General features: G+C 42.2%; 56 protein-coding genes and 3 pseudogenes (1 of these 59 running past the window's edge). 56 read left to right on the forward strand and 3 right to left on the reverse strand.

What is annotated here, in order from left to right; translation table 11 throughout:
* The 20 genes from RI501_RS12495 to RI501_RS12590 form a co-directional block, all read left to right on the forward strand.
* The coding region (locus RI501_RS12495) for a primase C-terminal domain-containing protein (protein ID WP_313823282.1) at positions 1-1,524 on the forward strand (1,524 nt) is incomplete at its 5' end.
* A gap of 697 nt (positions 1,525-2,221) precedes the next feature.
* On the forward strand, positions 2,222-3,187 hold the full coding sequence (locus RI501_RS12500) for a DUF3102 domain-containing protein (protein WP_289670542.1): 966 nt from the start codon (positions 2,222-2,224) through the stop codon (positions 3,185-3,187).
* A 37-nt stretch (positions 3,188-3,224) separates the two neighbouring features.
* Positions 3,225-3,413 carry a hypothetical protein gene (locus RI501_RS12505; protein ID WP_042255311.1) on the forward strand — a complete coding sequence of 63 codons (189 nt, stop codon included), beginning with the start codon at positions 3,225-3,227 and terminating at the stop codon, positions 3,411-3,413.
* Entirely contained in the window at positions 3,410-4,051 is a 642-nt protein-coding gene (locus RI501_RS12510) for a hypothetical protein (RefSeq protein WP_260156718.1), read from the forward strand. Before RI501_RS12505 ends, RI501_RS12510 begins: the two co-directional genes overlap by 4 nt.
* Positions 4,051-4,311: a hypothetical protein gene (locus RI501_RS12515; protein ID WP_313823290.1), complete on the forward strand. Its 261-nt coding sequence runs from the start codon at positions 4,051-4,053 to the stop codon at positions 4,309-4,311. Before RI501_RS12510 ends, RI501_RS12515 begins: the two co-directional genes overlap by 1 nt.
* Positions 4,312-4,313: 2 nt before the next feature.
* Positions 4,314-4,769 carry a thioredoxin family protein gene (locus RI501_RS12520; protein WP_087613014.1) on the forward strand — a complete coding sequence of 152 codons (456 nt, stop codon included), beginning with the start codon at positions 4,314-4,316 and terminating at the stop codon, positions 4,767-4,769.
* Positions 4,766-5,695, forward strand: a complete 930-nt coding sequence (locus tag RI501_RS12525) for a hypothetical protein (protein WP_097547217.1) — start codon at positions 4,766-4,768, stop codon at positions 5,693-5,695. Before RI501_RS12520 ends, RI501_RS12525 begins: the two co-directional genes overlap by 4 nt.
* Before the next feature lie 324 nt (positions 5,696-6,019).
* Positions 6,020-6,334, forward strand: a complete 315-nt coding sequence (locus RI501_RS12530) for a ribbon-helix-helix domain-containing protein (protein ID WP_097547216.1) — start codon at positions 6,020-6,022, stop codon at positions 6,332-6,334.
* Between the two features lie 15 nt (positions 6,335-6,349).
* Positions 6,350-6,832, forward strand: coding sequence for a hypothetical protein (locus RI501_RS12535; protein ID WP_097547215.1), 483 nt, complete (start codon positions 6,350-6,352; stop codon positions 6,830-6,832).
* 14 nt (positions 6,833-6,846) lie between these two features.
* Positions 6,847-7,389, forward strand: coding sequence for a hypothetical protein (locus RI501_RS12540; protein WP_313823295.1), 543 nt, complete (start codon positions 6,847-6,849; stop codon positions 7,387-7,389).
* Entirely contained in the window at positions 7,382-9,346 is a 1,965-nt protein-coding gene (mobL, locus tag RI501_RS12545; protein ID WP_313823297.1) for a relaxase MobL, read from the forward strand. The genes RI501_RS12540 and mobL overlap by 8 nt, the downstream gene beginning before the upstream one ends.
* Positions 9,347-9,589: 243 nt before the next feature.
* Entirely contained in the window at positions 9,590-9,805 is a 216-nt protein-coding gene (locus RI501_RS12550; RefSeq protein WP_097547212.1) for a hypothetical protein, read from the forward strand.
* The gene (locus RI501_RS12555; RefSeq protein WP_313823300.1) at positions 9,798-11,873 is read left to right on the forward strand and encodes a toprim domain-containing protein; all 2,076 of its coding nucleotides are present in this window, start codon (positions 9,798-9,800) and stop codon (positions 11,871-11,873) included. Before RI501_RS12550 ends, RI501_RS12555 begins: the two co-directional genes overlap by 8 nt.
* A gap of 136 nt (positions 11,874-12,009) precedes the next feature.
* Positions 12,010-14,091: a DNA topoisomerase gene (locus RI501_RS12560; RefSeq protein ID WP_313823302.1), complete on the forward strand. Its 2,082-nt coding sequence runs from the start codon at positions 12,010-12,012 to the stop codon at positions 14,089-14,091.
* Between the two features lie 14 nt (positions 14,092-14,105).
* Positions 14,106-14,774, forward strand: a complete 669-nt coding sequence (locus RI501_RS12565; protein WP_313823305.1) for a hypothetical protein — start codon at positions 14,106-14,108, stop codon at positions 14,772-14,774.
* Between the two features lie 17 nt (positions 14,775-14,791).
* Positions 14,792-16,687 carry an ATP-dependent Clp protease ATP-binding subunit gene (locus RI501_RS12570; protein ID WP_313823307.1) on the forward strand — a complete coding sequence of 632 codons (1,896 nt, stop codon included), beginning with the start codon at positions 14,792-14,794 and terminating at the stop codon, positions 16,685-16,687.
* Positions 16,688-16,775: 88 nt separating this feature from the next.
* Entirely contained in the window at positions 16,776-17,273 is a 498-nt protein-coding gene (locus tag RI501_RS12575) for a hypothetical protein (protein WP_313823309.1), read from the forward strand.
* A 21-nt stretch (positions 17,274-17,294) separates the two neighbouring features.
* Positions 17,295-18,116 (forward strand): class A sortase, encoded by an 822-nt coding sequence (locus RI501_RS12580; protein WP_097547206.1) that lies wholly within the window; start codon positions 17,295-17,297, stop codon positions 18,114-18,116.
* A gap of 20 nt (positions 18,117-18,136) precedes the next feature.
* A complete protein-coding gene (locus RI501_RS12585; RefSeq protein WP_143451628.1) occupies positions 18,137-19,084 on the forward strand; it encodes an isopeptide-forming domain-containing fimbrial protein in 948 nt (315 codons plus the stop codon).
* 48 nt (positions 19,085-19,132) lie between these two features.
* Positions 19,133-21,457 (forward strand): isopeptide-forming domain-containing fimbrial protein, encoded by a 2,325-nt coding sequence (locus RI501_RS12590; RefSeq protein ID WP_097547204.1) that lies wholly within the window; start codon positions 19,133-19,135, stop codon positions 21,455-21,457.
* A 106-nt stretch (positions 21,458-21,563) separates the two neighbouring features.
* Here the strand turns inward: RI501_RS12590 and RI501_RS12595 are convergent, their stop codons facing one another.
* Positions 21,564-22,892: a hypothetical protein gene (locus RI501_RS12595; protein ID WP_225365141.1), complete on the reverse strand. Its 1,329-nt coding sequence runs from the start codon at positions 22,890-22,892 to the stop codon at positions 21,564-21,566.
* A 197-nt stretch (positions 22,893-23,089) separates the two neighbouring features.
* Between RI501_RS12595 and RI501_RS12600 the strand changes: the two genes are divergently transcribed.
* From RI501_RS12600 to RI501_RS12680, 17 genes are all read left to right on the forward strand, one after another.
* Complete coding sequence (locus RI501_RS12600; RefSeq protein ID WP_097547203.1) at positions 23,090-23,365, forward strand: hypothetical protein; 276 nt, start codon at positions 23,090-23,092, stop codon at positions 23,363-23,365.
* 77 nt (positions 23,366-23,442) lie between these two features.
* Positions 23,443-23,778, forward strand: a complete 336-nt coding sequence (locus RI501_RS12605) for a TrbC/VirB2 family protein (protein WP_039106855.1) — start codon at positions 23,443-23,445, stop codon at positions 23,776-23,778.
* A 182-nt stretch (positions 23,779-23,960) separates the two neighbouring features.
* Positions 23,961-25,244 carry an ISL3 family transposase gene (locus RI501_RS12610; RefSeq protein ID WP_010620868.1) on the forward strand — a complete coding sequence of 428 codons (1,284 nt, stop codon included), beginning with the start codon at positions 23,961-23,963 and terminating at the stop codon, positions 25,242-25,244.
* 207 nt (positions 25,245-25,451) lie between these two features.
* Positions 25,452-25,514, forward strand: coding sequence for a putative holin-like toxin (locus tag RI501_RS12615; RefSeq protein ID WP_232457175.1), 63 nt, complete (start codon positions 25,452-25,454; stop codon positions 25,512-25,514).
* Between the two features lie 242 nt (positions 25,515-25,756).
* Entirely contained in the window at positions 25,757-28,003 is a 2,247-nt protein-coding gene (locus RI501_RS12620; RefSeq protein ID WP_097547202.1) for a coiled-coil domain-containing protein, read from the forward strand.
* A gap of 12 nt (positions 28,004-28,015) precedes the next feature.
* Positions 28,016-28,441, forward strand: a complete 426-nt coding sequence (locus RI501_RS12625; protein WP_097547201.1) for a MarR family winged helix-turn-helix transcriptional regulator — start codon at positions 28,016-28,018, stop codon at positions 28,439-28,441.
* Positions 28,442-28,446: 5 nt separating this feature from the next.
* Positions 28,447-31,269 (forward strand): VirD4-like conjugal transfer protein, CD1115 family, encoded by a 2,823-nt coding sequence (locus RI501_RS12630; protein ID WP_313823321.1) that lies wholly within the window; start codon positions 28,447-28,449, stop codon positions 31,267-31,269.
* Between the two features lie 117 nt (positions 31,270-31,386).
* Positions 31,387-31,626, forward strand: coding sequence for a type II toxin-antitoxin system PemI/MazE family antitoxin (gene mazE / locus RI501_RS12635; RefSeq protein WP_042253551.1), 240 nt, complete (start codon positions 31,387-31,389; stop codon positions 31,624-31,626).
* A complete protein-coding gene (locus tag RI501_RS12640) occupies positions 31,613-31,993 on the forward strand; it encodes a type II toxin-antitoxin system PemK/MazF family toxin (RefSeq protein WP_313823327.1) in 381 nt (126 codons plus the stop codon). Before mazE ends, RI501_RS12640 begins: the two co-directional genes overlap by 14 nt.
* A 99-nt stretch (positions 31,994-32,092) precedes the next feature.
* The gene (locus RI501_RS12645; RefSeq protein WP_313823395.1) at positions 32,093-32,275 is read left to right on the forward strand and encodes a helix-turn-helix domain-containing protein; all 183 of its coding nucleotides are present in this window, start codon (positions 32,093-32,095) and stop codon (positions 32,273-32,275) included.
* A 37-nt stretch (positions 32,276-32,312) separates the two neighbouring features.
* Complete coding sequence (locus RI501_RS12650) at positions 32,313-32,582, forward strand: hypothetical protein (protein ID WP_289670740.1); 270 nt, start codon at positions 32,313-32,315, stop codon at positions 32,580-32,582.
* 573 nt (positions 32,583-33,155) lie between these two features.
* A complete protein-coding gene (locus RI501_RS12655; RefSeq protein WP_313823332.1) occupies positions 33,156-35,615 on the forward strand; it encodes a pLS20_p028 family conjugation system transmembrane protein in 2,460 nt (819 codons plus the stop codon).
* 130 nt (positions 35,616-35,745) lie between these two features.
* Complete coding sequence (locus RI501_RS12660) at positions 35,746-36,078, forward strand: hypothetical protein (protein ID WP_039106868.1); 333 nt, start codon at positions 35,746-35,748, stop codon at positions 36,076-36,078.
* Entirely contained in the window at positions 36,066-36,761 is a 696-nt protein-coding gene (locus RI501_RS12665) for a hypothetical protein (protein WP_313823335.1), read from the forward strand. The genes RI501_RS12660 and RI501_RS12665 overlap by 13 nt, the downstream gene beginning before the upstream one ends.
* A gap of 11 nt (positions 36,762-36,772) precedes the next feature.
* Positions 36,773-38,782, forward strand: a complete 2,010-nt coding sequence (locus RI501_RS12670; RefSeq protein ID WP_313823337.1) for an ATPase — start codon at positions 36,773-36,775, stop codon at positions 38,780-38,782.
* Positions 38,782-39,984 carry a phage tail tip lysozyme gene (locus RI501_RS12675; protein WP_313823339.1) on the forward strand — a complete coding sequence of 401 codons (1,203 nt, stop codon included), beginning with the start codon at positions 38,782-38,784 and terminating at the stop codon, positions 39,982-39,984. Before RI501_RS12670 ends, RI501_RS12675 begins: the two co-directional genes overlap by 1 nt.
* A gap of 16 nt (positions 39,985-40,000) precedes the next feature.
* On the forward strand, positions 40,001-40,612 hold the full coding sequence (locus tag RI501_RS12680; protein ID WP_233758876.1) for a hypothetical protein: 612 nt from the start codon (positions 40,001-40,003) through the stop codon (positions 40,610-40,612).
* A gap of 65 nt (positions 40,613-40,677) precedes the next feature.
* On the opposite strand, the gene RI501_RS12685 is transcribed toward RI501_RS12680, so the two are convergent.
* Positions 40,678-40,980, reverse strand: coding sequence for a hypothetical protein (locus RI501_RS12685; protein WP_097547191.1), 303 nt, complete (start codon positions 40,978-40,980; stop codon positions 40,678-40,680).
* A gap of 225 nt (positions 40,981-41,205) precedes the next feature.
* Between RI501_RS12685 and RI501_RS12690 the strand changes: the two genes are divergently transcribed.
* From RI501_RS12690 to RI501_RS12705, 4 genes are read left to right on the forward strand one after another with little or no spacing between them, the layout of a single operon-like run.
* Positions 41,206-41,997: a YveK family protein gene (locus RI501_RS12690; protein ID WP_313823344.1), complete on the forward strand. Its 792-nt coding sequence runs from the start codon at positions 41,206-41,208 to the stop codon at positions 41,995-41,997.
* A 9-nt stretch (positions 41,998-42,006) separates the two neighbouring features.
* On the forward strand, positions 42,007-42,768 hold the full coding sequence (locus RI501_RS12695; protein WP_313823346.1) for a CpsD/CapB family tyrosine-protein kinase: 762 nt from the start codon (positions 42,007-42,009) through the stop codon (positions 42,766-42,768).
* The gene (locus RI501_RS12700) at positions 42,765-43,547 is read left to right on the forward strand and encodes a tyrosine-protein phosphatase (RefSeq protein ID WP_313823348.1); all 783 of its coding nucleotides are present in this window, start codon (positions 42,765-42,767) and stop codon (positions 43,545-43,547) included. Before RI501_RS12695 ends, RI501_RS12700 begins: the two co-directional genes overlap by 4 nt.
* Positions 43,547-44,215, forward strand: coding sequence for a sugar transferase (locus RI501_RS12705; protein WP_214334951.1), 669 nt, complete (start codon positions 43,547-43,549; stop codon positions 44,213-44,215). Before RI501_RS12700 ends, RI501_RS12705 begins: the two co-directional genes overlap by 1 nt.
* Before the next feature lie 90 nt (positions 44,216-44,305).
* Here the strand turns inward: RI501_RS12705 and RI501_RS12710 are convergent, their stop codons facing one another.
* The gene (locus tag RI501_RS12710; RefSeq protein WP_260145088.1) at positions 44,306-45,337 is read right to left on the reverse strand and encodes an IS30 family transposase; all 1,032 of its coding nucleotides are present in this window, start codon (positions 45,335-45,337) and stop codon (positions 44,306-44,308) included.
* Positions 45,338-45,460: 123 nt separating this feature from the next.
* Here RI501_RS12710 and RI501_RS12715 point away from each other — a divergent pair.
* The 15 genes and pseudogenes from RI501_RS12715 to RI501_RS12785 all read left to right on the forward strand — a co-directional run.
* Positions 45,461-45,766, forward strand: a pseudogene (locus RI501_RS12715) (sugar nucleotide-binding protein); the annotation flags it as partial.
* A gap of 51 nt (positions 45,767-45,817) precedes the next feature.
* Positions 45,818-46,879, forward strand: coding sequence for an LCP family protein (locus RI501_RS12720; protein WP_313823355.1), 1,062 nt, complete (start codon positions 45,818-45,820; stop codon positions 46,877-46,879).
* A 6-nt stretch (positions 46,880-46,885) separates the two neighbouring features.
* Positions 46,886-47,220 (forward strand): annotated as a pseudogene (locus tag RI501_RS12725) (IS3-like element IS1163 family transposase); the annotation flags it as partial.
* A gap of 97 nt (positions 47,221-47,317) precedes the next feature.
* On the forward strand, positions 47,318-48,247 hold the full coding sequence (locus tag RI501_RS12730; protein WP_313819825.1) for an IS30-like element ISLpl1 family transposase: 930 nt from the start codon (positions 47,318-47,320) through the stop codon (positions 48,245-48,247).
* 14 nt (positions 48,248-48,261) lie between these two features.
* Positions 48,262-48,900, forward strand: a pseudogene (locus RI501_RS12735) (IS3-like element IS1163 family transposase); the annotation flags it as partial.
* Between the two features lie 68 nt (positions 48,901-48,968).
* Complete coding sequence (gene cps2T, locus RI501_RS12740; RefSeq protein ID WP_313823357.1) at positions 48,969-50,147, forward strand: beta 1-4 rhamnosyltransferase Cps2T; 1,179 nt, start codon at positions 48,969-48,971, stop codon at positions 50,145-50,147.
* On the forward strand, positions 50,148-51,449 hold the full coding sequence (locus tag RI501_RS12745; RefSeq protein ID WP_122551395.1) for a glycosyltransferase: 1,302 nt from the start codon (positions 50,148-50,150) through the stop codon (positions 51,447-51,449).
* Positions 51,450-52,337: a glycosyltransferase family 2 protein gene (locus RI501_RS12750; RefSeq protein ID WP_313823362.1), complete on the forward strand. Its 888-nt coding sequence runs from the start codon at positions 51,450-51,452 to the stop codon at positions 52,335-52,337. It begins immediately after the preceding gene.
* 112 nt (positions 52,338-52,449) lie between these two features.
* Complete coding sequence (locus tag RI501_RS12755; protein WP_003606156.1) at positions 52,450-52,713, forward strand: transposase; 264 nt, start codon at positions 52,450-52,452, stop codon at positions 52,711-52,713.
* A gap of 40 nt (positions 52,714-52,753) precedes the next feature.
* A complete protein-coding gene (locus RI501_RS12760) occupies positions 52,754-53,596 on the forward strand; it encodes an IS3 family transposase (RefSeq protein WP_313823366.1) in 843 nt (280 codons plus the stop codon).
* Between the two features lie 220 nt (positions 53,597-53,816).
* Positions 53,817-54,689, forward strand: a complete 873-nt coding sequence (gene rfbA / locus RI501_RS12765; RefSeq protein WP_260274679.1) for a glucose-1-phosphate thymidylyltransferase RfbA — start codon at positions 53,817-53,819, stop codon at positions 54,687-54,689.
* 4 nt (positions 54,690-54,693) lie between these two features.
* Positions 54,694-55,275 (forward strand): dTDP-4-dehydrorhamnose 3,5-epimerase, encoded by a 582-nt coding sequence (gene rfbC / locus RI501_RS12770; protein ID WP_260274678.1) that lies wholly within the window; start codon positions 54,694-54,696, stop codon positions 55,273-55,275.
* Positions 55,276-55,285: 10 nt separating this feature from the next.
* Positions 55,286-56,320 (forward strand): dTDP-glucose 4,6-dehydratase, encoded by a 1,035-nt coding sequence (rfbB, locus tag RI501_RS12775; protein WP_260274677.1) that lies wholly within the window; start codon positions 55,286-55,288, stop codon positions 56,318-56,320.
* 209 nt (positions 56,321-56,529) lie between these two features.
* The gene (gene rfbD / locus RI501_RS12780) at positions 56,530-57,375 is read left to right on the forward strand and encodes a dTDP-4-dehydrorhamnose reductase (protein WP_260274676.1); all 846 of its coding nucleotides are present in this window, start codon (positions 56,530-56,532) and stop codon (positions 57,373-57,375) included.
* Positions 57,376-57,438: 63 nt separating this feature from the next.
* A protein-coding gene (locus tag RI501_RS12785; protein ID WP_260274681.1) for a VanZ family protein crosses the window boundary here: on the forward strand, positions 57,439-57,671 show its 5' portion. 268 nt of this gene lie beyond the right edge of the window; the window shows 233 of its 501 coding nt (coding positions 1-233); it begins with the start codon at positions 57,439-57,441; its stop codon lies beyond the right edge, outside the window.

A 57,671-nucleotide genomic window follows, 5' to 3' on the forward strand; every position in this document is an offset into this window, starting at 1 on the left:
ATGTACGATTTAAAGACGGTTCAGGCTGCACAAAGACTGGTATTACACGATTCATTACATACATATAAAGTTAAAAATAGTCGTTCTAATATTGCCGGACAAGTGATGGAAACCCCTACAAAGAAAGGGGCCATTGCGCTCTTCAGCAGTAAGGATTCGATGCAAAAAGCCCATGGTGTGGTTATCACCTCTTTTGAAGGCCTGGAGGCCATTGCTGATCGGATGACTCACTGGACACCTAACACCTTTAACTGGCTGGGCTACACGCAGAACAGGGGGAGCGTTCGTGGTCACCGAGAAGCTAACTTAGCTCAGATTAATACCTTGGTCGTTGATATTGATTTTGCTGACGCGCAAGAACGCGATGCTCGGGAGCGGGAAGTTTTGGGTGCGGTCACGGTTGCCGACTTATTCATTCCCACGATGATTTTGCGGACTGCGAAGGGGTTCCATATCTACTACGTTTTTGATCAGCCTATGTTTTTACGGAAGAAGCGCGGCCAGTTTCCAGTTTTGAAAGCGGCCCAGAAAATGTCTAGTTTTGTGCGGCAGTGGATTCAACAACGGGTTACTGGGGTCGATGTGGGCTGCAATAATTTTGGCATTTTCCGAATTCCGCGTCAGGATAATCTGATTTTTTTTGATGCTAATATGTTGATCCAAGTGAGCGCTTTGATGAAGTGGTCACAGTATTATGCTGCTCAAGTTCCCGTCACGGACCAAATGGGAGATCAAGTGATTTCATTGTCTTCTGATGAGGGCCGTCAGGTTGATCAAGCTTGGTTTAAAGCGTTATTGAAAGTGACGACAGTCAAATCAGGCCATGGTTTAGCCCGTCATAACACCGTTATGACGCTAGCTTTAGCGATGTATCAATCTAAAATTTCTCAGCAGCGTGCGAGAGACGTGCTTGACGTCTTTAATTCAAATTTACATGACCCATTGGTCGATCGTGAAGTTGTACAGTGCGTCAGAGACGCTTATTCAGGTGACTATCGGGGGGCCGCACTGAGTTATGTTCAAGGACTATTGGATCAATGGGTGCCTAATTTTTCAGGTAAAGTCGTTGCGGGGATTGGCTGGCATAAATTTGCTAAGCCACGTGCCGAACGACAATACAGCCATGCTAATGAATGGCGTAACGATGTGCTTGCGTTGATTAATCGAATGGGTGGTTCTGCTGCTTCGGTTGCCATGTCAACGCGTCAAATTCAGGCTGAGTTAGGGATTTCTCCGGCGAGTTTGAATCGGGTTATGAAGCAATTACAAGCAACTTCGCAATTGAAGCGGGTGCAGCGTGGTAACCAGCCGACTTTATTGACGACGGTGACCATGTTATTTAAGTCGGCTATGGTGAGCCGTCAGGATCAAAGTCAAGCGTGGACGGGGTATTTAACGACACTAATGCCAACTGTAAGCACAAATAATTATGAGCCAACAGTTCTCACTTCAACTGAGATGCAAGCGGTGAGTGGTGATTCAGCGCCACCGTGGGTAATGGAGACGAGGAGAAGAACGGGGTGAAAAGTGCTGCTATCAATTGCCATAGGTATATATCTAGAATAGGCTTGTTGCTGTGTGAGGGTATTGCTACTTAGGGGTCTTGTGTGGGGACTCACAAAAATAGCTTGGCAAATTTTAGGAAGTGCGGTAAACTATAGTCAGCCAAAAGGGAACGTATGTTCTTGATATGGCAAACTTAATAGTTTTATTATTTTTTGTGTTGTCAGTATTGTCTGACTGTGCTATTTACTTTACAACTTTAAATAGCACAGTGCCTGTTGATTTATTTATCAGGGCACAAAAAAAGAGGGACCAGCTCCCAAAGTCTTGTCAAGAACGCCAATTCTTGACAAGATGGCGAAGTTGGTGCCGCATAACGTGATCAGACACGTTAGCGACCGTTGCCCTCCTGACACAGCCTAGCACGTCTTGGAAACGATAGGCCATGCCAAAACCATTATATCATTGCTAGGTCGTTCTTACGATACTCTTATTTACGAATTCGAGAGAATACTGGTTGATGGTTAGTTTTAACGCGTGATTAACGGGTTAAGTGGGTTTGGTGGGTTCAATCAAAACAAGACAATACTGACGCTGTACTTAAGTCGGGGGGTCTCACGCTAGCGCGTGGGGCCCCTCTTTTTGTGTCCTGACAAGTAAATCAACGGCGCTTAGATAAATGGTTGTGGTTGTTGACTAGTTCAAGGAGGTAAAGGACATGGAGAATGCGGGAAGGCGTGATATTACGTCACAAGCTGAGGAAACGAGTGCAGTTGAGTTGAGCCATAATTTGACCACTGTGACGACGGAGATTAAGGCGTATCAATCAATTGGGGGCCAGGCCATTTTTGAAATTGGTCGGCGTTTGAAGTGGGTGAAAGAGAATGATTTGGTTCATGGAGAGTTTGGTAAGTGGTTGGAGTCTATTGATATAAAGCCTAGACAAGCACAGAGATTTATTAAAATCGCTAATGAATTTTCAAATACGACGACGTCGTCGTATTTAGGCATGAATGTTTTGTATGAAATTGCGACAATGCCGCCTGAAGAGCGCGACAACCCCCAACAACTTGATTCGGGTGAAACGAAGAAGCCCGATGAGATGACGGTTCGCGAGTTACGGGAAACGAAGCGTAAATTGGCCGCGGCTTACTCTGAGAATATGGCTAACCAAACGCTGCTAACGCAAGCGGATAAGAAAGCTAAAAAGCTGCAAGCTCAAGTGACGAAGTTACAACAACGTGATCCAGATATTAAACAAGTTGAGGTTGAACCAGCTGATTATCAAGATACGAAGGCTGATTTGAAAGCCGCTAATGAGAAGATTGCGGATTTACAAAAGTTGGTTGATGACGCTGTGGATGATCACAATCAACGGTTGGCTTATGAATTGGAATTGGAAAAAGCTAAGGCTGATCAGGAAGAAATTAAGGCTGATCTGAACGATCTTGAGGTCAAACGGCAAAATATGTTGAAACAGAATGCACAAATACGCGAAGTTCAGAAGATGGTCAAGTCGATTAATGAACTCCTAGATAATTTTGCGGTGCTGCGGAACCGCCTTGATACGACAATGTTGCCCGATGAGAGTTCGTTGGTTCAAGGGCTGACAGAAATGGCCGATAAGTTGATTGAAAATGGGCAAGTTTTACATGATGATTTGGCTCATCCATACCGTGGTTAAGGGCTTAATTCAGAAATCAGTGGAGGAGGAAAAGAACATGACATACGGCTTAATTGATATTGATGCGGGGACTCTTGTTGGTCAATTATTTGTGACTGAGGGTTTGGCTTTTCAGTGGTTGCGTCAGCACAAACTGGAAACCGGAGATCAAGATACTTATCGCATCGTGAGTTTGAAAGGGCAAGTGACGAGTATTTCACCACAATTATTGGAGGCATTGGCATGAGTGATTTGGAAAATAAGCCGGCAACTTGGGTGGTTGTGCAGCTGTTTAGTTTAGATCAGGCGGACGATCCAATGGTTTGTCGCGTGGTGTTAGATAGATCAGATCATTTATTGTCACGTGATGGGGTGTTGGTAGCTGTTCCGGGTGTCCCCGTGCTCTTGGCAGGGGTGGTGATTGATAGTGCCTCTAATGACCAAATTAACAAGGTGAAAGGACAAATTAAGGCAACTGAGTTACCCATTATTGTGCAGCGAATTCCATTGGCTTTATCAAAAGTTCGGTTACGGGTAGCTGAAGGGTTACGGTATTTGATTCGAGACGTGGGAACAGTTCCCCACGTTGACCGTCAAGTCAATCGACTGGAATTAACCGGAACGGTGGTCACAAAACCAATTTTTGAACCTAAGAATAAAGCCCGATTTACGGCCAGATTTGACTTACAGATTGGGACTCAAAAACAGGTCGTTTGTTTGATTCACGGCCAATTAAATGAGCCGCTCTATCGGACAGTTAACGGCCTTGAATCTGGGCAGACGGTAGGCATAACGGGTCATCTTGGTAGTCATCAAGGCAGTCTGGTAGTGGTGATTTCGCAGTTGGATGTGTTAGCGACGGGGCTAACCTCGGAGGTGGACTAATGGCAGTTAATCAGTCAGGAGACAAGTTTGTTACAGACAAGTTTGTTACTCTCGAAAAGCTACCAGATCGATCCCATTTTCAACGGCGACGCGAAGTACGATTAGTAAAAAAGGTGACTCAAAAATCATCTTCTACAGCCACATTCGATCAAACCCGGAAGCACTTTGGTTGGTTTTGGGACGGAGTGGCTAATCAAGTTTTGATTTTAATTATTCTAATGGTGCTGGTGGAAGCGGTCCATACAGTAATGGAGAAGTGAGCATGAAAAAAAGAAGATTAAAGCGCTGGCAAGTCGTGACGTTGATTGCAGGTAGTGTAATCGTGATGGGATTTTTGACGGGGATTTTGGTGAGAAATCGAGTGGAGAATAAAGAGTATGTTGAATCGTCACCCGTTACCATTCAACGCACGTTATCGCGTAAGACCAGTCGAAGAATTGTGTTGTTATTTTATCGGCCGGGTTGTCGTTATTGTCAGCAAATTAAGCGTCAGGTAAACCGCAATGAGGCCCAAGTGAAGTCAAGTAGGCAGAAAGAAACGGGTGTTTTTTTGAAAGTTCGAACGACCAATCCAGCCAATACCCGAGTATTAGATCGATACCAGGTTGAATCGACACCAACCTTTATGGTGATAAAAAACGGGCAAGTTTTAAAGCAATATAGCGGCACTAATCCAGCCAAAATTGATCAATTGATGTTAAGAGGTGACGCTAAATGAGGCGACTAAAAGAGCTGTGGTTCTGGTGGCGTGAATTAGCACGTCGTCGCAGGATTATTGGTTTGGGCCTTTTTATATTGATCTGTGGGGGGTTACTCGGCAGTATCAAGTTTGCACCAACGTTTGCCAATGTTGATGAGACACCATTGAATTCCGCGGTTAGTTTTTCGACTTCAAATACTGGTGATAGTGATGATAGTAGTGGCCCTGGTGTTGCACTGACAGCGCGTCAATATAGTTCGAAAACGCAGCGCTTAGTGATGCAATTTCATATTACGGAGGACAATGACGATGCCACAGAGGCTTCAATATTACCTAGTGATTTAGATTGGTATATTAAAACGGTGGGACAAGAAAGTGCCAGTTATCAAGTGGTGCCAACGACCACAAATCATTATGTTTTGATTGTCGACCATCTGGATGATAACTTCGGTGCCATTCAAATTACGGTGGAGAATCGAGATAAAACGGTGGGCGCTAATGGTAAGATCACCAAGGGTGGATCAGCTCAGTTAGTGCTAAAAAATCATCCAAGTTTGGACAATCATAACTTAGAGAAGTTGAGCGCTAAGCAGTATGCGATAACGGCAATCAACAAAGAAATTGAAAAGCAACAACAAAAAATCAAGCAAAATAAACAAGTGATTCAAGTCGCTCAAGCCGCCATTAAAACCGATAATCAAAAGATCACCATGCGACAAAAGGACTTAAAATATGAAACAGATTCACAGCGGCAAGACACGTTGAGCGGCATTTCAGATATTCGTAGTGACCAGGATACGCAACGGACGAATATTAGTGAAGCCCAAAAAGATATTGAAAAACGGCAAACTGAAATTGTCTATATGCAGAAGAAACAAACGGCAATTAATGACGGTCGTTACCAGCTACCAAAACCCGGAAAGACTCAGATTTATCAGAAGTAAGTGTCTCTTTTTTTAATTTTGTCGGGTGATTTTTTGATTTGTCGGTGTTAGTCAGTTTCCAATTTAGGTTACTTTTTTGTTAGTCAGTTTCCAATTTAAGGACAAAAAGCATATTTAGTTTCCAATAATGAGCAATCGCAGCAAGCCCGCTGAGCGCCGACACTGTCGGCCTAGCACCGTAGGTGCTAGCAGCTCCCCTTATCCTGTTGTCTTTTTGCACCGGGGGTTGAGTGGGTTCTGACAGATGTAGAAAGTTGGATTAAAAACTGAGTCGTTTGCCAGCTTAAAATAGCGGCACATTTTATATCGAAAGGAGCGGGTTAAATGAGTCAGCAAACACCACTTTACATTCGCGGATTAACAGAAAAAGAGTTAGCGGATCTCCAAAGTTTTGCGAAGGAACGGGGGTATGCAGATCGGTCAGCGTATTGTCGACAGTTGTTGCGTGACGCGTTACAACAAGAATATGTTGAGCGTTATGCGGCACCGTTAGAAAAATCGATGCAGGATCAGCGAGAAGCGGAGTTAAAAATGTTAATGGCTTTTAGAACCTATGCCGAAACCAATGACGAAGCAGTGGTGAGCAATGGAAAATTAGCCGAAAAAGTTTCACGCTTATTAAATATTTTAGAAGAGTAGAGAGGAGCCAGTAACATGTCAAAACCAACGTCAGTTCAAGTTAAAACAACCGCGAGCACCGAACAAATGTTAGAAGATATTATGGCATACGCACGGGCTAATCCCATGATGATCTATTCAGAATATGCCACAAAAAGGATTACGAAAAATGCGGTACTCAATAGCTTAATCGCAAACTTTTACCTGTTGTTTCTGAGAGAACCCGAAAAAAATTTTATGACCCGGCAACAAGAGCTGATGGCTGCTGATGAACCGTTAGATGTGAAGCAAATTCGCAAATTACTTCGCCGAATAGATCAACTAGAAACAGAAAACCTGATGATTAACTTAAGCAGCTATGCGAGTTCAAAGTCGAATCTGACGCCGGATAAAGTATCATCGGAAAACCAACTAGGAAACTTAGCGGATCAAGATTCGCTTATTCGTCAGTGGCATAATCATTTCCGAGAAAAGATGGATCATGATGTGACCGTTAACCGACAAACGAACTACCGGTAAGGGAGGAATTAGCAATGCCAGTGAATTTTACGGAAACAGATCAAGCTAATGTAGATCAACCCAAGGACACAAACGAAACTTTAACGGACTTTGAACGGGGGTTACTCATTCAATTAGGATTCTTCGACACGGTCGAACATTCTTGGGCGACAGAAATTGGTGAGTATGATGAAACCCAACAAGAATTTGTGATGAGCGACGAACAATATTTAACGCGCTTTCCAGTAAGTGAGCGTTTGCGAATTAAACAAGAGCGAAACTTTTATCGTGAACTACGCCACCAACAACACATTGATTTTCAGGCGAACGATTATCGCCGATCAACCGAAAAAGATGATTTAATTCAAGCGGCGGCGTATGGCAGTCAAGTTGATTTAAGTGAAGCGGATTTAACCCGGGAACTTGGATTAGGGAAGAGTTATTTGGCGCATTCCAAAGAATTCAATGAAGAACAAGTCAAAATCAAGTGGCAAGTAAAATCCTATTATCAACACGCAACTAAACTAGCTTGGTGGCGAAAGGTGGCAGAATTGAGAAGAGTGAACCGTCATGACTAAGATCAAACGCCCCAAAAATTTTGACCCCATAAAACCTATGGAGAACAACCAAGCGGCGATTGTCAGTGGTTGGAAGTTTAATAGTCCCGGCAGTAGTTACAGTGGCTATTTGGATTATACGAGCCGTCAACAGGCGGTTGATCAAGACGGCTATCATGATTTATTAGATTACACGTCACGCAAGACGGCGGTGCGCTTAGATGGTGATAATCCGGGGTCGATGTATTCACCAACGTTCACTACCCAAGCAGATTATTTATCACCGAAACAGATGCGAACCTTGCAGAAAAAGTTAGCGACGGCCGAAAAAAATAAGATCCCGTTACAGTACGGCTTTGTGTCTATGTCCACCAAGTTTTTGGCCGAAAATAATATTTATCAGACAGATGGGACGACGAATCAGCCACTGATCAAGCAGGCCATTCGAGACGCCATGGCTCAACTAATGACTAATGAAAAATTGGGGCCGACGGCCTTTTGGTGGGGCAATATTCAATTTGATACCAACCACATTCATGTTCACTTGGGGCTGTCGGAATTACAGTCAACGCGCCGGAAGATTCAGCGCGGGCCACACGCTGGTGAATACGCCGGTAAACTTAATGGCGTTTCTATTCAGCGGTTTAAGTCAACGTTTACACGGCAGCTGATTCGTTTAGGTAACACGCAAGAACAGGAACGAATCAGAAATTTACAAGTTCAGATTGCCAGTCATCGCAAAGACTTAATTAAAAAAATGTCGCCAGATGATCAGCTGTTACAGCAGATTTTTCTGAAGCTTCCAAGAGATAAACGGAAATGGTATGCCAGTCACGATCAAACGCCAGCGATGCAAGCAGCAATTAAAGAAGCGCGAACTTATATCCAACAGTATTTAATCCATGAGCCGGAATTTAAAACATTTCAGGCGGAACTGGTGCGTGAAAGTCACTTGAATCGTCAGTTATATGGTCAGCAGGCTAAAGACACGGCACCAGGCAAGACAAAAAAACTAGAAGACCGGTTGATCAACGAATTGTTTAAAACCATTCGGCACGAGGATCAATTTCAACTTTCGGTTAAAAGTCTGACGCAGCAAGTTACCCCTGAGTTGATGGCGGATAATCGACTTAAAATTAATGAACTACGGCGGCAGCTTGATCAGGAAAAGTTAACGGACACGCAACACCGGTTGTTAAAGCGAGAACTTATTACGCGTAAAGTGGGTTATAAATTACAGAATCGTAATTTGAAGCTGGCGGGTATTCAATCTGAATCAGACCGCTTGCAGGGTATGCTAGAAAAAGATTTGAACGCTAGTCCGAGTTTGACCACTGGTGATCGAGCCTTTCTGGCACAACAACAATTATTTTTAGCTGATTTTAAACACTGTTTAAAGACAAATAATGTGGGCGCAGAAGCATACGACGATCCGGTCAACTTACAAGTTGGAAAAGTCTCTGGTGAAACCTACGATCGATTGATGAAGCGCTTAGAAGTTGAGTTGAGGTCAGTTGATCAAGTTCATTCGCATAGTCTGTTAAAAGACGTGTATCAAGTTCCATTGACGAAGTATCAAATAAAAAAGAGTCTGCGAGCTCAAATGAAAGTGCTTAAGCTAAAGCGGCAACTAAATTTGGAAAAGGGATCAAAGCTAGATAAACGACGGCAGTATCAGCAATTAAACAAATTATCAGAACAAGCTAGTCCGACAATTCGAGCGTTTACGCAGCCAACGCGATCAGGAGAAATTCAGGAAGATCAGCTTAAACGACTACCGACCCGGACAATCCGGCATAAACTGCGAAGCCACTTGAGTGGGGAAATGAAAACCACTATTAGCGAATTACGACGAAGTAATGCGCAACTGGAAAGGACTGCGCAAGATGAACAACACTCGTTAGACCAGCGTTTAGAAGCCGAACGACAAGAAGAAAACGAACAAGAACAAGAACAAAATAGAGAAATGAGAAGATAAAAAAGCACTACAAACGCTTGAAACAAGCGTCTGTAGTGCTTTTTGTTGGCAATATTCTACTGGGGATAGAGTATCGTTGTGCTTTGAAAATAGGAAGCTTAAAGATGAAGAATTTTTTGAAACTTTTTATTATGCTCTTTTTTGGTAAATTTTGCTAATTATTACTTTTTCCCATTTGTGCGCTTTCTCGTTTTTGACAAGTTTTCGTTTATCCTTTCTCACAAAGACTGAGGAGGTAGGCTAATGGCAACGAATTTAGAAAATAAGTTGGCAAAGCTACAGCGAGCTAACGAAGAATATCAGGTGGCCAAAAAGAAACTGGCACAAGATATTGGTCTGTATGCGATTGAAAAAATGGATATTGATTCTTTGAAAGATTTTAAGTCAGCCGTCGCTCCTTTGTTAACTAATCCAGCGGTAGCAAAGCCAACGGTGAAGGGTGATGACCCACATGTCTGAGATTCAAGACTATATGGATTGGGCGGGCATAACTTATGAAAAAAGTGGTCATTGGATTTGGCTGACTGATCGTGACTCTATGCGGGTGAATTTAAATAAAGATTACTTTAACCGTTTTTCCACGGGAGTATGGGGCCATTTACCGGAGTTCGTTGCCGAACACGATGATCTAACACCAACAGAGGCTAAAAAAAGATTAGCCGATTTTCAGCAAGATAATCCACAAAGTCGACGGGTTGATCGATCAACTACAGTTGATTCGCAGCCATTTGACTTATCGGCACTCCACGCTGAAAGGCAGCTGTCCACGAAGTGCCGGGACTACTTAATTAAGACCCGTAAGATTCCGACTAAATTGGTGGATCAGCTAGTGAAGCAAGGGCAGATTATGGAAGATACTCAACACCATAACCTTGTCTTTCCCTGGTATCAGGGCGATAAAATTGTTGGAGCTGACCTACAAGGAACAACCTATATGAAAGACCCACACCAAGGACGGCACTATTTTAAAGGCATTGCGCGGCATAGTGCGCACGATTTCGGATGGACGCAAGTGGTTGGTGAAGGTGGTGCGCCGACCCGCGCAGTGATTTGTGAAGCACCAATCGATGCCATGTCTTATGGCCAACTTTTTGCGCCTCAGGAACCAACCCTGATCGTGTCACTGGGGGGTGTTGAGAAGAAGGGCGTGTTTGCAAACATGATTGCGGAACGAATCGGTGATCATGGTGGGAAGCTAAAAGAGCTAGTATTGGCGACCGATAACGATGATGCTGGTCGCCAATTCATTCAACAATTTAAGGACGCCGGCATTCAAGGGGATAATGGCCGAGTGAAAGTGAACGTCGCCATTCCTCATGAAAAAGATTGGAATGATGACTTAAAGGATGACCAGACGGTACAACAGTTGATTAGCCTTGATCATTTTTCCAGTTCAGTATCTGAGACTAAGATTCAAGAGAAACAACCTGCGAAGCAGTCAACACCAGCAGACACGCCGGAACCAGCAGCAGAAGATACTCCAAAAGAAAGCTATACGGAGAAACGTCGACAGGAAATTGCGCAATACTCTAAACAAGTTTTGGCAGCGGCGCGGAAGGTGACGCGAACACCAGAAGATTTGCTAGAAATGGCTGATTTCATGGCCCGATTCCCACAGTATTCGTTTCATAATCAAGTGCTCATTAAGGGACAAAAAGCAGGGGCCTTGGCTGTAGCTGGATTCACGAAGTTTAAACAGATGGGGGCCAAGGTTCAAAAGGGCCAACATGGCATTAAGATCTTCGCCCCTAATATGGTCAAGCACGTTAAAATCAGTGATGATTGGGTCCCATTGAATCAAGTCACCAATGAACAAAAGCAAGCTGCCAACAAGCACCAGCTACCGACCAAGGAGTTGATTAAGGGCTATCGGCTAGTCACAGTTTTTGATGTTACCCAAACGACGATGAAAGCAGTTGATTATCCAAAGATTTATCCCAACCGACCTTATGAGTTTCCAAGCAATCCAGAAAACATTGCTGAACTGACCCAGGCGGTTGATGAATTTGCCCAAAGCCAAGGAGTTACGATTCAAGAACGGCCCCACTTGAACAGTAAATCAGTAGCGAAGGGCTACTATGTACCTGATGAAAAAGCAATTGTCATTCAGTCAGGCTTGCCAGACAGTGAAAAGCTGAAAGTTCGGCTGCACGAAATGGGCCATGCGTTGTTGGAACATCAGTCAGATAAGGTGAGTCGGCCAATTGCGGAGCTACAAGCAGAACTCACTAGTGCAGTAGTCATGAAACATTGTGGAATTAACGTAGAACGAGAGGCAGTGCCTTATATCAGCGATTGGACGACTCATTTACAGAAACTTGATGAACGTCAATTCGGGCAACAGATGACCATTATCAATGACGTTAATCGAGCGTCACGAAAGATTATTGAAGGGATTGATCCCCGTTACCAGGAATTAGAAAAAAGCCGGACACAAACGATTGTACAGAAGACACCTACGCTTGAAAGACCAGGATTGGCACCACTAGATATGGGACTTCAGCGTCAACGATCTTTAAGTCGATAGAAGATGAAAAAGAGTCCTACTCGGTAGTAGGGCTCTTTTTTTAGTCCTTGAATTGCGTGCGATTTAACAATGGGACGCACTTTCTCCTTAAAATTGGAACGAATAAAAGGAGGAGTGACGAACGATGCTCTGTTGTTTGACTGAAAAAGGTAATCAAGTTGACCCCTATGCTAAGGCCCTAGGAACCCCCCACAAAAAAGATGGGGTCGTGATTGTCCAAAGTGAGCTGCTAAATGATGAGGTTCATTTTGTTCATGCCCAGGGCCATTTGTTCCAACAATATCAACCGCAAGAATATAACCCAGCCTGGGCAGATCGTAATGACTACTCGCAGTTACCCTTGTTGCCCAAGCAGTTTGAGGTAAAACCGCAAAATAAATGGGCTAATCAACAATTTCAACTGATTAAAAAAGAAGTCATGGCGGCTGACGGAGTTATTTTGGCAACTGATGCCGATAATCAAGGTGAAAATATTGGTCGGGAGATTTTGGAACGGATTCCCGGTGGCCTGGATAAGCTGAAGTACCGCTTATTGAATAGTTCGCTAACAGCAGTGGGAGCACGAAATTCGTTTGAAAATCATTTAGTAGATCCGGCGACAACTGCGGCGAAAGGGGCTGCAGGGAAACTACAAAACGAGATTAATTGGTTATACGGCATGAATATGTCGCGCGTAGCTATGCACCAATTAAGAGAAAGGGGCTATCGATTCCCTGTTTCTGCTGGGACAGTCCAGACCCCCTTACTCACGTTAGTTGTGGAAAACGACAGAGATATTCGCGAGTTCAAGTCTCACCGCTTTTGGTTGCTGGGATTAGAAGATAAAGCCAATCATATTAAATTTCATCATATCAATAACCGCCATTTTAATAGTGCCGATGAAGCGCAAAACGCTGCGCAAGGGGTTAATAGTGCGGTGGTTAAAGAAGTAGAAGCCAAAGATAAGGTGAAAACACCACCAGCACTTTTTAGCTTGGGTGATCTTCAAGCTTACGCAGCTGATAAGTGGGGCTATTCATCTAAGTCGGTGCTAGAAACGATGCAACACCTCTATGATGAACTGCATGTGACGAGTTACCCACGGACAGAGTCGGAAGTTATCGAGCGCGAAGAGTTCGATTATTTAAAAGCTGGGTATCAGGGTTACATGGGACTCTTAGATAAAGATTGGCCGTTATCCAATCCCGAGCCTCGTGAAAAAGTGGTCGTTGCGGACGCTGGCGGGCACCCGGCTTTGATTCCGACGGACAAATTGGCTGATCTATCAACGCTAAAGCCCAAAGAAAAGAACCTATACCTAGCAGTTGTCGAACGAACGATGTTGATGTTTGCGGCCGACCAGACTTACGCCACCCAAACGGTTAAGTTAGCCGACACTACCGGTGAGGAGTTTGTGGCAAAAGGCAAACAAATTCAAGTAGCTGGATGGACGGAACTCGTTCATCAAAAGCCGACCAAAGATGTCATTTTACCAGTTTATGAAGAGGGACAAGTGGTACCTGTTAAACCAGTAATTACTGATGATGTGACTAAAAAGCCTACGCGTATCACAGAAAGCAAAATTATTAAACAGTTGGCCCCTAAGTATTCATTGGGAACACCAGCGACCCAGGCTGGTATTTTGGACGAACTCATTACAAAACGAAAATATATCGAAGTTAAGGGCAAAAAGCGTGAATTATATCCCACTGAAGCCGGGCAAATAATGGTTGATTTTTGGCAAGGAACAACGCTGACCGATTTAAAGTCGGCTAAAGCTTGGCAAGATGTTTTTAAGCGAGTCGAGAAGGGCGATATTCAAGCCGAAGCTTACTTAAAGAAGATTGAACAACTGTTGACTAACCAAGTTGAGGTTTACCGAACCAAACAGCCAGAAATCAGCATTGCCCCACCGGAAAAAGTGACCTATTCGACAACGTTAATTACCCCAGAAGTTGTTTGTCCTAAGTGCCATAAGGGTCAGATTGGTCTGGTGAGTCGAACCGCTGATTCCGGCACAAAAGAGTGGTATGGCTGTGACAATCCTAAATGTAAATTTTCGTTGCCAAAAGTCTTTTTTAGTCAGGCTTCAGACGAACCGTTAATTCGTGAACTGTGCCAGTTAGGCAAAACCAAAGTATTTGCAGACTTAGTTGATAGTAAGCAACGTCACTACAGAAATAAAGTCTATTTTGAATTAGAGCCAAAATCTAAAAAGCTAACACCTAAATTCACGTAGAGAGGAGGGATTTCATGAACTATTTAGTTACGGGAATTTTGCAGGATTTTATTTTAACCAAGGATAAAACGGAATTGATTATGGCGGTAGACGATGGTCACAACCTGCATTTCATGATTGATGGGTCAACCGAATTATCGATGATTCAATCGTTAGTGGGACACGAATGTGGTGTTGTTGGTATTGTCGATCAGCCACCTATTGCTGGGGCCAAGAGTTATTTAGCTCAAAGAGTCTTAACGGCTAAAGATGCAAAGAAAAGCGTTCGAGACTTGATGGGAACACTGAATTCAGCCGATCCCCATGACCTACAAACTAAAGAAAACCAAAAGGTATCGGGGTTACCTGATGCTCCTGATGCTGATGTGCCAATTGTGTTTTCACCCAAGCAGACGACACCGTCGGCAGAAGACTTAGTCGCCAAAACCAATTTGGGAAGTTTAGATACCAAGGTTGATGCCACTAGGCTAAGCAAGCGTCTTGATCAGGTGTCGATTCCACAAGCTAGCAAGCCAGTTGTTGTAACTACTGATGAGTTGGTTGGTGCAATGCACACCACCAAAGAAAAAAAGAAAATAACTTGGAATGACCAGGGAAATCTAGTTGATGCCGCTGATGAGTCAGATGAAAGTGTAGCGGAAACCACAACTGATGATCCATTGGAAAATCTATCATCACTTTAAGATAGGAGGGAGTGCCGTTGACTGAAAGTCTACTGAAAAAATATTGTTTGAACTTGAACTACAAGGTTAACAATGACTTAGGCAATTACAACACTATTGGTCGAGAGGCAGATATGGAACGATTGATTGCGATTCTGTCCAACAAACGCAAGCACCACCCCTTGATTATTGGCGAGCCAGGAGTTGGTAAGACCGACTTAATTGAGGGATTCGTTAAAAAAATTGTATTAGGTGAAGTCCCTGCCACGATGCAAAACAAAACAGTGTGGGTACTGGAATTGGCCCGTTTGATGAAACAAAAAGATATGCCCTTTATCGGTTTGTTTGAGTCTTTGATTGATGAGCTGAAACAAGACCACCCAGATGATTACCTATTCATTGATGAGATTCATACGGTTATGGGAGCCGGCTCACACCAAGGAAACAGTCTTGACGCGGGTAATGTTTTAAAACCAGCGCTAGCGCGTGGCGAGATTAACTTAATTGGTGCGACAACCGTTGAGGAATATGGCGACAATATTGAACCGGATGGGGCGTTGATGCGCCGGTTTTCGTTGTTGATGTTAGCGGAGCCAACACTACCAGAAACACTGGAAATTCTGGAAGGGTTAAAAGGCCAATATGAAGAATTTCATCATGTAAAAATTGCGAAAGATGCGCTGCCCTATATGGTGACGTTCTCACACCGCTATATGCCGGATCGATTTATGCCTGATAAGGCCATTGACTTAATGGATGATGCTTGTAGTTTTGTGAATTTAAAAGACCAAGAAGAAGTCACCCGAGAAACCGTGGCCCAGGTATTGGATTCGCTGTTAGGAATTCCCATTCACTCGATTTTAAAGGACGATCAGCAGCGAGTTACGGCTGTTTCTCAGGTGCTTAAATCACGAATTATGGGTCAAGACAAAGCTATTAGCGAAGTAATTGACGCTGTTTCAATTGGTTTCACGGGATTGGCTGATCCGAATAAACCCATTAGTTCGTTTCTTTTTTTAGGTACTCCAGGAACCGGTAAAACGGAAACGGCCAAAGGCTTGGCACAAGCTTTATTTGATTCGGAAGACGCCATGATTCGTTTAGATATGTCGGAATATCAAGAACCGCAAAGTGCCCAGCGTCTGATTGGTACTAAGGGACGACGAGGAATTTTGACGGAAGCCGTTAAGCATAAGCAATACGCGGTCTTACTTTTAGATGAAATTGAGAAAGGCGATCAATCCGTTCAGGATTTATTTTTACAAATTTTGCAAGATGGCATTGTTCATGACAGCTATGGTCGGGCGGTGAGCTTCAAGAACACAATTATCGTCATGACCACTAACTTGGCTGGTGATTTGATCGATGATGCAACGAATTATTCGACTACGGGGCAAGGCGAAACGATTGACGATCAGATTGCGGCGTTTAATGACAGTGCCCAGCAACTAACTAATGGGCAAAATATTCGGGTTGGTTCGGGGAAAGATGCTGATCGGATGGCCCTTGATTTTAACAATAAGCTACAAATGGAGCTGACAGATTATTTCCGACCAGAATTCGTTAATCGGATTGAGCATAAGGTTATTTTTAATATGCTATCGAAGCCCGTGGTGCATCAGATTGCAAAGCTGAACTTAATGCGGGTTAACAAACGGCTACAAAAAGCGGAACACTTGGAATTTATGTACGATCAGCGTTTGATAAAGTTCATTAGTGATGAAGGATTTGATCTGAGAAATGGGGCACGCCCCATTGCTTATATGACCAATCGTAAGGTTATGGCGCCACTAGCCCGAATGTTGATTCAAATGAAAACTAATGGTCGACCAAGTGGATTACGGGGCATTCGAGCGATTGTTCGAGGCCATGACCCGATTCCAGGAGAAGACCGGTTCGGTAATCGTCGCATTGAATTTGAGGCGATCAACTAGGCACGTGCGCATTACCGAATTGAAAGCAGGTCTCAATATACTTAAGAATAATCGAAAGTGAGGGGGATAAAGGGGGTCAATTGCGTCATTGGGTAAAAAAGGTCAAAAATTCAAAGGAGGAACAAATATGACAGTTTTAATGCCGTTTGAGGTTAGTCAATTATTGGCAACACTTGATCAAAAGGCGATTGGTGGGTTTGTCCATGCGGCAGTGACCTCAGCTGATATTACCGGGGAACGTGAAGCGCACCCGAGTGTTGAGCTGGCGAATGTTATTGGAATTAGTGAATTACATGTTCCGGGTAGTCCAGAAGCCAAGGCACTGGTTTTGATGTTTGGCAAAGAACAAGCACTGAGCGTCAGAGAGTTTAAAAAGATTTTAGCTAAATATCAAGGCTCACATTTAACGGTGGGTTATGTGGTCAAAGACCCAGAAGACAACCTGAATCTTCGTTTGGTGCCGGTGTTTGGTATCACACCGGGAGTAAGTTCAGATGGGTGTGAGGCAGTGTATCTATCCAGTATGATGGCGTCCAAAATTTCATTTTTAGGTAGCAATGGTAAGCCAGCTCAATATTACAAGTAAACGAGCGGAGGTCATGAATATATGGAACCTTCACGACGAAATTTTAGGGATAAAGGTAAAGGTAAATTCGTTGTTTGGAAACGAATACTGAGGATCTTTTTTGTGGTTCTAATCCTAACGGTCGCTGGTGGTGTTTGTTTTTGGTTACTTGATCCGAATGCTTTGGGTAATTATGTTGCTCAGTCTCGAGTGACTCAAGGCAACCGTATGCGAGTTGGTCAGGTTAAACATGGAAAGCATGGCAGTAAGGGTTATGTTTACGGCACTAATTCGCGAGCTTCAGGTGATATTTCACAACAACAATTAGCTAGGGACGCCCGCGCCGGCTACCCCCTTAAAAAGCTGGGTGAAATTGCCATACCGGCTCAATCCGGTATGCGGGTGGGTGTGCACGTCTCTATTTTTCAAGGAACCAGTGTTACCGCTCTTGCGTATGGGGCTGGAACAGCGATTGTCAATGAAAAAATGGGACAAGGAAATTATGCTTTGTCGGCTCACAATATGGCGAATAACTCAACGTACTTCTCACCGTTACAAAACGAGTTAAGTGCGAACCAACGGCCGTATATCTTTGTAACCGATCATAAGCGGATTTATGAGTATCGGGTGTTTAGTCAGAACAACCAGCCCAAAGGCAAGTTTATTGTGCCATTGACTGATACGGCGGTTTTAGACCAACCGGCCAATGATCACCCACAAATTACATTGACCACTTGTTACGAGATTCCACCTGACTATGCCAATGCGCAGAATCGAGTCATCGTAAAGGGTGGTTTGGTGCGGAGTGTGAGTTGGCACGAGGCGCCTTCAAGCCAGAAGAAGCTATTCTTTAATCGCCAATAATGAATCGAAAGGTGAAATTTATGAAAAATCAATTTAAGAAAAGAAATAAGCAACTATTAACGGCGGCAACCTTAATGTTGTTGACGGTCCCGTGTGTCGCCCCGACTGTTGCCCACGCCGCTTCAACAGATACCTCTAGTAGTGTTTCGTCTTCGAACGCGTCTAATGAGAGTTCCAGTACCTCTACTTCTAGCAATAGTACGAGTAGTGATAGCACTGATTCATCGAGTAAAGATGGTTCATCGAGCATTGCCTCAGATGCTACGTCTAGTACAACAACGGCCACTTATGGACAAACAAAAGAGGTCAAGGTTGGGGACACAGTGGTTTGGCATTCGATCTTTACACCAGGGAACACGACTAGTACGGATAATATGAAAGATCTAACCTTCACAGACCCGTTAAACGCGAGTTTAACGTATGTTAGTGCCAAGGTTTATCAGGTTAAGGAACTCAATGGTGACAACAATCCCACGAAATTTGGGGCAGACATTACTGACAAAGGGACGCTTAATTTTGATAAGGCGACGAATACCGTTAACTGGACACCTAAAACGCCAAGTGATTTCTTTTATAGCGCGTCAAATGACAACTCAACGATCGACCTCATGGTCACTACTAAGGTTAAGGAAGGGACCAAGAATGGGAGTACGATTCCCAACACAGCGGGTATGACGCTTGGTGGTAAACACTATCAAACTGAGACGCCTAAGGTATCGGTAACGGCTCACCCAGATAAACCAGTGACGCCTAAACCGACCAAAAAGGACCCATCTACGCCAAGTAATGCCCCAACGGCTAAAAAAGTCACAGCACCAGATAAGACGATTGCGTCAGGTAATCTAGCCAAAACTGGGGTTAGATTAGCGCAGTCACACCCGATTATTGCCGGGCTAATTATTGCCAGTGTTATGGGTGGACTTGGAACCTGGGGGTATAAAGCATGGAAGAAACGATCAATTCACTAGTCTTCGTTAATATTAGTCAGTCGTCAAAATGATTGGAGCGAATAGTTTATGAGAAGCAAAGTACGTAATTTATGTAAAACAGCCTTTATTTTAACGGCAATTCTGGGTTCGGCCTCGGTAACAATGGGATTAAATACGAATCAAGTCAAGGCTGATAGTAAAACGCCGTCTAAGATTGATTCAAAGACGCCGTTTCCCGATGGCACAAAACAAGGGCTATTGTTGTCACCTGATACAGACGATACACCAGTATCAGTACAGTATACGGGAGATACTGGCAAAAATGTGACCCTAAAAACCATTAAAGCTGGTACCGGGACGTATGCGTCATTCAATCAGAAATACGGTTCACAATTGGCTTCATTTTCAATGGCTACTGGAGATAGTGAGCTAAGTGGGATTAGTCTTACCGCGCAATATGGCGTGGTTGGTGAAACGACTAGTGGTGATCCAGTTACTGCTAAAGTTGAAATTTCTAATATGAAGCGGGCAGTATCTTGGCAACAAGGAAATATCAATACGACAGTGTATGCTCCAGGTGTTGAATTTTCCAATAACCTATATAGCGGTTTTGACTCTAAAGGGATTCAGTCCATGGATTTTAAGATTACCTTTACCGATCAAAAAACTAATAAGGATCTTGAATTCAATAAAGATGCCTATCTTAGTTGGAATTCTTTAAACCCAAATGCAACTAATCAGTATGGAAATGGCCATGCGGTTGAATCGGTGGCTTATCTAAACAATGATGGAAATAATGATAGCTACATTACTAAGGACTCGGTGATCGAACAGTATAAATCACCAGTTGATTCCAGCCTGACGTTAACTGGTGGTGTTGCAACACCTAATCAAAGTTATGATGCAGCGGCTGCTGAAGACGCACTTGGCGCACCGAGATTTAATAAACATTCGGTCTCGTATCCTTTGACGGGAACGACACAAGATTTTAGTGTCAATTCCTTCAATCCATCGTTGTTTAATGCTTCGCCAGTTTTATCGAAATCTAATGGTCAAGATTACTGGTTTGCGCCGTCAACAGCCACGGTCTTCACACCAACGCCAGACAAGCCAACCAAGAAGGTTGTCGATCCAGATACTAAGGCAGATATGGATAAACAACAAGTCAAAGACGGGCAAAAGTTACAGTATCAAGTTTCCCAAAAAGTCAATTACTTGGGAAAAGATACCTTGGAACGCTATACTTCAATGGACTGGAAAGACAAGTTGCCCGCCCAGTTTACGTATAAGTCAGCTTATCTGGTTGATGCGAAGGGTAATAAAGTAACGGCTGATACGTTCAAAGCTGATAGTAAGTCAGATAGTAATTCAAGTAGCACAAGCAATGCATCAAGCAGCAACTCGAACTCAAGCAGCAGTTCAAGTAGCAACTCAAGCTCAAGTAGCAGTTCAAATAACAATTCCAGTTCTGATAATTCAAAAACTGCTGATTGGGCTGGAACAGCAACTTCTGATAAGGCCACTAACACGGTCGACTATAGTGCTTCATCAGATTTCTTAAAAGCCATGCCAATGAATGGGGAAACCTATACGCTCGTAATTGATGGAGTGGTTGATTCTGGTGGTAAGACCTCAACTTTGACCAATACGGGAGACGTTATTATTGATGGGAACAGCCAAGAGACCAACACCGTTACCAACAATACAGTACCACCTATCGCCAGCAAGCTCTCTAAGACAGTGACCGATACCTCAGGGAAGACTGGGACGACGGGTAATGTTGAAGCTGGTAAGGATTATGCGTATACTTTGACGGCTGATATTACGGACAAATACACGATCAATAATATTGATATTAGTGATCCATTGGCCGCAGTCCAAGAGTACAAAGGAGCGACTGTTACTAGCGATGGTAAAGATGTGACGTCGGACGGGACACTGGCTTTTGATAAGGCGACGAATACCGTTGATTGGAAGGCAAAGAGTCCTAAAGATTTCAGCGGGAAGGAGCTATCAATGAAGATCACTGTACAGCTTAAAAAAGATGCTGATTTAAGCAAGTATATTGGTTCAGATGGCAAGATTAGTATTCCTAATGTCGCCACGTTGGACGTTGATGGATCAAAGACACCATCAAATCCAACCTCTGTAACGCCACCAACAGTCAAACCAACTGCACACAAGTTTGTCCAATTGACCGGTGATACACCAACGGCCGCGGCAGCGTCTGATAACGCGAGTGAGTCAAAGAATACAAATTCATCGTCAGATAAAACTAGTGGATCAGATAACAATTCAATTTCAACTTCATCTTCAAAGGACAGCGACGATAGTCAATCGACATCGACAAGTTCAAACAAGAATGATAGCGCTAGTTCTGATACTTCTAGCTCAACGAAAACGTCTAATTGAGACAGTACAAGTACCAAGTAGGCATCACCTAAGCTAACCGAAAGTCCTCCAGAAATAGAAAATACCCCCATTCATTACGAATGAGGGTATTTTCTATTTTGATGTTTTATAAACCGTTAGTTGATAATAATTCGTCGCCACGATTGGTTAAGAGGTAGCCTTGCCCATTTTTAGAGAAAGCTAAGCCTTCAAATTCGCGTTTGCTTGAAAATACTGAGGAATGAACATTACCAGGTTTTAATTTACCTGAAACGAGTTTCGAGACAGAAACTGATGAAATAGAGTCATCACTGATGAAGTAGAGCCGATTGTTGGCAGCATTATAGCCAATCGATTGATTCTTTTCACCAGGACGTTGACACAGCCCTTGATAGAGTAAACGAAAGTGGACTTTTTTAGGTGCGATGGTTCCTTGATAGATCTTCATAGCCCGAGATCCACCAACGTAAGAGCTAAAGTAAGCCTTGCCTTGCTTATCAAAGGTAAGATTATTACCCACGGTCACCTTGATTCCCCGAAGAGTCACGAGTCGGAAATTAATTTTATTGATGGGTTTCAAACTTTTAGTTGAAACTTGTTCAGCAGTGCCGTAAGCACCAGCGCGCCCGGTAGTCTTCGTGAACCACAGCTGTCCGTTTTTGGGATTTAAGGCTAGTGATTGAATATGTCCGGTATTGAATTCAGGGCCAACCTTCATACTCTTCAAAACTGCTAAATACTGACCGTTGTTTTTAATGCCTTTAGAGTGTGCGTAATCTGCTTGCCGAATCAAAGCCATATTTGATGTTGAGGCCCTATAAACGTTGCGCAGCTTGGCTAAGTTATAGTAGGTGACCCAACCAATACTAGAAGCTTCATTAGTTACATAAGCAACATAAGCACCATTGCCATTTGGGGTGATCGCAACACTTTGCGGATTGCCAAAGTCACCAGATTGATTCAGTGTGACGGGCAAATAAAACGCGGTATTTAAACTGGCTTTGGTGTTACCAGCCTTTGAAACATAATGATTGGCACTCGTTTCAAAGGTATGGGTTGCGGCATAATTAGGCGATGCAACATAGCTAGACCGTGCAACGTAATTATTGGCATTCTTGACGGTATGGAATTTTGCCGCCCAGTAATTAGATAATCCAGACCCTTTTTGGGTGTAAGTAGAAGCTGAGGCAGTTGTTAAGCCCATACCAGCAACGACAGATAAAGATGCGATTAAAACTGATAACTTATTTTTCATGAATTTCTCCTCCCAAATTATTGCAATTTTTTCCCAATAGTTCGCTAATTTCTCAGCAGTTCCAAGGGTGATATTAAGCAACTTACGATCGCCACTTCTTAGTCCCAAAATGGTGGATACACTGATACCAGTATCCTTCGCGATCCGATAGGCTGAAACGTGACTATATAATAAGGCTTGAACTTTTTCGCTTGTTTTCACTCACTAGCCTCCAAACTTATATCTCATTTGAGATATAAATTGCAAGCATTAATGATGCGCTTTTCAAATTATTTTCGGTGATTTGATAGGCTTAGAGGGTAGTTGGGAGTGACTATCATGCAAATGGAAAAAATGGGCAAAAAGAAAGTTCATCTCGAAGTGTTCATGGTTCAGCGCCAGAAGGAATCGTTTCTGGATTGATTCTATTGTATCTATCAGTTGTTGTCGTTTTACCAGTGGTTTTATTGCTCTTTACCAAGACTGGAAATTTGTACCTTTTAGGTAATCAGGAACATTACATTTACTTTTTCAGTATTTGTAATCTTCTATTTGGTGAAATAGCCGTCAGTGCTTTTGGTATTTGGGGAGCGATGCGTCCGCAAAATGCACAGCAGCATAAACGTTCTTGGATTTTAACGTTGTTGCTTGGCATCTTGTGGTTATCGGTAGGTGTTTTTGGACTCATGAGTTAGACCGGGTGCGCTTTCTCTTTAGTTTTTGAAATTTCATTACGATTATAAGTATCAATTAAGGAAGGAGGAAAGTTGTCATGAATATTTTAGATATGGCTATCTATACCCATTTCCCAAAACTAGCGACCGCAATGATTTCTAATCCGGTTATGTTGGCTTCGGTGGGTAATGAGAAGGCCGTCAAGGGAACTACTAGTGTGATCAATAAGGTTGGTTCTGCTTTACAAATCATTGGTTATGCCGGTGGTGTGGTCGCAATTATCGCTTGTGCCTTGGTTATGATGCTTGTTGGGCAGAGTAAGCGGGAGTCCATCAAGGGTCACTTGGCGATTATCATGGGGTGTATCGTGTTGATTTTTGCCGCGGGGGCTTTGGGATCATTTCTCAAGGGTTACTCCAAGTCTAGTTTTTAAGCGGATCAAAAAGGTCGGTGCCTGTGAGCGCCGACCTTTTTTGGCTCTATACTTTTTCCTGTTGATGAACTACCAATGTGGTAATCTATTAACAGGATTTTTTTGAAAAAAAAAGAGGCCCACAGGTCCCCACACACAAAAAAATCCACCCACTACAGCATCATCAAAGGATGTGAGAAACCATGAACCCTATAGATAATAATATAAAATTTTCACTCAGTATTAAAGACCCAAATGTTATTTTTTTCAGTTATAAGCATCAATTCATAAAATCAAAACCTGCTAAAGTCTATGTTGCCAATGTAAAAGCCACTTATACAAGGTGTCCTCAATGTGGTTTTGAAAACTTTAGTCATAACGGACACTATGTGTCACGCGTTTCATATCCGTCGGCCAACGCTAGTGAGCCCGTCTATCTTGAACTTCATAAAGAACGATTAATCTGTAAAAATTGTGGAAACTCGGTAATGGCAACAACAGACCTCGTCAATAAGTATTGTAATATTTCCAAAGCTACCAGACAAAAAATATTCATGCATCTTCAGGATGATCGTACTCAGACTAGTATTGCTTTAGATAATAGTGTTTCTCCCAGTACCGTTTGTCGCTATTTAGACAACTATGATGATCTATTTCGGAGAAATTATCATTCTTTACCTGAGCACTTATCTATGGATGAATTTCGTGGTGTTGGCGGCGATTTCCACTTTCTTTGTATTAACGGTGATGGTGATCATGAAATTCAACAGATCCTACCGGATCGCTTTAAACAAACTATTATTGATTACTTTAATAAGTTTGACAGCACCGCTAGAAAGCAAGTAAAGACAGTTTCTCTGGACCTTAATAGTTACTATCAAGATATCGCCAGATTGGTATTTCCAAATGCCAAAATAATTGTCGATCGTTTTCATATTGTTGCGATGATGACTAGATCTTTTAACCAAAGTCGCGTTCAAATTATGAAAGAATACAAGAAACAATCCAAGGAATATCGGATGCTTAAATTCTCCTGGAAACTTTATTTAAAACACTTCGATGAGCTTGAGATTAAAAAAACATTTTTCGATCGACACCTTAGGAAACAAGTAACTCAACTCGAAAGAGTTCAGTTAGGTCTAGATGTTGATGAAAGACTGTTAAATACTTATAACGCCATGCAAGGCATTATGATATGTCTTAAAAATCACGACAAAGATGGTCTTGTTCAATATTTATATAACAACGATAAGCTTAGCTCGCAAATGAAAGATGTTTTAACCACATTTAAAAAGAATCTTGAAATAGTCCTCAATGCCAGTGAATCAAAGTATTCTAATGGTCCAATTGAAGGGATCAATAGAATGATTAAGCAAATTCAAAGAACTGCCTTCGGTTTCCGAAATTATCACCACTTAGTTTCAAGAGTTAAATTACAACAAATGAGAACCAAACCAAACAAAAAGACACTGTTAGAAGTTGCATAACTTCTAACAGTGTCCCAAATTCATCTATCAACAGGATTTGACAAAGAGCCCCTTTTTTTGATCATGTTGGGGTATGTTAAACTAATCGGGCAAGAAGTTTTATGGGCGGTGGCCGTCTTTTCCCTTGCGAGGTGAGGTCTATGGGAACATGGAACACTCTTCAGAAAGGTTTCACGGTCAATGAGTGTCTTCCAGACACTCTCGTTGATGTTGCTGTTTGGCACGTTTTTAATTGCGCTACTCAGTTATATCGACAAACGCAACAAATAAAAAAGCCGCCCCATTCATAACTTTGGACAGTTATGGGACGAGCTTAGTCTCTTAACGTAACTTGCCACCGCCTTTAAAGCGGCTTGCAAGGACTAGTGTTGATAGCGCTAGTCCTTTTTTCATGCCTTCATTTTAGCATGATTTTGTGTTGACTTAAAGCTAAAGCCAGTTATGTGCGATTTCTCGATTGCGTTCTCTTTCAGCTTAAAGTGGGACCATCATGAAAGTAGGAGGGGACGCAGATGTCCTTATTTAGAAAACGAAAAGTCGAGTTACCAGATGACCTAGTTGTTAAGACAGATTTTACTAATAATGACAATGACCAACAAGAGTTGGTTCAGGCTCAGCTGAAAAATTTGGAAAAACTTCAAACAGGAGCTAAGGAACCATATGTTGTGACAAGTACATACCCTGTCATGCGTATTGGAACCGCGCAGCGGTTATTGACCAAGGTTGCGGAGTCCATGTCAGCAGATATGAACCCGATTAATGTGACCCTGGACTTCTTAGAACAGATCGATGGGCGACATGGTGTTAATCAAGAACATCGATATGATGTTGACATAGCGATTGACTATGCTTTTAAGAATTTAACGGTCCCAGTGTTAAAAGATTTGTTTAACAATGACAACTATGATGACTGGGATTTTGCGACTAAGACGGTTTTGGCAAAGGCAATTGTTGATAATTGTGCGGCAGGCAAAGATATTATTGCTGGGGATCTAGCTAAGGTTCCTGACACGGAGCCACTCAATGGCGAAGAAGTGGTTATTGAGACAGTCACGCCAAGCGGCATGTTGTCGGTTGAAACCGCGAATATGAATCCATCTGAGAAAACATATGCGGATTCAGGGGACCATAGAGAAGTTCAAGAACCAACTAGTCAGGAGCTAGATACTCCAGCGCCCGCAGGTTCAACACAGGTAGGCAATATGCCAGGATTGAGCCAATCGGAAGCTACAGCTGAGCAACCTCACCAGCGCTCGACAGTTCCGACACCTGATTCAGAAACTCAAAAACAAAGTGAGCCAAATACGAAAAAAGAGGCAGAACGTCCTTTCAATCAAGTTGCTCAAGTCGAAATCTTGTTGCCACGTTTTGAGGTTCAAGATGTACCGGCAGTTTCTCCTGATGATCCGGGGTACGTTCAGTATCGGATGAATGAACGGGCCAAGCAAAATAACCAAGCTATTGAGCAGGTAGAAAACCAGATCAATGCGTCATTAACTAAAAGCCAATTTGATTTGTCTGTGAACTATCAAAAAATTGTCGATCAAAAAATAGAAAAACGTGAAGAAACAGACCCACTAGATATGGAACGTATTCGCCAATCTGTTTTGGATCAGGACCATCAATCACTGGAACAAGATCAAAAAGCGTTACAAAAAAAAGTCGATACGGTTCGGGACAACAAAATTGCCGAAGCCCAAGCAACTTTTGAACGACTCAAAAGGAAGGCCGAACAAGAGGCAGATAGCACTTATAGCCAAGGGGCACAACAATTGACAGCTGATTACCAAAAATATGCCACGAAGAAACTTATGGATACTTTGTCTGATGGTCAAAAGGCGCACGAGAAAGACTTAGCCAAGTATCGTGAGTCATTATCTAAGACGTCTGAGACAGACCTGAGAGCACAATTATTGGCCCTTCAAGAGCAGGCCCAGACAAAAGGATCTAACATTATTCAGAGCTTGTTAGCGGGGAATGAAACGTTTGAAGCCCAGGTAAATAGTGAACACAGTAATGCTTTGAACGCAGCAACCGCTAATTATCGGTCGCAGACTAATTGGAAACATGTTAGTGATGCTGAAAACGAAGTAAATCGGTTGAAAGCCCAAAATGCAGAACTGCATAAAACTAAAGCACAGTTGAAGACCAGTGTTGATGAGTTGAAGAATGAAAAGCAACAGGAGTTAACAAAAGCGACACAATTGAAATCCCAGGTGGAACAGCTCACGACTGATAATAAAGTACAAAGTGAGCGGTTAGATAAGTTGATTAGTACGGCAACCGGGAAAGAAACATCAACAGCGGGTATGTCGACCAATGAACTATTAACCACAATTCTGTTAGGACAATATCGACAAACAGGGACAGGTCAGGTCCCCGCACCTACAACGAATTCAGCGAGTAACCCCGTAAGTAAAAAAAACTGGGGGAAAGCGGCGGGAGTGCTCATGGCAGGGGGCTTACTTTTAGGCGGTACTGGTTTTTGGATCAATCAACGTGATCAAGAGATGGCAAGTGCTCAACGTTCAGCACAATCACAACTATCTCGTAAACTAGCCATCGTTGAATCGCAAGCTAATTCGCAAAGTAAGGCAGCGCAATCGTCTAGTCGAACTTCTGCGGAAAATCAAGCGAAATTAGAATCGGCCGAATCTGTGTACAAGCAGCGAATGAAGGACTTCGAAAAGGGTGCCGCCATGGCGGCTAAGCAGACCTCAACACAAAGTTCTTCGGCTGATACCACGAACACCAAGTAGGGGGGATAAAGGATGGCACATAAGATTGACTTTTCCTCGATTGTAAAGATGCAAAGCTATGCTAAGCACTTTACGACAGCTACGGTGGCACATAGTGGAGTCACGGTTAACGAATTTTATACCCTGACTATCATTAATGATTACTCACCATGTACTTGGGTTGATCTCTTACGAGAATTTAGCCAGGCAACGTTGGCCGCGACAACACATAGCTTACGATCGCGTTTGTCGCGAGTGGTTAAACAGTTGGAGCAACGAGGATTGGTGCAACGTCACCAGTCTCAAATTGACCGCCGTTGTCAGGAGTTAAGCCTGACTAAGGTTGGTGAAGAAACTTTAACTCAAGTTGAGCAAGAGATGGCAGCAGCGGTTGGTCTTTATAAGGCAACGGTTGATGATGTTTTTCCTGTGAATCAACGAGAAAATAGAAAGGAGTGACCGACTTGCGAAAAAATGGGTCAGGTAGAAACAGAAGAAAGATGGCGTCAGGCCCTTGGTGGGCGGCGTCACCTTTTTTAACTTGGTCTGGGCTGGCAGGTTTACTAGTCGTTTTACGGATCATGTTAAATGTGATCGTGGTTTATGGTTGGTCGTTGTTCATTTGGGTAAGGTCTATGATGCTCTTGCTGCTTAAGCAACAGCCTGATTTTGTGAACTTCGTCAATTTAATGCATTGGCACCCGTTAATATCACTTACAGATTGGCACGCACCGCTATTCTTAGGGCTGGCTCCGTTTGCGATCTTTGGTTGGTGGGGTTATGGCGTCACGGTTATTGTGTTAGCTATTTACTTGAATATGGTTCGCCGTGTAATCATGACCACGGTGTCTTTCAATGGTAAGGAGCATGGGGCCGAGTCCTTTGCGACAACCCATGAAATTAAGCAAACCTATAAACTAATCCCGGATCGAGTTAGCAGCTTTCCGGGCGTTGGCGGTATGCCGGTTTCACACGTGGGTAATTTAGCCATGATGCCACAAACCTGGGTCATGAATCGGGCCAAGTCTAAACGCATACTAGGGTTCAAAACAGTGGCTAATTTAATGCGAAAGACGGTTATTCATAATTTTCAGTATTCCGATTATCCATTGGGAAAATATGCGATCGATACTGCGACCGATAATTCATTGATTGTTGGGGGCACCCGATCAGGTAAGGGGCAAATGACGGTTTTACCGCTAATTGATATTTTGTCGCGAGCTGAGGAACAGTCCTCAATGATTATCAATGATCCGAAGCAAGAACTTTATGGACAAATGTACCGAACGTTAAAGAAGCGTAACTATCATGTCGAATTGCTTAATATGTCCGACACGTCGCGATCGATGAGCTATAATCCGTTAAGCGTTATCATAAGCTATGCGCAGGAGAAAAACTGGGACGATGTGCAAAATGAAGTTGAGCGATTGTCGACGAGTATTTATGTCAAAGGTGACGGCCAACAAAGTGGCGGAACCGAGGCATTCTTCAACACTAGTGCGGCGAACTTACTGAATTCTATTATTCTTGCCTTGATTGACCTGGCAAACCGACACAGTGATGATCCTAAGAGCTGGGATCGCGTGACCTTGCATAATGCTTATAAGATGTTGTCAGATTTGGGCAGCCAAGAAATAACGATTATGACGAATGGGCGACCAACAGGTCAGACAACGGAATTAGTCGAGTATTTTGATGGCTTACGGGAGTTGAATGCAGCTCACCCGGACAGTGAGGGACGCCAGGTTCGTGAGATGGCTTATACCGCGTTCGCCCAAAGCAAGCTGTCAGGTAGTGAAACGGCTGGGTCGATATATTCAACGATGATGGAAGGACTCAAGATTTATCAACAAAACGATATTGCCCGTTTGACCTCGCTTAATTCATTTGATATTAACCAAATTGGTTTCCCCCGAATTATCTACTTCAATTTGCCGCATCAATTCCGAAATGGTCGCGTCGAGGTTTCGATTTATACGGAAGAAGGTCAAGGGGGTCAACTGATCGAGTCCAAACGGCGCAATGTTAACTCAGTGGGAGCCGTTGCTTATCCCATTAAGAGCCTTTTGAATGGCAAGTTCAAAATTGCGATCAAAGCCAGTGATGCTTACCAGCGGACGGCGACGCAATTTGAAGTGCTGGGAAAAACGATTCACCGATTCCGGCAACCTAAGAGTGCCGAGGTTCTCCAAGCCAGTGAGGCGTTGTTCAATCTAAATTTAGAGTATTCGGAGCAACCAACGGCAATCTTCATGATCACCCCCCCGGATAACCCTAGTTATAATCAGATTGTGACCTTTTTTATTGACCAGACCTGGAATTTTCTAAATAAAATGGCGGCCAATACGCAGGAACGTAAGACCTATGTTCGTGTGCATAATATTATTGATGAGTTCGCTAATGTTCCGAAGATTCCGAACATGACAACCAAGGTTTCTTATGGACTAGGTCAAAACTTGTTGTTTGATATTTTTATTCAAAGTCTGTCACAGTTAGAGATTCAGTATACAAAAAATGAAGCTGAAACGATTCGAAGTAACTGTGCCAATACAATTTACATTCTGAGTAATGAAGTAAAAACCGTTAAGGAAATGTCGGAAGCATTAGGTCAGACCACCATTATGAGCACCCAACATAAGCGCCATAGTGATTTAATTGGGAATACGGCGGATGGCTATGGTGACGGTAATTCTACGGGCGTTGATGTCATGTCCGCAGCTGAGATTATGCGGCTGCCGCGCGGATCGTCGATTGTGTTACGGACGACACGGGACACCAAGACTGGTAAGATGATCCGTAATAACCCCATCTACAATCATGGACGTACGAAGATGCCATACTCCTGGACGTTCTTAAAACAGACACTGAGTACCGATGGTGCAGCTGATATTGATTATATTGGTGCGCATCAGGGGCTGGATTTGACAGAAAATGGATATGATTTTTCAGCTGAATACCATGCTTTGGCAGATGGTAGCCAACCAACGACTGATGCAGCTGATGTTGTACCATCGGCGACAACTGAAGCGAACTCACCAGCAAGTGACCAACAAGTGGGTACAGTTAAGCTGTTAGGCAAAATGCAAGATGAGATAAGCGGACTAAGTGATGAAGAGCTTCTACAGTTTGGCAAACAACTGTATAATAAAACGCAAGCAGATCAAGACTATCATGATCAACTTGATTCCGATGATAGTCTTGATCTGCTTCAACAGTATTCGGGTGATAAACAAGTCGATAATTTACGCGAATTTTTGACAGACCGTTGGGAGCAGTTGATCCCGTGAACCGCAGCAGAATAGACAAAATAAGGTGCAGAAATGCTAAATTTTTGCACCTTTTTTTAATGGTTGATTTATTTCGTAATTACATATATAATTACGTGTATGAAGGAGATGTTCGTAATGACAGTAAAAGCTCGAAAACAAGGTAATTCGCTAATGATTACAGTTCCAGCCGACTTCAAGGTTAAAGAGAACGCGGAATATCAACCTGTTATGGATAGTAATGGGATTTTATCATTTATCCCGACTCACAAGAATATCTTTGAACAAAATCCCGATTATGACTTTCAGGCAGCGCTTAAAGAAATGAATTTGGCCGATAACGGAGAAATGGTCGGTAAAGAAAATGTTTGGGAATAAAAATGAAATAGCGCCAAAACAGGGAGATTTAATTTGGATTGATGCGGAACCCCATGCCGGTCATGAGTATGGAGGGCATGATAAGGAAAAGCATAATATTCGACGGCCAATGTTGGTGATTAGTTCCGACCTTTATAATCAGAGAACTGGCATGATTGTAGGATTCCCTATTACATCTAAGGTTCCCAGTGGTTTTCCAGGGGCGTTAAAAATTGAGAGTAATAAGGTTCATGGATATGCCATTCTAACGAATTTGTTGGGCTATGATTATAGTGCTCGTTCCAGTGAGGTTGTTGATCATCTGAGTAAAGCTTTGAGGTTCAAGGCTTTGGAAGCAGTCAAAGACATTTTTGATATTTTCGATTGAAATGGAAAATGAATGAATAAAATTTGCTTAACAGATGTTGATGATCTATTTTCCTCAGATTTGCGTGATCCGAAGTTCGCTAATCAGGTCACCGCGGAAATGAATAAATTAATAAGTGCGGTTGCCGTCCGTAAAGAGCGTGAGAATTGCGGCTGGACCCAGCAAAAACTGGCAGAACGAGCAGGAGTTCTACAATCAATGATTACACGAGTTGAGAAGGGAGCAAATATCAGCATGAATACAATCTCTAAAATTACGAACGTTTTTTGGAAAATCAGTTAAATGGTGGATGAAGTATAGAAGATGTATTTTCGGATTAATGGCAGTTATGGTAGTAGGGGTTCTGACAGGTTGTAGTGGTGTAGCAAGCAATGTTAAACCAGCAACAAGCTTAGTTGCTAGTTCAAAGAATAGTGAGCAAGCTTGGATTGATACTTATGGATTGAAAGGTCATGATCCAGTTGATTCGGTGCTTGTTTTCAAAGGAAATAAAGTAGCCATCTACGGATTCCCATTAGGCGCCAAATTATCAGAATTTGAAGGTTTGTCTAATATTCAGCTAATTAAAAAGGCTAAATACCTGAATTAATCTCAGTCCCAAAAGTTGTTTGGTCATGAAAAGGCTCAGCTTGTTCATATCAAAGAGAGCCAATGGGTAAGTGCTGAGAGTCAGAACAAAGAAATCAAAGACATTGTGGAGAGCTGGCACTTTGTAAAACCGGTTTTTAAAAAGCATAAGTATAAAGTTACTAAAACTGAAAGTCCGGCCAGCAAAAGCGAGAATTTAGACATTGTTGCGCCTGATTCTAGTTATAATCTATTTACTATGACATCCTCGCTAGATGACTTAGAGGGTCAGCTAGGCAGTATTTCAAAAAAGTTGGGAAGATAATATTAGGTTTAAATTAGTGAAGCCGGTAATAGCTGATAAATGGTCAGGATATAAGATGAAGGGCATAAATGACGAAGGCCTTGGGACACGCTTAATTCAGCCAGGTTCACACAGAGTCTCACTAGATAAATAACGTATGTAAAACCATGTCATTGTATTTGATGGCATGGTTTTTATTTGTGTGCGCTTTACATAAGTGGATAGATTTCTCTTTAAAATCAGATTAACTAAATGATTTTGTGATTTTGGTTTTGGAAAGGAATATGTCTAATGAATTTAATGGTTAAGTTAGTTTTTCTGGCCAGTGCCATGCCGATTCCTGATTCTCTAAAAAATTCGGGAACGATTAAGGGCCTGCTGGGGTGGCTAACGGGAAGTGATGTGACTACAAAGAAGCCAGTTATAGAATTTTATCAGGCGTGGTCAGAAACTTTGGGTCCCATCAGCAATGCAATGTTAACGGTTGGCTATGGCATGGGCTCTTTTTTTAGCAAGATGTTTTATAACATCGGCGAAGTATTATCTGCGGTTTATGCCAAGATGTTTGGATTACTGGGGTTCTTGGTCAAAGGAAACTATGCTGGTTCTACTCAGATTAGCAATTTGCATACTTTTCTCGTGATTTTAGGTTTCTCAATTTTAGTGGTGGCTATTATTGGTTGGTCAATAGCTTCTATGGTTAAGCGTCCGGTTTTTAAAGAAGCCATGGCGTCAGTTATGACTGCTTGTGCGGTTATCATTATTCTGCCATGGTTGGTTGGGGAATTTAATTCAATCACGGTTCACGCTACGACAGAGATGAACTCAGCGGTGACAGGTACCAAAAACGAGAGCTTTGAAGACTCTTTAAAACATGTCGTCGTTTCCCCATATAAAGATAACACCATTGATTGGCTAGTTATGGCTGAAAAAAACTTCAATACGAATCCGAAAAAGATTGGTGGAAGTAAAGGCTGGTCAGATTTTAATCGGATAGATACCGACAATCTCAATTCGATTAATTTTACGGTCAACATTGCTAAAGATAATATTGGATATGTTTCTGACAAGAATAAGTTGAATACGAATGTGTTTAAGTATCAGTTAGATACCGGAGTGACTGATACACATAACACTAAGGTCGCCAAGTTAGATCTCCCTACTACGCAAGTTAGTGGAATTACCCATATGGGACAGCTGGTTTACCCTCGATACCACGTAAATTGGATTGCCGTTATTGTGGAATTGATTTTACTAGACGGTTTCTTTCTGCTAGCGGGCTACAAGGTTGCGAAGTACAGTATTAAGATTTTCTTTCTAATGATTTTATCGCCTCTGGTGGCGCTATTCCGGGTTCAATCTATGAAGAACGTTAAAGAGCTTATAAGTTCGATCATCGGTGCTAGTACCGGTATTTTCGTTGAAAATGCGGGCGTCTTCTTCTTAATTACGATTATTCAAGTAACGTCGGGAACTTCTAACTTTATTGGTGGTTTAGCTGGCGGTTGGCAACGGGTTATTGCCACTTTGATGATTTATGGAGCCGCTATTGCGGTGCTGATTGCCGGCGATCAATATATTCAGCGTTGGACTGGAACGTCTACGGGGCAATCTGGTAGTATGCGTGATCTGGTTGCAGGGTCGATGGCCGGTGCTGGATTGGCTTCATTTGCGGGTAAAGCAGGCCACAAGGCTGTTCAAGGAATAGAAACAGCTGCTAGTGCGGCCGGTACTGTTGGTCACGGAATCAAAAGTGCTGGTGGTAAGGCAAAGGGTGGCATTGATAAACTCCGTTCATCAGCGCTACAAGATGAATCTAGTGATGGAACAGAAAGTTCAGATGGCTCAACAGATCAAGGAAATGGTCTGAACGCTGCCCAAACAGGGGATTCAGTCCCAAGTGGGACAGACGAGTCAGAATCGGAAAATACGGCGGATATGTCAGATAGCGGACAGAATCAGCAACCGGGTAATGCTGCGGCTGAACGGCCAGAAGAACAGGCCGGAGCCAATGATTATGGTAACCTTGATCATAATCAGAATTCCTTAGGTAGTTCGAATACAGCTGACGCTAACCCTACTTCAAGGGACAGGTCACCAAACGCTGCGCAGACAATGTCGGAAGATGGAGATGGTTTCGATTATCAGGAAGGTATGGGAAGCTTAGACGCAACTGAACCACCAGTTACTAATGAAGACGATTTGCCGGTTAATAATGTAGGTAATCCAGGTGAAGCTGCTCCAATCAGTGGTAACTCCGCCACAGTGCCAACTAGCTCAGGATTAATGCCCTCAAGTGAAAATCCTGATTTGCCATCCATGGGGGGCAATGATCAGCCAAACGATGTTGGTCGTGCAACTGGTAATGAGGACCTCAATGCTGCAAGCGGAGCAGTTTCAGATACATCATCGGAACAAACTCCAATAGGTGAAGATATTAATGCCGCGGCTGGTGGACAATCAGATATTGGCGCGCCACGTACCACCGGTACTTCGAGTGCGGGACATCTGGCTAACGTTCGTCCGGCTTCGAATTCGACAGGTAGTGTTCATCCGGTCGCAACGACGGCGGGGAGTGCTAAGCAAGCACCAATCATTCCAGCAAAGCATTATTCGGCATCATCAAATGTGGCGTCAAACTTTAAAGCGCCCCATTCAGGAACTCCTGATGTGCCAACAACTCCGCAAGGTGATAGCGGTCAAGCCCCATCGAATGGACGAGTAACTAATTTTAATAATATTCCAGATTAAACAAGCACTTCTGGCAAAAAAGGCATATCCAAGGAGGTATGCCTTTTTTGATGGTGCGGTTTATCTATTGTGCTCCTTGAGGTTATAAGGTATAGCCAACATTTATTTTAGCCGAAAGGAGCGAATGGATTTGCAAGATGGTTTTGGCGTCACACCAGACATTCGCACACGCATGAAAATTGCGATGTTCTATGTACGAGATCTGATGTTTTTGATTATTTGGGCGGGGATTATTTTCATGATTTCAGATATATTTCCACCAGATATGCAGTTAGAAACCGTATGTTTTTGGGTTGTTGGTATTGGCTATGGTGTTTGGTTGGTTTGCCCATCGCTGGGAAATCATGGTAAGCGTAATTGGGAATTACTCATTTATGATTTCTTTCCGAAAAAGACACGATTTAAAAGCCTCGATTATGGGGTTTTCGTTAAACAAAAGATTGAAGGGGTGTGGAAGCGATGATTTCTGTTCGACACAGTAGTAGGTCTCAAGGAACCAGTCGATTCGAGACGATGGACAAAGCTAAAAAAGGGCAAGACAGCAACAAAGCGTCCCTTTTTCAACCAGTTCGGCAGTTTCAAATGACCGATTTGATTGATTATAAGCGATTAACACCCGGCTCAGATGCGTTTATTGAATTGAAAGTATTCGGGTATGCTGAAATTTTGGTCGTCGATGGGATTGGGTTAAGCAGCGTTCCCGCAACGAAATTAGAGGCAGTATCAGACTCATTGACTAGTTTTTTAAGACGATATTTGAATGACGTTACGTTTGTTATAGCGCCCTTTCCAGTTTCAACAGCTAAGCAGCAAGCCTTTTGGGGCGAGCGGTATATGAAATACACCCGGATGGTTCAAGAAAAACAGTATAAAAATAGACAAGCTCATCAAGTCTTGATTCAGAGACAGCGATTTTGTCAGGACAAAATTAAAGCAGCTAAGGGCATTGAAGAAACGTTGGAAAACCGGGAATTCTTTGCGGTAGTGTTCGGTGATACGGTACGAGAATTGCGTAGCAATCTGAATAGCATAGATGGCTTGCTGGGAGATGCTCAGGTCTCAGCCTATTTAAAATTTCGAATGTTGGAACGTAGTCAAAAAGAGCGGGTCATGGAACGGATTAATAATCCTAACGTGCGGGTCTAAGGAGTGGTTAAATGAAAAAGCGAGAGATTCAGAAATTAGAAAAACAAGATTATGATTTGGCGATGATTGCCCGGACACAACCACAAGGCAATATCCGAATTAGGGATCGAGTCATTGAGTCAGGAACTGGTGTAGAAGCCTGTTTACACGTCTATCGCTATCCAAGTTCCGGTTTGAAGTATTTTTGGTTAATTGAACTGACACAGTTTAACAACACGATTACCACGCTGTCGTTGGGGACAGAAAACAAGGAAGCTATTAAAAAAGCTTTACAACGGTCGACAGATGAAAAACTTAGTCAAGCTATGGACAAGAATGGCAAAACGCTAGGCAAGTTGCAAGCAGATAAAGACTATCGCCGGCAACTAGGATTACTTAGTCGCTTAGGTGACAATATGGAAGTCATGAAGCGGGCTGACGTACGGATTTTCGTTTATGCCGACGATGAACAACAACTCAATAAGCGGATTAAGGCGATTAAAGAGAAATTGGGGACTTACGGTGTTGCCTGTTTTGTTGGTGAGCAGGATTCTGAATTACGTAGTCTTTGGACACCAATGATGAAACAAGAACTATTGCGGAACGTGCGGCATGGTACGCCAATTGCCGCAGATGTCTTGGGCAAGGGATTTCCGTTTAACCACGTGAAGCTGGACGACGATGGTGGATCGTATTTTGGGAAGAGTACCACTAATGGGCCAATTATGCTGAATCCGTTACTGATCACACCACGACGCTTAACGCCTTACTTCATGATCGCGGGGAATCCCCGCAACGGGAAGTCGACCTTCGCCAAAAAACTTAATGATGACGTATTCGCTCGGGGCGGTAAACTGAGGATTTTTGATGTTAAGGGAGAGTACATTAAAGCCGCGCGAGAACAAGGCGGCACGGTGATCACCTTGGATGGGTCGAGCGTGCATATTAATCCATTTGAAATTTTCCCCACTGCGACTAAAGAAATAGATACGCCGGTTACGGTTACTGATGAGTATGGTCGACAAATGAAAAAAGACAAACATGAAACTGTTGTTGATGAAATTGGATCTTTTAATGCCCATGTGCAGAAACTGCGTAATATGTTCAGTTTTCAGAATTCGGAAGCCACAACTGATGATCTAAACCGATTGGAAAATATTATTACTGACTATTACATTAGTGAAGGGTTATGGGTTAAGCACCCCGGACGTCATTTAGGAGACCTACATTCTACGGGATTGCCACATAATCAGTATCCAAAGCTTGGGGATTTTCTCACCTATCTAAAAGAAATCCAGCGTAGCTATCTTAATCCGAATCGTCCGCATCCAGAGGTCGAAATTACTTCAATCAATCGGATTGTCGATACCTTTCAAAAGATGTTGCAGTCGGAAGCCATTATTTTTGACGGGTTTACAACGATCCCAGATATGACTGATACGGACGTGGTTGTTTATGACTTAAGTGGGTTAAAAGCCCATGGTAACGAAGTGTTTAATTCCCAAGTGTATTCAGCATTATCGTTGGTCTCGGCTGAGATAGTTAACAACGGCAAGCGTTACCGTTACTTGTACAACAACCATCAGATTGATTTGGTCGATATTCCTTATTATTGGGTCTGCATTGACGAATTTCAAAATTACGCCAAGGAGGAGTTCTCAGCAGGATTGGAATGGCTTTCAAGCCTAATGGAAGAAATGGCGAAAGACTTTTGTGGAATTTCGTTGATTATGCCGACCATTAAAGAATTAATGCCGGATCAAAACTATCAAGCAACCACCAGTCGTTCACAACGCTACTTCCGTTCATTATCTAAGGTATTTGGTATGATGACGTACCGCTGTTTCTTCCATCTATCTGATGATGATATTCCCCGGTTGTCCCGGGCATTGGGTAGCTCAGTTACGCCTGACGAGCTTGGCGCAATTACTAAGTTACCGCAAAAGAAGCTGTTAATGAACATTCAGGGCGATCAAAATTATGTGTTTACTGTTCATGCCACGCCTGACGAGCTTAACCGTTATCAAGGTGGTGTTGGCTAATGTTATCCAGACGGGCCAAAAAAATTGGATTATGGACGATTGGCTTATTGGTGCCATTGTTTGTTTTATTTTTTGGCGCTATGATGTTAGCTTTATTGCTTGCTGGTGGAGCGGCTTCGGAATCGGGTTCCTGTAGTAGTGGTAATGTCTCGAATGTCGATGTTACGACTTCAGCAGATATGAACAAGCGAGCAAAGTCTATTTATGGATATCTACGTTCAGAGCTACATGCAACTCCTCAAGGTGCTACTGGTGCCATGGGTGTTTGGCAATTTGAATCGAGCTTTAATCCCAAAATTGGTAACAACGCTGGTTCTGGAGCTACCGGACTTGCCCAATGGATGGGCAATCGACTGACGGGTACAAATGGATTAAAAGCATTTGCCAGTCGCAAAGGCGTAAAGTGGGACAGTTTGCAAACACAATTAGACTTTACAAAATATGAATTGAATCATGGTTATCAAGGTGCTAAAGCGGCATTGAGAAAATCTGACGTTCATAAGGCTGCTTATGATTGGCTGATGGACTATGAAGGTATGAGAAATAATCCAGAGCAATGGTATCTCGATAAGGGCCCATCGGGACAACCTGGTCGTTATCCTGACGGTGATCATTGGTACGCCAAGTTTGGCGCTAATGATACGGGGGCTGATAATTCTGGTGATGTATCTGATCCCGATGATAGTGGCGGTACAGGCAATACTGGTGGTTGTGGTAGTGATGCCTCAGCAGCTGGTGGTGACTGGGGTTGGCCTTATAAGGGCGGTAAGTATGTCACGTCAGGATTCGGTCCTCGTGATCTAGCGGGATCACCTTGGCACGATGGGGTCGATTTTGATGCGGGTCATGGTGCCAAAATTCGAGCGGTTCATGGCGGCAAAGTCATCTTTGTTGGTGATCCCATGAAGAAAGGAATTACCGACTCTTACCCCTATGGTTTAGGTAAAGACGTCATTGTTACTAAAGCCGATGACGGGTATGAAGTTATTTATCAAGAATTTGCCATGAGTGGGCCAACTCACAAGGTAGCAGTTAACGATACAGTTAAAACAGGCCAGGTTATTGCAACACAACAAACAGGACACTTGCATTTGGGCGTGACCAACAAAAAGAGCTGGGTAACTGCTCAGGGTGACTGGCAGAATCCGAGCGGTCATTCATGGCTTGATCCGTTGAAGTTTATTGAGAAGAAGGCATCTTAAAGGGGAGTAGTCAGCGATGCAAAGAAACAATGGAAAACAATTCAACAAGATTCTTGTGATTATAGGTATAGTGTGTGGGATAGCCGCGTTGGTATATGCTTTAACATTAACCAAATCTAATCGTCAATTAGCCAGTAGTAATGCGGAATTACGGACGGAAATTGAAGCAGCTAAGCATGATAATCAGGCCATAAAAGAAAATAAGATACAGAAGTACAGTGCTAAGAACTTAACGTTGACTAGTACCAGTTCAGTGGCCAATATCAATACGTTTTTAAAGACGTCATTCGAATGGGATTTTACCAACTGGTCAACCAGACAGGCGCAAGCGCAGAAGTATGCGACGCCATCTGTGGTAAAAAAGATGATTGGTAATCTGAATATGCAGTCCAAGAGCACGCAGTCTTATATCAAATTTCTTAAAAAGGATAACGTATACCAGAAGATTAATTCAAAGCACGTTTATGTAGAAAACTCTGATGGTCAGAAGATCAATGGGATTGCGACGGTCAATTCTTCATTGATTGATGGCAACAAGACGACGAGTCATCAAGTCCAGTGGTATCACTTCACCTATGACGTTCAAAAGCATCAGGTGATTCAGATCACACCAGTGTCGGTAAATTAGTGAAATAAGGGAAGAATAATAATGCAGTAACGCCAAAACAGCTAACCGTAAAGAGGTTAGCTGTTTTATTTGTATTGGCAATTTCGTATAGTTGTCAGAGTTATTTTATGCAATTCTCCTTGAATTAATACCCAAATCCATTCGGACTGATAGCCCTTTATATAGCCGGTAAATTCTGTTGGGGTGCCATTTATGTCTACTTGATTTAGTTGAAGTATAACGGTCTTGCCATATTTCCAAGCTTCAGATAAACACTCGCTAATTTCAGTTTGTGACATTTCCGCCCTTTTTTTAGGTATGGGACTATTCACCTCTTTATTTATAGCTGAGGTGTGGTCGCTTAGAAAGAAGCCTTGCCACTTCAACATACCACAATCTACCAATTGACTATTTATTAAATAAGTGTAAAAATTAGGGCCGTATTTATAATTTTAAGCTTTGGTTAATTTAGGAGCGTATGAAGAAAATGCCTGTTAAAAAGAATTTGCATAATCATAGAAAACATAATGGCAAATTCTATAATTAATCCGAACAGAAATTAAAAAGCCCAAAGCAATCACTTACAATGGTAGTAGACCGTACTGGAGGAAAATATGGATTCTGAGCAAACAATTAGTGTGATGCAAATTTTTGGTATCTTGCGTAAACACATCAAAGCAATTTGGATCACAACTTTAGTAGTTTTTTTGGCGTCGATTTTTGTTACCTTTTTTGTGATGACGCCAAAATATGAGGCGACAACCGAAATATTGGTTAATCGAAAACTATCGGCCAGTATGCAGGCGGCACAGTATCAGCAAGTACAAGCCGACGTGCAGATGATTAGTACATATAAGGACATCATTACTAGCCCAACTGTCTTAAAGACAGTCAATAACACAACCAGCGGTTACCCTGGATATCCGGGATCAATGGGTGCATTGAAAAATGCTATTTCAATTAGTAACCAGCAGAACTCGCAGGTATTCTCGATTACGGTTAAGGCAACGGATGCTAAAACAGCGGCAACAATTGCGAATGAAACCGCCAAAGTATTTAAAAAGCAAGTTGTCAAGATGATGAGCGTTCATAATGTTTCAATCGTGTCAAAAGCGACACCGAACTATTCGGCGGTAAGCCCGAGAAAGACCATCAATTTGGCAATCGGATTAATTGTGGGGCTGATTCTCGGTATTGGATTGGCATTATTGCGTGAGGTTACGGATCGAACGGTTACTTCCGAGAGTTACTTGACGGATGAATTGGGATTGACCAGCTTAGGTATCGTTAGTGAAATTGACGATAAGGAAGTTAAAAAGCGGATTACGCGTGAACGTCACAGTTCAGACGACTTAATTACCGGTGCAGATGGCAGAGTAGAAGCGCGTAGCCGAAGAAAGGTGTAGGTGACGACAATGGCGTGGTTTAAGCGAAACAAGAAAAAAATTGATGATACAAGTTTAAAGTATGGTGTCGGTTTAGTTAGCTATACAGAGCCCAATGGGATGATTGCAGAACAGTTCAAAACCATTCGGACGAATATTCAATTCTCCTCGGTTGATAAGCAACTCCAATCAATTCTGTTCACATCGTCGGGACCTTCTGAAGGAAAATCAACGATCAGTAATAATATGGCAGTTACCTGGGCGGATCAGGGCACTAAGGTTGTACTCGTTGATGCTGACTTACGGCGACCAGCCGTTCATCGCTCGTTCGATGTTAGTAATCGGATGGGATTGACGAACTATCTATCAGGAAACGCTGACTTATCGGCAGTGGTTCGCGAGACCATGGTCAAGGACCTTAGCGTAATCACAAGTGGACCAGTTCCACCTAACCCGGCGGAGCTATTGGGTAGTAAACGAATTGAAAATTTGTTAAGTGAACTAACCGCTGAATTTGATTTGGTGATTGTTGATGCACCACCGGTTAATACGGTGACGGATGCACAATTATTGGCGAGCCAAATTGATGGGACGGTTTTAGTTGTGCCACAAGGTATTGCTGACAAGAATGGGGTGCGTCGGGCTAAGCAACTGTTGGAGACTGTTCACGCTAACATTTTAGGAACAGTGATGAATCGTGTGACAGCCCAAAAGTCAGTGGGTTATTACGGTGGTAATTATTATGGTGGCAGTTATTACGGCGGCTATTACGGAACGGATGATAAAAAGTGACGTTAGTTGATTTACATTGTCATATTTTACCGGGTGTGGATGACGGCGCGAAAGACTTGCCGATGGCGCTTGGTATGGCACGCGACGCGGTGGCGCAAGGGATTAGTCATATTCTGCTGACACCGCACCATATGGATGGCGAATATACCAACCATAAGGTAGATGTATTGAGAAAAACAACGGCCTTTCAAGAAGCACTAGACGCTGCTAAGATCCCGTTAACAGTCTTTCCCGGACAAGAGGTGCACTTGACGGGGGAGCTCCTAACCGCACTAGATGACGACGATATCCTGTTTATGGATGAGGGCGGCAAGTATCTACTATTGGAATTACCGCACAGTGGGATTCCAGAATATACGGAAGATATGATCTTTGAGTTGCAGGCGCGTGGGATTACACCAGTGATTGCCCATCCGGAACGGAACCATGGGTTTCAGAAGGAACCGGACCGGTTATATGATTTTGTAGAAATGGGTTGTTTAACGCAGCTGACCAGTAGTAGTTATCTTGGAGTGTTCGGCGATAATGTCGAGAAATTAACCGCTAAGATTATTCGCAGTGGTATGGGCTTTGCCTTTTCCTCGGATGCGCATAATTTTAAGGGACGGCGATTCTTAATGGGGGACGCCTTTAATAAACTAGAGCAACAAGCTGGTAAAGATGTTGCGACTAGGTTTAATGATGACGCTAGAGCAATCCTCAATGGGGAGGAGATTGTGAAACCGGAATTTACTAGGATTTCGGTGCTCAAGAAGAAAAAGAGGTTTTGGTTATTCTAATGGATTATGGAGAAGAGCATACAAGAAATATTGCGATTGATTTGAATTACGAACGACATCGCTATGTATATCGGTCGGTAAAGCGGATTTTTGACTTTGTAGCTAGTTTTTTTGGCCTAGTGTTACTCTTACCGGTATTTTTAATTGTTGCTATTGCAATTAAATTAGAAGAGCCAAAGGGGCCAGTATTTTATTCGCAGATTCGTTTAGGACGACAACAGCGCCCCTTTAAAATGTACAAATTCAGATCAATGGTCGTTAATGCAGATAGCTTGAAAAAATATCTGATTGATAAGAATGAAGTTGATGGGGCGATCTTTAAAATTAGGATGGATCCACGGGTGACAAAAGTTGGTAGATTTATTCGAAAACATAGTATTGACGAATTACCTCAGCTTTTGAATGTTCTACTGGGACAAATGAGCTTGGTTGGTCCTCGCCCACCTTTACCAGGTGAAGTCGTAAATTATACAGATTATGATAAGCAAAGATTATTTGTGAAACCCGGATGTACCGGTTTATGGCAAGTTACGGTTCGCAATGAAGTTGGTTTTGATGAAATGGTTGGACTTGATCTGAAATATATCTTGCATCGAAGCGTATTATTTGATTTGGGTGTTTTAATTAAAACTATTAGTGTTTTTTTCAGACCTAATGGGGCATATTAAGGAAGACCCAAATTGCAAGAACAAATTAGCCACACGATAAATCCTATTAAATCAGTATTTTCATTAATATTCATATTTTATGGATTTAACTTAACCGGCGGAAGCAGCGGAGAAAAGCTCTTTGGGTGTTTGATAGCCAGTTTGCCGGCGCGGTAAATTGTTTAGCTTTGACTCAACTGCTTGGATATCATGAGGACCCAAAATATCCATGGATAGACCCTTGGGTACATCGCGGCGGATCATTCGATTATGCGCTTCGTTAGTCCCACGCTCAGAGGAACGATATGGATGAGCATAATAAAGGTCAGCGACACCGGTAAGTACAGCGCCAACTTCCGAGAACTCAGCGCCATTATCGGCAGTAACTGACTTCATGATTGATCCGTATTCTTGACAGATCTTGGCCAGCTCATAGTTGACTGAATCGGCATCACGACCATCGATCAAACGTAGAATTTGGCAGCGGGATTGACGCTCGATCAGCGTTAAGATCACACTCTCTTGACCGTTGCGCTTGCCCACCACGGTGTCCAATTCGAAATGGCCGAACTCTTGGCGCTGGTCGATACTTTTAGGCCGTTCAACAATACTCCGCCCGGCCAGACGCTTGTGCTTGATCGAGTGATGATGTTTGGCACGGTGGCGCGTTTTTTCGAGTAGATCAAGATTGCGGACTTCAAGTAACTGGGCATCAATATAGTGGTATAGCGTCTTGGTCGAGACCATCTCCTCAGGTTGATATAAGCCTTCAAGTTTGGCCCGTCCTACTGCTGCATCAGGCGACCAACCATCTTGACGCAAATGAGTCGTAAAATAGTCGATAAAATCAGCGACACCGACGAGTTTCAAAGGTCGATGACAGTGGGCTCGATTAGCTTCGTACTTAGCTTGTGCTGTTTCTGGTGAGTATACAGCATAATATTGGCGTTGACCATTCAATTTTTTTACTTGGTCGATCTCGCCGCGGCACAATTCATTATTGATTGTTTGATGACAAACATTAAGCGCTCTGGCAATTGCACGATTGGAATAGCCTTGGCTGTGCAGCGTAGCAATTCTGCCTCGTTCAAACGAAGTTAGGTGCTGACCTTTTTTTCTGACTGTGGTATTCTGTTCTTGCATCAAGACAATAACCTCTTTCATTGTTTGTGTAGGAACATCAATGATAACAGAGATTTGTCTTGGTGTTTTTTATTTTATCAATTAGCTAAAAGTATTTGGCTAACTTGATTATAAAACGCGCGTGACCAGATTGGTCGATCAACTTGGACAAAGACTTTGGCTGAATTTATGAGTTACGCGGTTGAAGAGAAATTGGCGTATGGGTTATATCAATTGTCCAATGATGACAGTTGTTCTTGGTATGATTTTGCTTGTGAGATTTTAAAGGATACTCAAGTTCAAGTTGAGCCAGTTGATTCTACAGCTTTTCCACAAAAAGCTTATCGACCGAAGCATTCTGTGATGAGTTTGGATAAGGTTAAGGCGACTGGATTTGAGATTCCAACTTGGCAGAAGGCTTTGCGGAGTTTCAAAATAAATTTGAAGTAATTGTAGTATAATTAGAGTTATTTTGAGGAGACCGAAGGGGTGGTTGGTAGTATGCAACATAGAAAAAAGACGCATCCAGTTCGTAACACCATATTGGTACTTATTCTCTTATTGATCGCCGGTGGTGCGGCGTATGGTATGACACGCTATAGAAGTATTAAAAATGCTGTCAACAGTTCGTTTAATGCTTCTGGTGTAACTAAAGAACGAGATGTAAATAAGCAATTATCTGATAAGAAGCCTATCTCAATTCTCTTATTGGGAACTGATACAGGTGCATTAGGTCGGAGTTACAAGGGTCGAACCGATAGTATGATGGTTGTGACCTTAAATCCGACCACTAATAAAACCACAATTACGAGTGTTCCGCGGGACACGGCGGTAACGATTCCTGGTTTTGCTAGTCAGTCCCCTTCGAAAATTAACGCAGCTTATGCTTGGGGACAAGCAAAGACTACTATCGATACGATTCAAAAAATGCTAAACATTCCTATCGACTTTTATGCGTTAATTAACATGGGTGGCCTGGAAAAAGTTATTGATCAGGTCGGTGGTGTTGATGTTACGCCAACGTTAAGTTTTACTTATGCAGGTTATACATTCAAAAAAGGTATTAAGACCCACATGAATGGGAAAAAAGCATTGGCTTATTCTCGGATGCGGTATGATGATCCAGACAATGACTATGGCCGACAGAAGCGGCAACGGGCTGTTCTGATGGCGTTAGTTAAGAAGAGTGGTTCAATCTCAACATTACTTAATCAGAGCTTCATCAGTTCTTTGGCTAAGCAGACACAAACTGATTTAACCTTTGATGATTTAACGAGTTTAGCGCAGAATTATCGGTCAGCCACCAAAAACTTGAAGGAAACACACCTCCAAGGGACTGGTAAGGAACTTAACGACCAGAGCATGGAAGTTATGAAAAAGTCCGAACTCCAACGCGTGACAAACTTTATTCGTAATGGCTTGAGCTTATCTTACAAGAAGACCGGATCAATTGCGGTTTTTAGTAGTACGAATTCGAAGAGTAAGAGTCGTTCTAGCTCCAGTTCTAGCACAGAAACAAATGCAACAACCGCTAATGGCGGAACAAACAATGGTAGATTGTAAAATTAAGCCGCAATTCATAACTGGGTTAAAGGCGCTAAATCAGTTGAGCTAGAAGACGGTACTGAAGTAACGTCCAAAGAATTCAAACAACTTCAAAAGGAAAATCAGCGATTAAAAGAGGAACTTGAAATTTTAAAAGCTGCGGCGGTGTTACTGGGAAAGCATTAGGACGAATTAATTGCCTTGTCTTCATAGAAGATCAGTTATTGCGACACCGCTTATCAATTATTCTTTCGGCACTGAAATTACCGCGCAGCACCTATTACCATTGGAAAAGATATCAACCTAGTCAACACGAACGTGTTGATAATCAGCTCAAAGAAAAAATTAAATTGATTTGGTAGATTGTAAAATTAATCCGAACGCTGTTCGGACAAAAAAGATCAGCTTCCTTTAAAATGGTGTTTACCACAAACCCATCTTTTAGGAGCTGATCTTTTGTCTAGTATAACCTATTCCGAACGAATTAAAATCGAAACCTTTTGTGAACTAGGGCTGTCCAATATCCAAATGGGCGTTCGGCTGAACCGATCACCGTCAACAATTTCTTATGAATTATCTCGATGTCAACCTTATCAGGCTGAATTAGCACAAACAGATGCCGAATACAAGCGATCACGATGTGGTCGGAAAACTAAGCTGAGCGATGAGTTAAAGCAAAAAATTCTCAACCATTTACGTCTAAGCTGGTCACCAGGAATGATTGCTCACGAATTTAAACTAGCTACTAAATCTATTTATAATTGGCTAAATCAGGGGAGAATTGATTTCTCCTTGAATGATCTACCTGAACATGGCGTACGCCAACGGCGTAACGTTGACCAACGATCCAAATATAATCAATCTTTGGGGCGATCAATTGAACAGCGTCCCATGATGATTAATCAACGTAATCGCATCGGCGATTTTGAACTAGATACAGTCGTTGGTCCTCGTGGGCATAGTAAGGCAGTTTTATTAACTTTAATCGATCGAAAATCACGGTTCCTTTGGGCATACCGGTTAAAAGATCGAACGACAGCGAGTGTTAATGAAGCACTGACTAAGTTCCTAACAACTTTTAATGGACCGGTGCACAGTTTTACTGTGGACCGTGGTACTGAGTTTAGTGGGCTAGTATCATTTGAATCACAATATGGTATTAAGACCTATTACTGTCATGCTTATACGCCAGCTGAACGTGGTAGTAATGAACGCTTTAATCGGAATTTACGTTATTTTTATCCTAAGGGGACTCGTTTTGAGCACATTAGTGCTCAAGATTTAACGACGACGTTACTCCAAATTAACCAGCGACCGCTTAAAATACTCGACTGGCAAACACCGTATCAGGTTATGCTGACCAATTTGTCCAAAAATTCGGATTAAATTTGCAATCTACCATTTGGGAAAATAATTATCGTGCCTATGGTTATCCACGAATAACGATGGTGCTTCGCAAGTCAGGCATCTGTGTTGGGTCAAAACGAATTTTACGATTAATGAGGGAAATGGAGATTCACTCTTTAATGAATCGGCGATTTAAAAAACCTGGCACTCATGTGGATCATTCACAACGCCCCAATTTAATCAAGCACCAGCCCAATGCAAGGATATGGCGTGCTGACATTACTTATTTGGAATTACGTCCAGGAACCTGGGTTTATCTCAGTTCTATTTACGAACCAAAGGTTCATCAAGTCCTTGCTTTCAAGATTGGTCGTCAGATGGAGGCGACGTTAGTTGTAGAAACGATTAATCAGGCGCTTGAATGTCATCAAAAGCCACAATATTTTCACTCTGACATGGGTTCACAGTACACCAGCAACGAAGTTGAAACTTTACTTGAACGGCATCAGATTAGCCACTCATACTCAAAACAAGGTTATCCTTATGATAATGGGCCAATTGAAGCTTTTCACTCATTGCTGAAGAGAGAGTTTGCCTTTCAAACAACTTTTTCCAATTTTGAGGACTTGGTAACCCGAACCTCAAATTACATCAGTTGGTTTAATTCCGACAGAATTAGAACGAGTGTTTAGAAAAAGATGTGCCATTTATTGACATAGGAGCATGTTTGTGTGATTGTTGAAATAAAGGAGTAAATTCAGTGGAAAAACATGTATTCATCGTGGGATCAAAAGGGATTCCAGCCAATTATGGTGGTTATGAAACCTTTTTGGAATATTTAACTCAAGGGCAGCAGGACACAGCAATTAAATATCATGTTGCTTGTAAAGTGACCAATAAAACAGCAGCCAAACAGAAGCATTTTATGCATAATCACGCTGATTGTTTTAATGTTTATGTACCGAATATCGGTCCAGCACAGGCGATCTATTATGATGTTGCCGCGCTGAACCAGGCGATTCGCTATGCACGACGTCATCGAATCAAAAAGCCAATTTTTTACATCTTGGCTTGCCGGATTGGACCCTTTATGCGGGGTATTACACGGCGCGTGCATGCAATTGGCGGCGTTGTCTACGTTAATCCCGATGGTCATGAATGGATGCGGGCTAAATGGAGTAAGCCAGTAAGACAATACTGGAAGTATTCCGAAGGTTTGATGGTGAAACATGCCGATCTATTGATCTGTGACAGTAAGAATATTGAAAAATATATTCAAACGACCTACATGCAGTACCAACCAAAAACAACCTTTATTGCGTATGGCGCTGATGCACAGCGGTCAACTTTAGCCGACGATGATGCTAAAATTACTGATTGGTTCCATAAATTCAATATTCGCGCTAACGAGTATTATTTGATTGTTGGTCGCTTTGTCCCAGAAAATAATTATGAAACCATGATTCGGGAATTTATGACTTCAAAATCACAAAAAGACTTGGTGATCATTACTAATGTCGAACATAATCAGTTCTACGATGCGTTAAAAGCTAAGACCCACTTTGAACAGGATCAGCGCATCAAGTTCGTTGGTACGGTTTACGATCAGAACTTGTTAAGCAAGATTCGTGAACTGGCATATGGTTATCTACACGGTCATTCGGTAGGGGGGACTAACCCCTCGTTACTTGAAGCTTTAGCTAGTACTAAGTTGAATCTGTTGTTCGATGTTGGCTTTAATCGTGAAGTTGGTGAGGACAGCGCACTTTACTGGAGCAAGCAGTCTGGCGCTTTGGCTAAGTTGATCGAACAAGCGGATGATTTATCAGCATCTGAGATCGAACAGTTTGATCAAGCATCGACACAACGGATCGCAGATGCTTATAGTTGGCCGTTTATTGTTGGTGAGTATGAGAAAAAGTTTTTGGAGGTAAACTAGTTGAAAATTCTGCATTATTCTTTAGGTTTCCCACCAGAGCGTAGTGGCGGATTAATTCGTTATACGATGGATTTGATGAACGAACAAATTCGGCAAGGCGATGAGGTTTATTATTTATATCCTGGTCATATTAATTTGCTTAAGAAAACAGCATATATTAAAAATGATACCAAGCATGCTAAAGCACACTTTCATCCATACTCATTAGTTAATTCTTTGCCATTACCACTTTTTGGTGGAATAAAAACACCTGAAGATTTTATGCAATCAGTTGATATTAGTATCTACCATTCTTTACTTAAAAAAATTAAACCAGATGTTATCCATGTCCATACTTTAATGGGGATACACAAAGAGTTTTTTATGTGTGCGAAATCATTAAGGATAAGAATGATTTTTACTAGTCATGATTATTTTGGATTAGCACCTGAGCCTACTTTTTATTATCAGGGACATAATTATGATGATAATAATACCATGAATCAATGGATAAAAATTGGACAAAATGCTATGCCAACATGGAAACTACGGATATTTCAGCTGAAATTTTATCCTCTATTAAAAATCATAAAAAAGAGGATTAATTTTAATAGAATAAACAATAGATACCAAATTACTTCTAGTGTTAATACAGATGATAGAAAAAAAGAGAGTTTTCAAAGATTAAAATATTATTATCTGGAAATATTCAAACTGATAGATTTTTATCATTTTAACAGTAAGTTAGCAAAGTCTGTTTTTAATTCTAAAATTAAATTCAGTGACAACTTTAGATGTATAAATATAACAAATTCACAGATAAAAAAAAGAAATAATAATTTATCTAGAATAAAAATCCCTATAAGGGTTGCTTATATCGGTCCATATAGTGATTATAAAGGATTTTTTGAATTTATAAAATTACCTAGTTTATTAGCAGACAATAGATTTGAATTTCATGTTTATGGTAGTAATGAAACTGTTTCTTTACCTAAAACAATTAAAAATCATGGTAGGTTTAGTAGTGATGAAATGGATGATATTTATAATAGTATAGATATTATTGTGGTACCGAGTTTATGGAAAGAAACGTTTGGATTTATTGTTGAGGAAGGATTATCTTATAACAAAATTGTTTTTGCCAGTAATAATGTTGGAGCAAAGGATCTATTGCCTTGTGACCACGTTTTTAATGGAATGATTGATTTAGCCAATAAAATAAAGCATTTACAATTTGACTCTTGTAATAAATCACATGCAATTAAAACTATTGCTGAGCACTATAATGAGATATATGAAATATACAGTATTAAAGGGGTATAAATGAAGAAATCTAACTTAGCTGTTATTGTGATTAGTTATAATAATAGTAGTGAAATTAATAATTTTGTGAAAACTTTAAAAACTTTTAATTCAGTGAACCATATTATTATAGTTGATAATGCTTCTAATGTTTCGCATATCAATGAATTAGAAAAGCTAACTAACGAAAATAATAATGTTTTCTTAGTAAAGAATACAGGTAATTACGGTTATGGTAAAGGCAATAATATTGGTATTAAATACGTAGAAAAACACTTTGATGATTCTTTTATTATGATTTCGAATAGTGATGTAACAATAGATGAACCTGCTATTCTAGATTGTTTAAATTTACTAAAATTGGATAATTCAGTTGGAATTGTGGCGCCTAGAATGATAAGTAATGGAGCTTATACACCTAGTTATTGGAAATTACCAACTGTATTTACTACTTTCACTAATACTTTTTTTTATTTAAGCCCAATTTTGAGAAAATTCCATACCAAGCAACAAGGTAAAACTAAATTAAAAGTTGATGTTGTTTCAGGATCACTTTTTTTAATCCGTACTGAAACCTTAAAGTCGGTTGGATATTTTGATGAAAGAACATTTTTGTATGGTGAGGAGAACATACTTGCTTTGAAACTAAAGCGTATAGGTTTAAATAATTATATATTACTTAATGACAAATTTTCACATGTACATGGAGAGGTTATAAATAAAAAGTTTAGTAGCATAAAAAAACGTTATCTAATTGCGCTAAAATCAAATATAATTTATTTGCGGGACTATATGAGAGCATCTGATAATATAATTTCGTTCTATAAGTATATATATAAAACAAATTTATTTATATTTATATGCTTGTATTGGGTGAAAAACAAATTAAAAGGTAAAAAATATGAGTGAAAAATATATTAATAATGAAAGAACGAAGGAATGGATGTAGGCTGATTCCTGAGACAACTTTTAAGAGAGGGTATAATGAATAAATCATCTCTCAAAAGGAAGGAATTTTTACATGCCAACTCGTTACGACAAAGAATTCAAACAAAACATTATCAACCTATATAAGCAAGGCGAATCAGCTGCCCAACTGGCCAGAGAATATGGCATTGGCTATTCAACAGTTCATAAGTGGATCCAGGGCCAGGCCAAAACTCAATCCGGTAAATCGCCAGACGAAATCAAAGCGATGGAAAAGCGACTGGCTTCGCTGTCTGAGGAGAACGAAATCCTAAAAAAACCCTGGGCTTCCTTGCGCAGAAGTAACCAATATCTTTGATTACATTCACCAAGAAAGCCATCACCACCAGGTAACCAAGATGTGCCGAATCCTCGGTGTTTCCAGAGCTCAGTATTATCGTTATCGATCCCCCAAACCTTCAAAACGCCGGGCCGAAGATGCGGGCTTGAAACAACGGATTCTGCGGATCTTTGCGGAATTTAAGCAGCGATACGGTGTTATGAAGATCCACCATGAATTGAATCTGGAACTTCAACCACTGCAGCTTCGGTGCAGTCCACGACGGATTTCCCGGCTCATGAAGGAACTGGATATCCACTCCGTTACCGTCAATAAGTGGAAAGCGGCTTCAGCTTCCAAAACCAAGGTTGAACAGCGTCCCAACTTGCTTAAGCAGGATTTCTCGACCACTGGTTTAAATCAAAAATGGACCGCTGATATGACCTATATTCAAACGAAGCGTAATGGCTGGTGTTACTTATCAACCATCATGGACCTGCACTCACGACGGATTATCGGCTATTCGTTCTCAAAAAAGATGGCTACTGATTTAGTCTTAAAGACCTTTGAAAGCGCGGTTAAAAATCGAACCATTACTGGGGACCTGATTATCCATACGGATTTAGGATCACAGTATACCAGCGATGATTACAATCAACGTTTAACTGAGCTACATATCCGCCACTCATACAGCCGTAAGGGTTGTCCGTATGATAATGCGCCAATGGAATCCTTTCACGCTTCCCTCAAAAAGGAATGTGTTTATCCAGTACCGGTCTTTGAAGATTATGAAACTGCCGCTGCCGTCCTTTTTGAATATGTGCATGCTTTCTACAATAGGAAGAGAATTCATAGTTCACTGGGCTACCAGACCCCCTTACAAGTTGAAATTGCAACACTTACGAGCCAAATGGCCGCCTGATTTAATGCTTTCCAGGGTTCAAATAAGTTATTAATCGCGATTAATGATTTATTTGAGCTGTGGAAGGTAAACGCGGTTCTGAATGTCTCTTAAAATCTGTCTCAAATATTGACTTCAATCCAACTAAAATTAGTGATTAAATTAAAACATACTCTATTTATCTCAAGTTAATAATGGTAAATCAGTGATTGAAAATGTTTGACTAGGAGGAATATTTAAAATGAAAGGTATCATTCTTGCAGGCGGTTCGGGAACCCGCTTGTATCCCGTCACCCGGGCGATTTCAAAGCAGTTGATCCCGGTTTACGATAAACCGATGATCTACTATCCGCTGTCCAGCTTGATGCTGGCCGGCATCCAAGATATTTGCATTATTTCCACGCCTAAAGATACGCCGCGGTTTGAAGAATTATTCCAGGATGGTCATGAATTAGGGTTGAATATTTCGTATAAAGTCCAGGAGAAGCCTAATGGATTGGCGGAAGCTTTTCTGTTGGCGGAAAACTTTATTGCCGGTGATTCAGTTTGTTTGATTCTCGGTGATAACATTTTCTACGGCGGTGGCTTGTCTAAAATGCTGCAAGAAGCGGCGGCTAAAACAGTCGGCGCCACGGTCTTTGGCTATCACGTCAATGATCCGGAGCGGTTCGGGGTGGTTGATTTTGATGAAAATCATCACGCCATTTCGATCGTCGAAAAGCCAGCGCACCCCACTAGTAATTACGCGGTCACTGGACTGTATTTTTACGACAATCAAGTGGTGGACATTGCCAAGCAGATCAAACCGTCACCGCGAGGCGAGTTAGAGATCACCGACGTCAATCAAGAATATTTGCGCCGTGGTCAGTTAGACGTCCAATTAATGGGCCGTGGCTTCGCTTGGTTGGACACCGGCACCCACGCGTCATTGCAACAGGCATCTAGCTTCATCGAAACCATTCAAACGCGTGAGAATTTAGAAGTGGCGTGCTTGGAGGAAATCGCTTTTCACATGGGTTACATTTCAGCAGCGCAATTGGTTCAGTTGGCGCAGCCGTTGAAGAAGACGGATTACGGTCAATATATGTTACGGTTAGCGAAAGAAGGAAAATAGTTTTATGGGTAAATTAATTGTTAAAACAACCAAGTTACAGGATGCTAGGTTGATCACGCCGGCAGTTTTCGGCGATCAGCGTGGATTTTTCACGGAAACTTATTCAGATCGGGACTTTAAGGCAGCGGGCATCGATTTTAATTTTATTCAGGATAATCAATCATTATCTAGTCAAGCTGGTGTGCTGCGCGGGTTACATTTTCAGCGGGGACAAGCAGCACAAACTAAGTTGATTCGAGTGGTTACTGGCGCTGTTTTGGATGTAATTGTCGATGTGCGGGCTGGGTCACCAACGTACAAGCAATGGGAAGGCTATTTGCTGACTGCCAGCAATCACCGTCAATTATTAGTCCCTCGTGGTTTTGCGCACGGTTTCTTGACGTTAACCGACAACGTGAATTTTCTTTATAAGTGTGATAATTACTATGATGCTGCGGCTGACGGTGGGATCTCGTTTAAGACACCAGAATTGAACATTGATTGGCCAATTGATTTCGATAAGGCGATCACATCAGAAAAGGATGCGGCGCAGCCAACCCTTACTGAGTTCGAGCAGAATAATCCCTTTGTTTACGGTGAAATCTAAGGAGTTTAACATGACATTCAAAAATATTATGGTTACTGGCGGTGCTGGTTTTATCGGCAGTAACTTCGTTCACTATGTAGTCAAGCATCATCCTGAGGTTCATGTCACAGTACTAGATAAACTTACTTATGCTGGTAACAAAGCTAATTTAGCTGGTTTACCTGCGGAACGAGTTGAACTGATCGTTGGTGATATTTGTGATCAGACGCTGGTTGAGCGTTTGGTGGCAGATGCGGATGCCGTTGTTCATTATGCGGCTGAAAGTCATAATGATAATTCGTTGATCGATCCAACCCCATTTATTCAAACGAATATCGTGGGCACATCGGTGTTGATCAATGCGTGCCGTAAATTCGATGTGCGCTATCACCACATTTCTACTGATGAAGTGTACGGTGATCTACCGTTACGTAAGGATTTACCGGGACATGGCGAAGGCAAAGACGAAAAATTCACGCCAGAATCACCTTATCGACCAAGTAGTCCTTATTCGTCGTCGAAAGCTAGCTCGGACTTGTTGGTCCGTGCCTGGGTGCGTTCATTTGGCTTGCGCGCAACGATCTCGAATTGCTCTAACAACTATGGTCCTTACCAACATATCGAAAAGTTTATCCCGCGGCAAATCACTAATATCTTAAGCGGGATTCAACCGAAATTATACGGTACCGGTAAAAACGTCCGCGATTGGATCCACACCAACGATCATTCGCGTGCGGTGTGGCAGATTTTGACCAAGGGTAAGATCGGTGAAACTTACTTGATCGGTGCTGACGGTGAGCAGAACAACAAGGATGTTTTGGAATTGATCCTGAAGCTGATGGGCAAGTCTTCCTCGGATTATGAGCAGGTAAAGGACCGTCCTGGGCACGATTTGCGTTACGCGATCGATGCAACTAAGCTGCGGACTGAATTAGGCTGGCAGCCCGAGTTTACTGATTTTGAAACTGGGCTGCAGCATACGATCGATTGGTATACGACGCATGAAGACTGGTGGCGAGCGGAGAAGGCTGCGGTTGAGGCGAAATATGCTCAGAATGGCCAATAAGTGACGATTCTGATTAGCGTTCTCTACAGCGAGTACTGGTGGGGAATTGTTCTTGACGCGAGAAGTATTAGCGTTCCTTTGATGCGATAACTAAAGCAATCAATTATACATTAAAATAGGGTTGGGCAAAGGAGACACAGTTAGTTGTGAGACCGTTTTCCCTGCTTTTTCATACATATGAATCAATATAATAGTGAGGAGATTCAATTATGCGAATTTTAATTACCGGCGCTAACGGCCAATTAGGTACGGAATTACGACATTTATTAGATGCGCGCGAAACGGATTATCGGGCAACTGATAGTGGTGAATTGGATATTACGGATAAGGCGGCCGTGACTGCTTATTTCAAAGACTTTCAGCCACAAGTGGTGTATCATTGTGCCGCTTATACCGCGGTTGACGCTGCCGAAGAAGCACCTGGCAAGGCGATCAATCAAGTCGTCAACGTTGACGGTACCGCCAATATTGCCGCAGCTGCTAATGAAGTCGGCGCGATCGTGGTTTACATCAGTACCGATTATGTATTTGATGGCGATCAAGACGCAGAATACACTGTCGATGCGCAACCAGCGCCGCGGAATGAATATGGCCGTGCTAAATACGAAGGCGAACAGGCGGTCCAACGGCTAGCTGACAAATACTATATTATTCGGACTTCGTGGGTCTATGGCGAATACGGTAAGAACTTCGTTTATACGATGTTAAAATTAGCTCAGACACATGATCAATTGACTGTGGTCAACGACCAATTTGGCCGGCCGTCTTGGACACGGACATTGGCTGAATTTATGACTTACGCTTTGGATCATCAATTAGATTATGGTATTTATCATTTGTCTAATGATAATAGTTGTAACTGGTATGAATTTGCCCAAGCGATCCTGAAAGATAAGAACGTGACGGTCAGCCCCGTGACGTCAGCGGAATATCCGCAAAAAGCTTGGCGGCCACGGCATTCGATTTTGGACTTGAGCAAGACTAAGGCAACAGGCTTTAAGCTGCCAACGTGGCAAGAAGCGTTAGCCGCATTTATGCAAGAGATTGAAAAATAGATTTTTAGCTAATAAGGAAGTGCATTATCCATTAATATCATTCGCTGGGTACCATTTATTTTTATCGTTGTTCTAACCTTGATCGTTAATAACTCACTAATGCCATGGGATAAAAGCGTGCCGCAGAGAATTACTTTATACTCGGCAGTGTTTTATTTTTTTAGCGTTGCAGTATTGTGTTTTACGCCGCTAAAATTTATCGGGCATCACGTTACCCCGTTACTGGCTGGAGTTGGTACAGTACATTTGCAAGCATTACAAGGACTTGATCCGACTTTTTACTTAAACATTGTCAT

The sequence above is a fragment of the Levilactobacillus zymae genome (genome assembly GCF_032190635.1).
Taxonomy (GTDB): Bacteria; Bacillota; Bacilli; order Lactobacillales; family Lactobacillaceae; genus Levilactobacillus; species Levilactobacillus zymae_A.

Bases quoted from the DNA above. Each gene is read 5' to 3' on its own strand.
- RI501_RS12530 (WP_097547216.1), top strand. From the start codon at position 6,020: ATGAGTCAGCAAACACCACTTTACATTCGCGGATTAACAGAAAAAGAG.
- RI501_RS12550 (WP_097547212.1), top strand. From the start codon at position 9,590: ATGGCAACGAATTTAGAAAATAAGTTGGCAAAGCTACAGCGAGCTAAC.
- rfbD (WP_260274676.1), top strand. From the start codon at position 56,530: ATGCGAATTTTAATTACCGGCGCTAACGGCCAATTAGGTACGGAATTA.
- RI501_RS12610 (WP_010620868.1), top strand. From the start codon at position 23,961: ATGAACCCTATAGATAATAATATAAAATTTTCACTCAGTATTAAAGAC.
- RI501_RS12650 (WP_289670740.1), top strand. From the start codon at position 32,313: ATGGCAGTTATGGTAGTAGGGGTTCTGACAGGTTGTAGTGGTGTAGCA.
- RI501_RS12540 (WP_313823295.1), top strand. From the start codon at position 6,847: ATGCCAGTGAATTTTACGGAAACAGATCAAGCTAATGTAGATCAACCC.
- rfbC (WP_260274678.1), top strand. From the start codon at position 54,694: ATGGGTAAATTAATTGTTAAAACAACCAAGTTACAGGATGCTAGGTTG.
- RI501_RS12710 (WP_260145088.1), bottom strand. From the start codon at position 45,337: ATGCAAGAACAGAATACCACAGTCAGAAAAAAAGGTCAGCACCTAACT.
- RI501_RS12525 (WP_097547217.1), top strand. From the start codon at position 4,766: ATGAGGCGACTAAAAGAGCTGTGGTTCTGGTGGCGTGAATTAGCACGT.
- rfbA (WP_260274679.1), top strand. From the start codon at position 53,817: ATGAAAGGTATCATTCTTGCAGGCGGTTCGGGAACCCGCTTGTATCCC.
- rfbB (WP_260274677.1), top strand. From the start codon at position 55,286: ATGACATTCAAAAATATTATGGTTACTGGCGGTGCTGGTTTTATCGGC.
- RI501_RS12705 (WP_214334951.1), top strand. From the start codon at position 43,547: ATGGATTATGGAGAAGAGCATACAAGAAATATTGCGATTGATTTGAAT.
- RI501_RS12535 (WP_097547215.1), top strand. From the start codon at position 6,350: ATGTCAAAACCAACGTCAGTTCAAGTTAAAACAACCGCGAGCACCGAA.
- RI501_RS12760 (WP_313823366.1), top strand. From the start codon at position 52,754: ATGTGCCGAATCCTCGGTGTTTCCAGAGCTCAGTATTATCGTTATCGA.
- mobL (WP_313823297.1), top strand. From the start codon at position 7,382: ATGACTAAGATCAAACGCCCCAAAAATTTTGACCCCATAAAACCTATG.
- RI501_RS12510 (WP_260156718.1), top strand. From the start codon at position 3,410: ATGAGTGATTTGGAAAATAAGCCGGCAACTTGGGTGGTTGTGCAGCTG.
- RI501_RS12590 (WP_097547204.1), top strand. From the start codon at position 19,133: ATGAGAAGCAAAGTACGTAATTTATGTAAAACAGCCTTTATTTTAACG.
- RI501_RS12720 (WP_313823355.1), top strand. From the start codon at position 45,818: ATGCAACATAGAAAAAAGACGCATCCAGTTCGTAACACCATATTGGTA.
- RI501_RS12555 (WP_313823300.1), top strand. From the start codon at position 9,798: ATGTCTGAGATTCAAGACTATATGGATTGGGCGGGCATAACTTATGAA.
- mazE (WP_042253551.1), top strand. From the start codon at position 31,387: ATGACAGTAAAAGCTCGAAAACAAGGTAATTCGCTAATGATTACAGTT.
- RI501_RS12670 (WP_313823337.1), top strand. From the start codon at position 36,773: ATGAAAAAGCGAGAGATTCAGAAATTAGAAAAACAAGATTATGATTTG.
- RI501_RS12695 (WP_313823346.1), top strand. From the start codon at position 42,007: ATGGCGTGGTTTAAGCGAAACAAGAAAAAAATTGATGATACAAGTTTA.
- RI501_RS12680 (WP_233758876.1), top strand. From the start codon at position 40,001: ATGCAAAGAAACAATGGAAAACAATTCAACAAGATTCTTGTGATTATA.
- RI501_RS12505 (WP_042255311.1), top strand. From the start codon at position 3,225: ATGACATACGGCTTAATTGATATTGATGCGGGGACTCTTGTTGGTCAA.
- RI501_RS12685 (WP_097547191.1), bottom strand. From the start codon at position 40,980: ATGTTGAAGTGGCAAGGCTTCTTTCTAAGCGACCACACCTCAGCTATA.
- RI501_RS12675 (WP_313823339.1), top strand. From the start codon at position 38,782: ATGTTATCCAGACGGGCCAAAAAAATTGGATTATGGACGATTGGCTTA.
- RI501_RS12580 (WP_097547206.1), top strand. From the start codon at position 17,295: ATGGAACCTTCACGACGAAATTTTAGGGATAAAGGTAAAGGTAAATTC.
- RI501_RS12625 (WP_097547201.1), top strand. From the start codon at position 28,016: ATGGCACATAAGATTGACTTTTCCTCGATTGTAAAGATGCAAAGCTAT.
- RI501_RS12645 (WP_313823395.1), top strand. From the start codon at position 32,093: ATGAATAAATTAATAAGTGCGGTTGCCGTCCGTAAAGAGCGTGAGAAT.
- RI501_RS12585 (WP_143451628.1), top strand. From the start codon at position 18,137: ATGAAAAATCAATTTAAGAAAAGAAATAAGCAACTATTAACGGCGGCA.
- RI501_RS12640 (WP_313823327.1), top strand. From the start codon at position 31,613: ATGTTTGGGAATAAAAATGAAATAGCGCCAAAACAGGGAGATTTAATT.
- RI501_RS12500 (WP_289670542.1), top strand. From the start codon at position 2,222: ATGGAGAATGCGGGAAGGCGTGATATTACGTCACAAGCTGAGGAAACG.
- RI501_RS12620 (WP_097547202.1), top strand. From the start codon at position 25,757: ATGTCCTTATTTAGAAAACGAAAAGTCGAGTTACCAGATGACCTAGTT.
- RI501_RS12690 (WP_313823344.1), top strand. From the start codon at position 41,206: ATGGATTCTGAGCAAACAATTAGTGTGATGCAAATTTTTGGTATCTTG.
- RI501_RS12565 (WP_313823305.1), top strand. From the start codon at position 14,106: ATGAACTATTTAGTTACGGGAATTTTGCAGGATTTTATTTTAACCAAG.
- RI501_RS12755 (WP_003606156.1), top strand. From the start codon at position 52,450: ATGCCAACTCGTTACGACAAAGAATTCAAACAAAACATTATCAACCTA.
- RI501_RS12515 (WP_313823290.1), top strand. From the start codon at position 4,051: ATGGCAGTTAATCAGTCAGGAGACAAGTTTGTTACAGACAAGTTTGTT.
- RI501_RS12520 (WP_087613014.1), top strand. From the start codon at position 4,314: ATGAAAAAAAGAAGATTAAAGCGCTGGCAAGTCGTGACGTTGATTGCA.
- RI501_RS12750 (WP_313823362.1), top strand. From the start codon at position 51,450: ATGAAGAAATCTAACTTAGCTGTTATTGTGATTAGTTATAATAATAGT.
- RI501_RS12605 (WP_039106855.1), top strand. From the start codon at position 23,443: ATGAATATTTTAGATATGGCTATCTATACCCATTTCCCAAAACTAGCG.
- RI501_RS12655 (WP_313823332.1), top strand. From the start codon at position 33,156: ATGAATTTAATGGTTAAGTTAGTTTTTCTGGCCAGTGCCATGCCGATT.